This window comes from Caulobacter sp. UC70_42 (genome assembly GCF_044056025.1).
Lineage (GTDB): Bacteria > Pseudomonadota > Alphaproteobacteria > Caulobacterales > Caulobacteraceae > Caulobacter.
In genome coordinates this window covers 2643209-2700437 of sequence record NZ_CP171994.1, presented here as the reverse complement: position 1 = coordinate 2700437, position 57229 = coordinate 2643209, and the positions used below count along the sequence as shown (strand labels likewise).

Here is a 57229-nt window from a genome sequence, read left to right as displayed (position 1 = left end):
CTGGGCGGCGTCGATCACGATGTTGGAGTCGGTCCCGATTCCGAAACTTCCGCCAGCGGCCAGGTAGTCCGGCGTCGGAAAGATCCCGTCGCCCAGATTGGCCTCGGTCACCGGGCACAGGCCGGCGGTCGCGCCGCTCTTGGCCAGGCGCTCGGTCTCGGTGGCGTTGATGTGAGTGGCGTGGATCAGGCACCACTGCTTGCCCACCTCGGTGTGGTTCATCAGCCAGCGGACGGGACGCTGGCCGGTCGCGGCCAGGCAGTCGTCGACCTCCTTGGTCTGCTCGGCGACGTGCATGTGGATCGGGCCGCCGGCGGCCAGCGGGACGATAGCGTCCAGCTCCTCGGCCGTAACCGCGCGCAGGCTGTGCGGGGCGACGCCGACCACCGCCTCGGGCAAGTCCGCCACGATCGCGCGACAGGCCTCGACCAGCCGCGCGAAGCCGTCGAGGTCGTGAATGAAGCGCTTCTGGCCTTCGGTCGGCGGCAGGCCGCCGAAGTTGCTGTGCGCGTAGAACACCGGCAGCAGGGTCAGGCCGATGCCGGTCTCCTCGGCCGCCGCCGCCATACGCGCGGCCATCTCGGCCGGGTTGTCGTAAGCGCCGCCGTCGGGCGCGTGGTGCAGGTAGTGGAACTCGCCCACCCGCGTGAAACCGCCCTCCAGCATCTCGACCTGACCCATGGCGGCGATGGCCTGGGCCATGTCGGGATCCAGCCGCTCCAGGAAGCGGTACATGACCTCGCGCCAGGTCCAGAAGGTGTCGCCGGTGTCGCCGCGCGTCTCGGCCAGACCCGCCATGGCGCGCTGGAAGGCGTGGCTGTGGACATTGGCCAGGCCCGGCAAGGCGGGGCCGAGACGGACAGCGTCGCCCGCCGACGTATCGGTGTCGATACGGGCGATACGGCCATCGGTGATGGTGAACTTCACACCCCGCGCCCAGCCGTCCGCCAGCAGGGCGCTCTCGCACCAGACCACCGTGGAAGACTCGGAAATGTGCGCGTCGGTCACTGGACAAGCCTCATCGTTCGCAAATATGTCTATACATATTGAAGCGGCCCGCAAGACACGGTCCGCGTTGGCGGAGGCAGGCTCATGCGCTGTGATCGGGTGTGGATCAACGCCCGTCTCGCGACCCTGGCCCCGGATCGCGAAGGCCTTGGGATCGTCGAGGACGGCGTCGTCGCCAGCCTGGACGGGCGCATCGCCTATGCCGGCCCGGCGGACGATGCGCCAGCCTTCGAAACAACCGAAACCATCGATGTCGACGAGCGCTGGATCACCCCCGGCCTGATCGATCCCCACACCCATCTGGTCTTCGCCGGCGACCGCGGCCACGAGTTCGAGCTGCGCCTGGCCGGCGCCTCATACGAAGAGATCGCCCGCGCGGGCGGCGGCATCGTCTCGACCATGCGCGCCACCCGCGCGGCCTCCGAGAGCGAACTGGTCGCCGCCGCCCTGCCCCGCCTGGACGCCCTGATCGCCGAGGGCGTCACCACGGTCGAGATCAAGTCCGGCTACGGCCTCTCCCTCGACGACGAGATCAAGAGCCTGCGCGCCGCCCGCACCCTGGCCGACATCCGGCGCGTCGGCGTCAGCACCACCTTTCTGGGCGCCCACGCCCTGCCGCCGGAATACCGCGACGACAAGGACGGCTATGTCGCCCTGGTCTGCGAGAAGATGATCCCCGCCATCGCCGCCCGGGGCCTGGCCGACGCGGTCGACGGCTTCTGCGAGGGCATCGGCTTTTCACCCGACCAGATCCGCCGCGTGTTCGAAGCGGCCAAGGCCCATGGCCTGCCGGTCAAGCTGCACGCCGAGCAGCTGTCGAACCTCAACGGCGCCGCCTTGGCCGCCGAGTTCGGTGCGCTGTCGGCCGACCACCTGGAGCATCTCGACGCCCCCGGGGTCGCCGCCATGGCCGCCTCCGGCACGGTCGCCACCCTGCTGCCCTGCGCCTACTACTTCACGCGCGAGACCCGCGTCCCGCCGATCGCGGCCCTTCGGGAAGCGGGCGTGCCGATGGCCCTGGCCACGGACTGCAATCCCGGCACCTCGCCACTCACCTCGCCGTTGCTGGTCATGAACATGGCCGCCACCCTCTTCCGGATGACCGTCGAGGAGTGCCTGGCTGGCGTCACGCGCGAAGCCGCGCGGGCGCTGGGCCTTCTGAGCGACCGCGGGACGCTGGAGGCCGGCAAGGCCTGCGATCTCGCCGTCTGGGACATCGAGCGTCCCGCCGAACTTGTCTATCGCATGGGCTTCAACCCGCTCCATGCGCGCGTGTGGAGAGGCCAGTGACCAAGCTTGTTCTGAATCCCGGCGCCGTGCCGCTGGCCGACTGGAAAGCGATCTATCGCGGGGCCTCGGCGCGGTTGGCGGAGACGGCCTGGCCGGTGATCGCGGAGAGCGCGGCGGCGGTCGAACGCATCCTGGCCAAGGGCGAGCCGGTCTACGGCATCAATACCGGCTTCGGGAAACTGGCCAGCGTCCGCATCGGCGACGCGGACCTGGAGACCCTGCAGCGCAACATCGTCCTGTCACACGCTGCCGGCGTCGGCGAGCCTTCGCCGGTCCCGGTGATCCGCCTCATGATGGCCCTGAAGCTGGCCAGCCTGGCGCAGGGCGCCTCGGGCGTGCGGGTCGAGACCGTGCGGATGCTGGAGCTGATGCTGGCCCAGGGCCTGACGCCGGTGATCCCGTGCCAGGGCTCGGTCGGCGCCTCGGGCGATCTGGCGCCGCTGGCGCACATGGCCGCGACCATGATCGGGGTCGGCGAGATCTTCGTCGACGGCGAGCGCAAGCCGGCGGCCAAGGCGCTGAAAAAGGCGGGCTTGTCGCCCCTCACCCTGGGCCCCAAGGAAGGCCTGGCCCTGCTCAACGGCACCCAATTCTCGACCGCCAACGCCCTGGCGGGCCTGTTCGAAGCCGAGCTGCTGTTCCAGTCGGCCCTGGTCACCGGCGCGCTGTCGACGGAAGCCGCCAAGGGCTCGGACACCCCGTTCGACCCGCGTATCCACGCCCTGCGCCGCCATGCCGGCCAGATCGAGACCGCCGCCGCCCTGCGCGACCTGATGGCGACCTCGGAAATCCGCGCCTCGCACCTGAAGGCGGACGAGCGCGTCCAGGACCCCTACTGCCTGCGCTGCCAGCCGCAGGTGATGGGCGCGGCTCTGGACGTGCTGCGCCAGGCCGCCGCCACGCTGGCGACCGAGGCCAACGGCGTCTCGGACAACCCCCTCATTTTCCCGGAAGCGGACGAGGCCCTGTCGGGCGGCAACTTCCACGCCGAGCCGGTGGCTTTCGCCGCCGACATGATCGCCCTGGCGGTCTGCGAGATCGGCTCGATCGCCGAGCGCCGCATCGCCATGTTGGTCGACCCAGCGCTGTCGGGCCTGCCGGCGTTCCTGACGCCCAAGCCGGGCCTGAACTCCGGCTTCATGATCCCGCAGGTCACGGCCGCGGCCCTGGTCTCGGAGAACAAGCAGAAGGCCTATCCGGCCAGCGTCGACTCGATCCCCACCTCGGCCAACCAGGAAGACCATGTCTCGATGGCCGCCCACGGCGCGCGGCGCCTGCTGGGCATGGTCGAGAACGCCACCGCCGTGCTGGGCATCGAGCTGCTGGCGGCGGCGCAGGGCTGCGACTTCCACGCCCCGTTGCGGTCGAGCCCGGCGCTGGAAGCGGTGCGAGCGTTGACGCGCGATCAGGTCCCGCACCTCACCGACGACCGCCATTTCCACCCGGACCTGGAGGCGGCGAATGCCTTGGTGCGAAGCGGCGCGGTGATCGCGGCGGCGGGCGACCTGCCGGGGGTTAGCGGGTGACCTGGCTCCACGTCGCTCGCGGCGACGCGCCGCTCATCGTCTCCCTCCCCCACACCGGGACCGAGATCCCGCCGACATCGAGGCCGATCTCGTCTCGCCCTGGCTGGCCCGCAAGGACGCCGACTGGTGGGTCGATAGGCTCTACGCCTTCGCCGAGGGGATGGGCGCGACCGTCGTGCGGACGGCGATCTCGCGGACGGTCATCGACGTCAATCGCGACCCGTCGGGCGCCTCGCTCTATCCGGGCCAGGCGACGACCGAGCTGTGTCCCACCACCACCTTTGACGGCGAGCCGCTGTGGCGTGATGGCGGCCCGGACGCAGCCGAGATCGACCGTCGCCGGGCGATGTACTTCGAACCTTATCACGCCGCCCTGCGCGCCGAGATCGACCGCCTGCGCGCGGTTCATCCGACCGTGGTGCTGTACGAGGCTCACTCGATCCGTTCGCTTGTGCCGCGCCTGTTCGACGGCGAGCTGCCTCAGTTCAATCTCGGAACCAACAGCGGCGCCTCCTGCGACGACGCCCTGACCGCCGCCGTCGAGGCCGCCTGCGACGCCTCGGGACGCTCGCGCGTCTCCAACGGCCGCTTCAAGGGCGGCTGGACCACGCGCCACTACGGCCAGCCAGCGACCGGCGTCCACGCCATCCAGATGGAGCTGGCCTGCCGGGCTACATGGACGAACCCGCCGAGCTCGCCGAAGACACCTGGCCCACGCCGTTCCACGCCGACCGCGCCGAGCCGCTGCGCGCGGCGCTGGAAGACGTCCTTTCCGCCTGCCTCACCTTCGCCCGGAGCCACCGAGCATGACCCGCCGCGACAACACCCGCATCATCCGCCCCGCCACCGGGACCGGGCTCACCGCCAAGTCCTGGCTCACCGAAGCCCCGCTGCGGATGCTGATGAACAACCTGCACCCCGACGTCGCCGAGCGGCCGGAGGAGCTGGTCGTCTATGGCGGCATCGGCCGCGCCGCCCGCGACTGGGAGAGCTTCGACAAGATCGTCGAGACCCTGCGCCGGCTCGAGGACGACCAGACCCTGCTGGTCCAGTCCGGCAAGCCCGTCGGGGTGTTTCGCACCCATGCGGACGCGCCCCGGGTGCTGATCGCCAATTCCAACCTGGTGCCCCGCTGGGCGACCTGGGAGCACTTCAACGAACTCGATAAGCGGGGTCTGGCCATGTACGGCCAGATGACCGCCGGCTCGTGGATCTATATCGGCGCCCAGGGTATCGTGCAGGGCACCTATGAGACCTTCGTCGAAATGGGCCGCCAGCACCATGGCGGCGATCTGTCGGGCAAGTGGCTGCTGACGGCGGGCCTGGGCGGCATGGGCGGGGCGCAACCCCTGGCGGCGGTGATGGCCGGCGCTTCGTGCCTCGCCATCGAGTGCCAGCCCTCGCGGATCGATATGCGGCTGCGCACCGGCTATCTCGACAAGTCCACCGACAGCGTCGACCAGGCCCTGGCCTGGATCGAGGAGTCGTGCGCCGCGAAATCCCCGATCTCGGTCGGCCTGCTGGGCAACGCCGCCGAGCTGCTGCCGGTGCTGTTCAAGCGCGGCGTCCGCCCCGACCTTCTGACCGACCAGACCAGCGCCCATGACCCGATCAACGGCTACCTGCCAGCCGGCTGGACCTTGGACCAATGGGCGGACGCCAAGGCGCGCGATCCGCAGAGCGTAAACCGCGCCGCCCGCGCCTCGATGGCCACGCACGTGCGGGCCATGCTTGACTTCCAGGCCGCCGGCGTCCCGACCGTCGACTACGGCAACAACATCCGCCAGATGGCGCTCGAGGAAGGGGTCGAGAACGCCTTCGACTTCCCCGGCTTCGTGCCGGCCTATATCCGGCCGCTGTTCTGCCGGGGCGTCGGGCCGTTCCGCTGGGCGGCGCTGTCGGGCGATCCGGAAGACATCGCCAGGACCGACGCCAAGGTCAAGGAACTGATCCCGGACAATCCGCACCTGCACAACTGGCTCGACATGGCCGGCCAGAAGATCAAGTTCCAGGGCCTGCCGGCGCGGATCTGCTGGGTCGGTCTCGGCGACCGTCACCGCCTTGGCCTGGCCTTCAACGCGATGGTCGCGTCGGGCGAGCTGAAGGCCCCGATCGTGATCGGCCGCGACCACCTGGACTTCGGGCTCGGTCGCCTCGCCCAACCGCGAGACCGAGGCGATGAAGGACGGCTCGGACGCGGTGTCGGACTGGCCGCTGCTGAACGCCCTGCTCAACACCGCCTCGGGCGCGACCTGGGTGTCGCTGCACCATGGCGGCGGGGTCGGGATGGGCTTCTCGCAGCACGCGGGGATGGTGATCGTTTGCGACGGGACCGAAGCGGCGGCCAAGCGGATCGCGCGGGTGCTGTGGAACGACCCGGCCAGCGGGGTGATGCGCCATGCCGACGCCGGCTACGACATCGCGCTCGACTGCGCGCGGGAGAAGGGCCTCGACCTGCCGGGGATCCTTTAACGAACCAGCTGCGCCGCCGCCTCGGCGGGGCTCTTCTTGCCGGTGTCCCGATCGACCGCATAGTTGGCCGCCTGCATCGCCTTGACGTCGATACTGCCGCCTAGCGGCGTCAGGGCGTCCAGCAGCCGGCGATCCCCGACCCGCTTCGGCGAGACCAGGATCACCGCGTCATACGGCGGCAGCGCGCCCTTCGGATCGCCCAGCAGCACCAGGTCGTCGGCCGCGATCCGGCCGTCCGACGAGAAGGCCGAGATCACGTCGGCCTCGCGGCTCGCCAGCGCCCGATACATGAAGGTCGGCTGGAACTGGCGCTTGGCCTTGAAGCTCAGGCCATAGGCCTTGACCACCGCCGCCCATTCCGGCCGCGAGAAGAACTCCAGGTCGCCGCCCATGACGAGGTCAGGCGCCTTGGTCGCCAGTTCGGCCAGGGTCTTGACGCCCAGTTGCTCGGCGCGGTCGCGGCGCATGGCCAGGGCGTAGGCGTTCTCGAAGCCCAGGGCGCTGAGCAGCACGACGCCGTCGCGGGCCTTCAGCTCTTTGCGCAGGCCTTCCAGCACCGCCTGGCGACCCGGATTGTCGGTCCGGTTCAGGACATTGGCCCACAGGGTGCCGGAATAGTCGACATAGGCGTCGATCTCGCCGCTGGCGAGGGCGCGGTAGGCGACGGCCGAACCGAGGTTCACGCGGCGCTGGACGCTGGCGCCCTGGGCCTCCAGCTTGCCGGCCATCAGCTCGGCCAGGATGTACTGTTCGGAGAAGTTCTTGGCCCCGATCACATAGGCCGGCCGGCCTTGCGACAGCGCCGCGCCGGCCAGGGGCGCGATCGCCGCCAGCAATCCGATCGCCAGGCCCGCGCCGCCGGCCCACAGGCGCCGGCCGTCGCGTCGCGCCACGCCGGCCTCGATCAGGCCCAGCAGGCCGTCGACGATCAGCGCCAGGCCCGCCGAAGCCGCGCAGCCGACCAGCACCGCCACCCAGTCCTCGGTCTGGAGCCCTGAGAAGATGTAATCGCCCAGCGAGGTCTGGCCGACGGGCGTCGAGAGCGTCGCCGCCCCGATCGTCCACACGGCGGCTGTGCGCACCCCGGCCATGATCACCGGCGCGGCCAGGGGCAGTTCCACTCGCCACAGCCGCTGGCGGTCGGTCATGCCCACGCCCCGCGCGGCCTCGACCACGGCCGGGTCGACGCCGGAGACGCCCGCCGCCGCGTTCCGCAGGATCGGCAGCATCGAATAGAGGGTCAGGGCCAGCAGCGAGGGCAGGAAGCCCAGGGCCGGGAAGCCGTGACCCAGCACCTTCGTCGCCAGGCCCGAAAGCAGCAGGAGCACCGGATAGAACAGCGCCAGCAGGGCCAGGCTCGGAATGGTCTGCACCAGCCCGGCGGTCGCCAGCGAAATCCACTTCAGGCGCGGGCTGCGAGCGGCGGCGATCCCCAGCGGCAGGGCCATGGCCAGGCCAAGGACCAGGGCCGAGGCAGAGAGGGCGACATGCCAGCCCAGGCGCTCGGGCAGGACGGCGAGGGCGGCGGAAAGACGATCAGCCACGGGCCAACTCCGCCAAGCGCTCGGCCTGCCGTCTCGGCGCGGCGATCAGCTGGGCGACGACGGGATCGGAATGGCCGGCCAGCAGGGCGCGCGGCGGGGACTGAGCCAGCACCTCGCCATTCGCCATCACCACCACCTCATCGGCCAGCAGCAGGGCCTCGCCGACGTCGTGAGTGACCATCACCGTGGTCAGCCCCAGCCGCTCGTGCAGCGCCCGGACGTCGTCGGCCAGGGCCGCGCGGGTCACCGGATCCAGCGCCCCGAACGGCTCGTCCATCAGCAGGATCGCGGGCCGCGCGGCCAGCGCCCGCGCCACGCCGACCCGCTGGCGCTGGCCGCCCGACAGCTGCGATGGCGCGCGGCCGGCGATCTCCCGCGGCAGGGCCACCAGGTCGAGGAGTTCATCGGTCCGCGCGGCGATCTCGTCGGCCGGCCAGCCCAGCAGCTCGGGCGTGACGCCGATGTTCTGGCCCACGGTCATGTGGGGAAAAAGGCCGATCTCCTGAAAGACGTAGCCGATGCCGCGCCGCAGTTCCGGTCCCGGCTTGGCGGCGATGTCCGCGCCGTCCAGCAGCACCCGGCCCGCGCTCGGGACGGACAGGCCGTTCATCAGTTTCAGCAGCGTGGTCTTGCCCGCGCCCGAGCCGCCGACCAGGGCGACGAAGCGGCCCTTGGTGATCGTCAGCGAGGTCGGCGCCAGCACCGCGCGCCCGCCGTACGTCTTGCTGACCTGATCGAGAACGATGGCTTCGGTCATGCGGGCTCCGGGCGGCGAGAATCAACCTTCGCCCCTCCCAAGCGTTGACTCAACGGCTGGGTGCGACAAGGCGGCGCGCGACAGGTCGCCCGGTTCGCGAAGGCCGAGTCAATCTCGACCATGGGGTCATGGTTAAGGAGCCCGTCATGACCGTTGCGTCTCAAGCCCGTCCGTTCGATCCGCGTCCTGTCCGCCGGCCCGCCAAGGGGTCTGGCCGTCAGTGGCCGCTGGGTTTCGCGGTTCTGCTGGCCTCGGTGCTGAACGTCATCGTCTGGGGCGGCCTGTTCACGGTCGCCAAGGCGTTCCTGCACCTCTGAGTTTGTTCAGTAAGCGTAGCGTTTCCATCTTCTCCCCCGAAACAAACTAGGCCGCGTCCTCCCCGGACGCGGCCCTTCTTTTGAGGCGGAATGAAGAGGCGGACGCCTTAGATCGGCATCCGCATGATTTCCTGATAGGCTGAGATCACCTGATCCCGCACGGCCATCACCGTCTCCAGGCTGGCCTCGGCCGAGCTGATGGCGGTGACGACGTCGACCAGCTCGGCCTTGCCGGCCACCTGGTCGGCGATCTTGGTTTCGGCGACCTTGGAGGTCTTGGCCGCGCCTTCCATGGCCGACTTCAGCATGTCGCCGAAGTCCATGCCCTTCTTCTCGGAGCCGCCGATCGAGCCGATCGAACCGACGCCCATGGCGCCTTGAGAAGCATAGGCCTTGGCGGCGGCGAGCGCGGTGATCATGGCCTAGCCCCTTACTTCTTGAGGATGTCGAGGGTGCGCGATTCCATCGACCGCGCGGTCTCGATCACATTGAGGTTGGCTTCGTAGGCGCGCTGCGCCTCCTTCATGTCCAGCGCCTCGACCAGCGTGTTGACGTTGGGTAGCTTGACGTAGCCCTTGGCGTCGGCGGCCGGGTTGCCGGGTTCATACTCGGTCTTGAACTCGCTCTGGTCGGGATCGACGCGCAGCATCTGCACGCCCTCGGCGCCCTGGACCTTGGTCGGCTTGAACACCGGCACCTGGCGGCGGTAGGGATCGCCGCCGGCGGTGCGCGCGGTGGAGTTGGCGTTGGCTATGTTCTCGGCGATGACCCGCATGCGGCCCTGCTGGGCGCGAAGGGCCGAGGAGGCCACGGCCATGGTCGCCAGCGAATTGGATTTGATCTCGGGCATCGCCTAGTCCCCTAGCCGTTTGGCTTGCGCGCGGCCTGGCGCAGCATGTTCATGGACTTCTGGTAGAAGCTGATCGCCGCGTCGTAGTTCATCCGCGCGTCGGTCATCTTGAGCATCTGGTCCTCGAGCGACACCGCGTTGCCGTCGAGGGTGACTTCCGAATCGACGCCCGCCGTCGACCGCCAGGCGCTGGGCGCGTTCGACGGGGCCATGTGGGCGGCCGAGGTCGCCATCATCTGGACGCCCGAGGTCGGCGCCGCGCGCCCGCCGCGATAGACCGCGCCCGAGCCCTGGTTCATCAGCGAGGCCTGGAAGCTGTAAGCCTTGAGATCGCGCGGGCGATAACCGGGCGTGTCGGCGTTGGCGACGTTCTGGGCGACAAGCTTCTGGCGCTCGGTCAGATAACCGAGGCGGCTCTTGAGCATGCCGAAGAGAGGAATGTCGTCCGGACCCATGGCGATCATGGTGAAGAAACAGGGTTAATTCGGCATTAAGAACCCTCAGGCACACCAGGATGAGCGAGGCCTTCCGCCTGCGCCAAGTTGTCTCGCTTTTGGGCGGCCATGATCGACATCATCGAGTTCATCCGCGCCCTCGCCGCCCTGGCCGTGACCCTGGGCCTGATCGGCCTGGCCGCCTGGGCGATGCGCAAGTACGGCCCGGACGCCATCGGCCGCGCCATCGCCGCGCGCCAGGACCGCCGCCTGAGGATCGTCGAGAGCCTGGCCCTGGACCCCACGCGCCGCCTGGTGATCGTCAACCTGGACGGCGAGGAGCGCCTCGTGCTGCTGGGCGATGGCAAGCTGCTGGACTGGATTCCGCAACCGCGCCCCGTCGTCGAAGTCCCCGCCCCCACCCCGGAGCCCGTGGCCTGATGATCCGCGACCTGATCAAGACCGTGACGGGCGCCCGGCCGGAGGATCTCCGCCGCGCCGCGATCATCTCGGTGCTGGCCGCCATCGCCTTCGGGGTCATGCCGGCCGCGGCCATGGCCCAGTCGGCTGTGAACATCAACCTGGGCACCGGGGCCGGCCTGACCGACCGGGTCGTTCAGCTGGTCGGCCTGATGACGGTGCTGTCCCTGGCCCCGTCGATCGTGATCATGACCACCTCGTTCGTGCGGATCGTGGTGGTGCTGGGTCTGCTGCGCACGGCCATCGGCATCCAGCAGAGCCCGCCGAACCCGGTGATCATCAGCCTGGCCCTGTTCCTGACCGCCATCGTCATGGGGCCGACCTTCGAGCGCTCGTACGACGCGGGCATCAAGCCGCTGCTGGACCATCAGATCGAGTTGCCCGAGGCCTTCGACCAGGCCAGCGGTCCGGTGAAGCAGTTCATGCTGAAGCAGGTCGGCCGCGAGGACCTGGCCCTGTTCGTCCGCCTGTCGAAGGTCCCGCAAACCAACAACGTGCAGGACCTTCCAATGAAGGTGGTCACCCCCGCCTTCATGATCTCGGAGCTGAAGCGCGCGTTCGAGATTGGCTTCCTGCTGTTCATCCCGTTCCTGGTCATCGACCTGGTGGTGGCCAGCGTGCTGATGAGCATGGGCATGATGATGCTGCCGCCGGCGACCATCAGCCTCCCCTTCAAACTGATCTTCTTCGTGCTAGTGGACGGCTGGCGACTCGTGGCGGGCAGTCTCGTGGAGAGCTTCCAACGGGGCGGCGGCGGTTAGGCGCATTTAGCTAGAAGACGTACGACATGACTGTTTTTGTCCTGGGCTCGATCAATCTGGACGCCGTGGCGCGGGTCGATGACCTGCCAAGACCCGGCGAGACCGTGGCGGGCACCTCCCTGGAACTCTATCTCGGCGGCAAGGGCGCCAACCAGGCGGTCGCCGCCGCGCGCATGGGCGTGCCCACGCGGCTGATGGGCGCCGTGGGCGGCGACGACAGCGGCGTCGGCCTCAAGGCCAAGCTGGCCGGCTATGGCGTGCAGGTCGCCGACGTCATGGAGTTGGATGGCGTGCCGACCGGTCAGGCCCACGTCTGGGTCGCCAACAACGCCGAGAACATGATCGTGGTCACCGCCGGCGCCAACGCCACGATCACGGCCCAGCATGTCGCCGCCACGGCGATCGAGGGCCAGCGGGTGCTGCTCTGCCAGTTGGAGACCCCGCCCGTGGCCATCGAGGCCCTGTTCCGCCTGGGCGCGGCCAAGGGCGCGCTGCGCGTGCTGAACGCCGCACCGGCCCTGCCGCAGGGCGCGGCCCTGTTCCCGTTGACCGATGTCCTGATCGTCAACCAGACCGAACTGGCCAGCTACGCCAAGCTGGACCGCGAACCGGTGCGCCTGGAAGAGGTCTCGGTGGCGGCCCGCAAGCTGATGAGCCGGCCCGACCAGACGATCATCGTCACCCTGGGATCGACCGGCGTCGCCGCTGTGCGCCGCGACGAGGCCTTCCTGGTCGAGGGCAAGAAGGTGAAGGCCATCGACACCGTCGGGGCCGGCGACTGCTTCTGTGGCAGCCTGTGCGCGGCCCTGGCCTCGGGCATGGACCTGCGCGAGGCCGTCGAGCTGGCCAACGCCGCCGCCGCCCTCTCGGTGCAGAAGGCCGGCGCCGCGCCGTCGATGCCGTCCCGGCGCGAGGTCGAGGCGTTTTTGGAGGGGTGAGACCCTCTGATCGCCGAAGCTGATAGGAGCCCGCGCATGGAGTTGATCAGCCTTCCGGTATCGCCCTTCGCGGCCAGAGTCCGCATCGCGATCTACGCCAAGGGCCTGCCGATCGACCTGGTCCCGCCGCCGGCGGACTGGCGCGAAAGCCGCCGCTTTCGGGACCTCAGCCCGACCGGTCGCATCCCGGTCCTGCTCGACGACCGCGGCCCGATCTGGGAGTCGGCGGTCCTGCTCGACTATCTGGAGGAACGGTTTCCAGAAGCGCCGACCCTGATGCCCGTCGACGCCTTCGACCGGGCGATGGCCAGACTCCTGGTGCGGCACGTCGACCTGTACCTGATGCCGCCGATGGTGGTTCTCGCCCGGCCTGGCGTCGAAGACGCCAACGCCCGTCGGGCCGTCAAGGACCTGCTGGACGGCGTCGCCATGCTTGATGGCCTGCTGAAAGGGCCGCGATACGCCCTGTGCGATCGCCTCACGATCGCCGACTGCGCCCTCGCGCCCGCGCTCTTCGCGATCCGCGTGACGGCCGAGCGCCTCGGGATGGACCTGATCGAAGCCGGTTCGCTCACCGAGACCTATGGCCGGCTATCGGGGCGGGATCCCCATGTGGGACGGGTGATCGAGGAGATGGAGGAGGGCTTGCGCCACCTGGTTCGGCTCGGCTAACCGCCCCGGCCCCGCCGAAACCCAGGCCTCAGGCCGCCCGGATCCCCGAGAAGCCCTCGGACGCCGCGCCGACCACGGCGTCATAGCCGAGGATCATGTCGACGTCCTTGCCGTTGCTGGCCAGAGGCAGGCGCAGCCACAGGATCGACATGTGCGGAGCGCCGCGCCAGGCCAGACTGTGGACGCCGACGCCGGGACGGCGCTCGTCGACCACCTTGTCCAGCTCCCTGCGCCAATAGTCGAAGGCGTCCTTGTTGTAGACGTCGCCGATCATCCGGCCGGTGATCTCGCGGCCATAGACGCCGTAGAGGCCGGTGCCGGCCAGACGCAGCCGGTAGTCGCGCGGCTGGTTGACGACGTCAATCAACGACACCGTCGGCAGCAGCCGCTTCATGCTCGTGGGATGCAGGTCGACGCGCGCGGGGAGGTTCGCCCCCCGACGGAGGGACGCCCAGTAGGCGAACATCTCCTGGTGAGCGCGGGCCGCCGTGGCGGATGCGCTCAGTTGCGCGGACATCTTCAGAGTCCTTAACAAGCCCTTGGAATCACTTCGATTCACTATCGCTTAAGGAACGAATCGGCGGCAAGCGAAAAACATGTCGCGCGACAAGATTCCCACGGAGAGTCAATCACCAACGAGTACGCCCGCCGTCCGGATCCGGACGACGGGCGCTGCGATCTTCAGAGCGGCCCTAAGGCCAAGCTTTTTGTTCCGACTCGGCTATTTCGTCTTGCGGGCGGGTTTGCGGCCGCCCTGGCCCAGGCCCATCTGCTTGGCGAGGTTCGAACGCGCCTCGGCGTAGTTCGGCGCCACCATCGGGTAATCCTCGGCAGATTCCACTTCGCCCGGTACTCTTCCGGGGTCATGTCGTACTTGGTGCGCAGGTGGCGCTTCAGCGATTTGAACTTCCGGCCGTCTTCCAGGCAGATCAGGAAGTCCGGGGTGATCGATTTCCTGACGGCGACCGCGGGCTCCTTCGGAGCGGGCGCGGGCTCGGCCGCCGGCGAACCGACGGTGGCGAGGGCGGCGTGAACCTGCTGGATCAGCGCGGGAAGGTCAGCCGTGGCGACCACATTGTTGCCGACATAGGCCGAAACGATGCCCGCGGTCATCTCGATCAGGTCGGATTGATCTTCCATCATAGCCTCGCCCGTCGACAATCTTTTTGTTGATGCAGCTGATTCCTGGATCAGTCGAGGGCTGCATACAAAGATTGCAGGCGCCCGGCAATACGGCCTCTACAAAGAGATCGTACGTAATCTTCCAGTGTTCGTGAGAAGGACATGACCGGCCAGAGGTTGTGTCCCGCATATTGAGTTCCTGAACGACGTCCAGCGAACATATTGAGATACCGAAGATATCCCGAAATTAACGACCGAAGTCGCGGGACAGAGCCAGCATCGCCGCGCGCTGCGGCGCCGAGTATTCGTCAACAGCCGCTTCGTCGCCGTCGCGGATAGCCTTCAGCAGGGCCGGCGTCAGGGCCGAGGTCAGCGACCAGTTCCAGTAGCGCAGCACCGTCTGGGCGCGGTCGACGGCGATGGTGTCATAGACGGTAAGCACCCGCTCCAGGGCTTGATCGACCTGACCGCCGCCGTCGATTTCCTGGCGTCGCAGCCCGCGCCACAGCTGGCGCACACAGGCGCGCGGCAGACCGGTGGCCTTACACAGAATGGCCAGCGGCTCCCCGCCCGGATCGGTGAAGATCTTGGCGCCGGTCATCGGCTTCAGGCCCGAGAGGTACGAAATCTCCTCGGCGATCTCGCGGGTGATGCCCGCCTCGCCGGCCGCCACTGCCTCGTCCAGGCTGCCATAGGGGCTCTTGGCGATGGCGGCGCGGTTGCGCTGGCGGCGTTCGATGAACTGCAGCGCCTTGCGCGACAGCGGGTCCTGCCAGCCTTCGGCCGAGGCCAGGGCGAAGACGTCGCCAACCGCCTCCTGCAGAATCTCGCGACACCGCGAAGCGCTGGAGGATCGTCTTGCGCGCCTCGGCGTCGGCCCACCAGAACATGACGTAGGCGTGGCTGGGCCGCAGTTCCGGCCGGCGCAGCAGCAGCGGGATCAGGTACTGGGCGTCGCGCGTGGCGGCGACGATGTTCTCGACGCCCTGGTGGCTGAACCTGACCAGCTCATTGCGCAGCAGGGTCTCGATGACGGCCCCCTCGCCCATGTCGATCAGCGCGTCGGCCACCACTTCGCTGACGCCGCGCCGCTTGGCGATCAGGCGGCGGTGATCGGTGGTCGACTGGTAGAGGCAGGCGATCAGGTCGGCGTCCGACAGCCTCTCGGCCTCGACCAGCAGGGCGCGGGCCACCGGCAGCTCGTCGCGCATCAGCAGCCGGGCCAGCACGCCCGGGATCTCGACCAGCGTGGCTAGGCGGCGCGCGACCCTCTCGCGCTCGCCGACATTGGCGTCGCGCAGCATCTCGACCAGCAGGTCGGCGGTCATCGAGCGCTCGAAGGCGTTGATCCTGCTGGTTGGCAGGCAGACTACGTCGGCCAGCCGCTTCAGCAGGGCCGTGCGCGAGCGCGGCGCGGCCCTCGGGGCCTCCGGCTCGGGAAACGACGACAGGGACGCGGGCTCGCTCATCGCATTGACAAGATCAGATCGTGCTTAACGGCTGGTGAGCGAAGGGCGCGACAAACTCACCAAGACGCGCTTGGCGGATCTCGCTTAGCGGAACTGGGGCTCCTCCCATTCCGGCCAGATGTCCGGCAGGTCGGTCGAGACCTTGTTGGGATAGACCGGCGCGCGCTTTTCGAGGAACGAGGTCACGCCCTCCTTGGCGTCGCCGGACGAACCCCGCGACTGGATCGCTCGGCTGTCGGCCTTGTGGGCCTCCATCGGATGCGAGGCGCCAGCCATGCGCCACAGCAGCTGCCGGGTCAGGGCGACCGAGACGGGGGCGGTGTTGTCGGCGATTTCGCGCGCCAGGGCGCGGGCGGCGGGCAGCAGATCCTCGGGCGCGTGCAGCGAGCGGACGAGACCCTTCTCCAGAGCTTCCGACGCCGGGAACACGCGGCCGGTGTAGCACCACTCCAGCGCCGTCTGCAGTCCGACCAGGCGCGGCAGGAACCAGCTGGAGGCGGCTTCCGGATTGATGCCCCGGCGGGCGAAGACGAAGCCGAACTTGGCCTCGGTCGAGGCCAGGCGAATGTCCATCGGCAGCTGCATGGTCACGCCGACGCCCACCGCAGCGCCGTTGATCGCGCCGATGATCGGCTTGAGGCTGTCGTACATCCGCAGGGTCACGCGACCGCCGCCGTCGCGATAGATGTCGCCGACCTTGCCCTCTTCACGCTCCAGCGCCTGGGGCGAGGTGCGGTCGAAGGTGGCTCCGCCAGCGCCGAGATCCGCGCCGGCGCAGAACGCCCGCCCAGCGCCGGTCATGATCACCACCTTAACCGCGTCGTCGGCGTCGGTGACGTCCAGCACCTCCAGCAGGTCCTTCATCATCCGGGCGGTGAAGGCGTTCATCCGCTCCGGACGGTTCAGGGTGATCGTCGCGATCCCGTCCTCGAACGTCATACAGCAGGGTCTCAAAGGTCGGATTGGACATGGCGGCCTCCCTGGCCTTTTGGTCGCTCGCGGATCGACTCTCGTCGCTTCAAACGATCGTATGACCGAGAGAACCTTGCAAACAACTTTTCACGACCGCAAGTTGCCGCGAGGGGAGATCTTCATGAAACGTCTCGGTGCTTGGGCGCTGGCGGCGATCGCCCTGGCGATGACGGAGCCGTGTTCGACGGCCGCTGCCCAGGACTGGAAGGCGCTGACGCGCGCCGACCTCGCCTCGGCCGCCGGCCTGATCCGCGACAACCATCCGGCCATGGTCCCGGCGATCGGCGACAAGGACTTTGTCGCCCGCTTCGACGCCAGCCTGGCGAAGGCGACCGCGCGACTGGACAAGGTCGAGGACGCCGACGGCATGGCCGCCGTGCTGCGCGGATTTCGCAGCCGGTCTCGGCGACGACCACATCGCATGGGCGAAGTCCGGCGGCGGCCAGCTGAAGGCCTGGCCGGGCTTCGTCGTCACGCGCCAGGGCCAGGACCTGCTGGTGACCATCACCGGCCCCGGGCGCCGCCGGCCGGCGCGAAGCTCGTGGACTGCGACGGCGTCCCGGCCCCGGCGCTGTTACGCCAGCGCACTGCCGACCGCGTGCCCGACCCGGACATCGACGCCCAGCTGACCATCAACTCTATCTGGGTCGTACTGGACGACGGCAACCCCTTCATCTCCCGCCCCAGGACCTGCCGCTTCCAGGCCGAGGGCCATATGCTGGAACACACCCTGGCCTACCGCCCCGCGACGCCTGCCGACCTGCAGCGGATCCGCGATGAGCGGAAGTTCTTTGGTCATGCCGGCTTCGGCGTGCGCCAGGTGGGCCAGGCCTGGTGGATCGCGATGGAGTCCCTGAACGATTCCGCCCCTGCCGTGCTGGACGCGGCCAAGGCCCGGCAGGCGCAACTTCGCACCGCGCCGCTGGTGGTGATCGATCTGCGCGGCAACGGCGGCGGCAACTCGCTCTATGGCGACCGCCTGGCCGAGATCCTCCTGGGCGAGGCCCCGCTGAAGCAGGTTCGTAGCGGCGGGAGCGGCCGCGCCTGCGCGCCCGTCTGGCGGGCCTCGCCGGACAACCGCAAGACCTTGGACCTCTACGCCGCCAAGTTCGCCGACGACGCCGACGCCTGGCGCATGGAAGCCGCGCGCATGGACGCCGCCCTGGCCGCCGGCCAGCCCCTGACAGGTCCGGTCGACGGCTGTGAAGTGGTCGAGCGGCGCGCGCCGCCTCCCGCCCATCCGCTGTTCGCGGGCAAGCTGGTCGTGGTCACTGACGTGGCCTGCTTCAGCTCCTGCCCGCTGGTGGTCAAGCGCTTGAGGAGCCTAGGCGCGATCCAGGTCGGGACGGCCACCAACGCGCCGACCCGCTACATGGAGGTGCGGGCGATCGACCTGCCTTCGGGACTGGGCCGCTTCACCACCATGCAGAAGGCCGCCGTCTCCTCGCCGCCCATGATCGGGCCGTACAGCCCGGACATCGCGTTCACGGGAGACATCAGCGACACCAAGGCCCTGGAAGCCTGGATTCCCTCGGCGGTCCGGTAGCCGGTTAGCCCCGCTTCACGCCCAGCTTGCTGATGGCGTGGACGAAATTGTTCGGCGCGATCTCGATGGTCCCTGTCCAGCCCAGATCTGGGAAACGGGCCAGGATCTGGCGGTAGGCCTCCTCCAGCTGGATCTGGGCCACGCGCTTGCCGATGCAGGTGTGGGGCCCATAGCCGAAGGCGATGTGCTTGGCCGCGTTGGCGCGCGTAACGTCCAGCTGGTCAGGATTCTCGAACATGGCCGGGTCGCGGTTGGCGGCGCCGTAGTACATGACGACCTTCTCGCCCTCGCGGATCAGTTGGCCGTCGACCTCGACATCGCGGGTGGCCGTGCGGCGCATGTAGATCACCGGGCTGACCATGCGGATGAACTCGTCGACCGCGCCGGGCAGCAGGGACGGATCGCCGATCAGCTTGCGCTTCTGGTCCGGGAACTCGGTCAGCAGCTTCATCGCGCCCGACAGGGTGTTGCGGGTGGTGTCGTTGCCGGCGAACACGATCAGCAGCCACGAGCCGTCGAGATATTCGTCGGCCAGGAGGGCGCCATCGACCTGGGCCCGCGCGATGGCGGTCATCAGGTCTTCCTTCGGGTCTTCGCGACGCCTCTTCAGCATCATGCGGCCGTACTCGAACATCTCCTCGACGCCGCTGTTGAAGTCCTGAACGAACTGCATCAGCTCAAGCGTCGGCGTCAGCGGCCCGGCGGCGTTCTGGACGGCCAGGTCCTGAGCACGCTCCAGATAGTGCATCCACTTCAGGAAGCGGGGCCGGTCCTCCGGCGGCACGCCGAGGATCTCACACAGGGTGAACAACGGCAGGTGCGAGGAGAAGTGCTCGACCATGTCGATCTCGGCGCGATCGGCCAGCAGCGGCTCCATAGCGTCCAACAGCCGGGTGACCTCGGCTCGCACCCGCTCGGTCAGGCCGCGCAGATAGGCCGGGGTGAAGTACGGCATGTGCTCGCGGGCGCAGCTGCAGATGATGCGGCGCGTCGAGATTGATCATGGTGTCCATCGACGCCCGGAACAGCAGGGCGTGGCGCTTCTCGGGCGAGCCCATCGACATCAGGATGCCGCCGCGCTGTGACGAGAAGGTCTCCGGGTCGCCATTGACCCGCTGGACGTCCTCGTAGCGCGTCAGGGCCCAGAAGCCCGGGCCGTCGAACGGCTCCGGATGCCACATCACCGGCGCATCGGTCCGCATGCGCGCGAAGTCGGCCCAGGGCTGGCCCTTGGTGAAGCGGAAGATGTCGGCGAGATCGACCCCGCCAAGCGTCGGATAGGCCGGCGGCGCGCCGGGCCCCGCCACGCCGTCCACTACCGTCTGGCTGATCAGGTCCATATCACGCCTCCCAAGGGCGCTTGCATAAACGCCGTTCTTTCGGCCGACGATAACCCGGAAACACGTCGGACCAACGGCGCCGCGACGGCAACTTGCGCGATCGCGGATCCTGGGCGCATCCTCCAACTTAACGCCGATCACGCGGGGCACACGCGAACGGCTAAAGGGAGAGAAGCGATGACCGGGATCATCGAGGCCGACTACGTCGTCGTGGGCGCGGGCTCGGCTGGCTGCGTGCTGGCCGCGCGGCTGTCCGAGGGCGGAAAGTTCAAGGTCGTGCTGCTGGAAGCCGGCGGCGACGATCGCCCGACCAAGAACCTATCCCAGTTCGCCTCGAACCTGATGATCCACATCCCGGTCGGCTATTCGTCGACGCTGAAGGATCCCAAGGTCAACTGGCTCTACCAGACCGAACCGGACCCCGGCACCGGCGGCCGCACCCACGTCTGGCCGCGCGGCAAGGTGCTGGGCGGTTCGTCCTCGATCAACGGCCTGCTCTATATCCGCGGCCAGCACGCCGACTATGACGGCTGGCGGCAACTGGGCTGCGAGGGCTGGGGCTGGGATGACGTCGCCCCCTACTTCCGCCGCGCCGAGCACCAGGAGCGCGGGGCCTGCGACTGGCACGCCACGGGCGGGCCGCTGAACGTCTCGGACGTCACCGAGAAGAACCCGATCTCGAACGCGGTGATCGAGGCCTGCGAGCAGGCCGGCATCCCGCGCAACGACGACGTCAACGGCGCCAGCCAGGAGGGCGCGACCTACTACCAGCTGACCGTCAAGAACGGCCAGCGCTGCTCGGCCGCGGTGGCCTATCTGCACCCGGCGATGAACCGCCCCAACCTCCGGGTCGAGACCAACGCCCTGGCCGGCAAGGTGCTGTTCGAGGGCAAGCGCGCGGTCGGCGTCGAGTTCACCCAGAACGGCGTCCAGCGCGTGGCCAAGGCGCGGGCCGAGGTCATCCTGGCCGGCGGCGCGATCAACTCGCCGCAGCTGCTGCAGCTGTCGGGCGTCGGCCCCGCCGAACTGCTGATCCGCAACGGCGTCCCCGTAATCCGGGATCTGCCGGGCGTCGGCGAGAACCTGCAGGACCACTACGTGATGAGCGTGCGCTATAGGCTTAAGGCCGGCGTGGTCTCGGTCAACGAGCAGTCCAAGGGCGGCCGGCTGGCCGGCGAGGCGTTGCGCTACCTCTTCCAGCGCAAGGGCCTTCTGACCCTGTCGGCCGCGCACATCGCCGCGTTCTGCAAGTCGCGTCCGGACCTGGCTGGGCCGGATATCCAGTTCCACATCCTTCCCGCGACCATGGACCTGGACAAGCTGGTCAACGAACAGAAGATGGAGCTGGAGAACGCCCCCGGCCTGACCATCGCCCCCTGCCAGCTGCGTCCCGAGAGTCGCGGACACGTGCGGATCAAGTCGGCGGATCCGAGCGTCTACCCGACCATCTTCGCCAACTACCTGGCCGATCCTCTGGACCAGGAAGTCGCCGTGGCGGGCCTGAAGTGGGCGCGCAAGATCGGCCAGGCCGCCGCGCTGTCGCCCTATGTCGAGAGCGAGATCAATCCGGGCGGCGAGTTCACGACCGACGAGCAGCTGCTGGCCTATGCCCGCCTCTCCGGCTCGACGATCTACCACCCGGTCGGCACGTGCCAGATGGGTCAGGGCGTGATGGCCGTGGTCGACGCCCAGCTGCGCGTGCGCGGGGTCGAGGGCCTGCGCGTCGTCGACGCCTCGGTCATGCCGCGCCTCGTCTCCGGCAACACCAACGCTCCCACGATCATGATCGCCGAAAAGGCCAGCGACATGATCCGCGAAGCCGCCCGCGCGCCCGTCGCCGCCTGAGCCGAAGAGGTCCCGGACATGCACCCCTACCTCCACGCCCAGACCCAAGGCGACAAGCCCGCCTACATCATGGCCGGCTCCGGCGAGGTGGTGACCTACGCCCAGCTGGACCAGCGCTCGAACCAGGGCGCGCACCTGTTCCGGTCGCTCGGCCTGCAGCAAGGCGACGTCATCGCCATCCTGATGGAGAACAACGCCCGCTTCTTCGAGGTCGCCTGGGCGGCGCAGCGTGCGGGGCTCTACTTCGTCTGCGTCTCGACCAAGCTGACCGCCGCCGAGGTCGAATATATCCTCAAGGACTGCGGGGCGAAGGTGTTCATCACCTCCACCGCCATGGGCCCGTTGATCGACGAGGTGGCCAGGCTGGTCCCCGACCTGACCCTGTTCTCGGTCGGCGGCAAGCACGGCGCCTATGCCGACTTGGAGACGGCCCGCGCCGGCGAGCCGACCACGCTGATCGCCGACCAGAGCGCCGGTTCGGACATGCTCTACTCGTCCGGCACCACCGGCCGCCCCAAGGGCGTGAAGCCGGCCCTGAACGGCGGCCCGATCGACGCGCCCAACGCCTTGCAGATGATGGCCCAGGGGCTGTTCGGCTTTTCCGGCGACAGCGTCTACATCTCGCCCGCCCCGCTCTACCACGCCGCCCCGCTGCGCTGGTGCATGACCGTCCACAAGCTGGGCGGCACGGTGATCGTGCTGGAGAAGTTCGATCCCGAGACCGCTCTGGCCCTGATCGAGCGGCACAAGGTCAATTGCGGCCAGTTCGTCCCGACCCACTTCGTGCGGATGCTGAAGTTGCCGGAAGAGGTCCGCGCCAGGTACGACGTGTCGTCGATGAAGTCCGCGGTCCACGCGGCCGCCCCCTGCCCCATCCCGGTCAAGGAGCAGATGATCGCCTGGTGGGGTCCGGTGATCTACGAGTACTACGCCGGCACCGAGGGCAACGGCTTCTGCTGGATCAACTCCGAGAACTGGCTGACCCACAAGGGCAGCGTCGGCCAGGCGGTGCTGGGCGAACTGCGGATCTGCGACGACGCCGGCGACCCGGTCCCGCCCCGCACCGAGGGCGCGGTCTACTTCGCCAACGGCCCGGCGGTGAACTATCACAACGCCCCGGAGAAGACCGCCGAGAGCTACAACAAGCACGGCTGGACGACGCTGGGCGACGTCGGCTGGGCGGACGAGGAAGGCTTCCTCTACCTGACCGACCGCAAGAGCTTCATGATCATCTCGGGCGGGGTGAACATCTATCCGCAGGAGATCGAGAACCTGCTGATCACCCACCCCAAGGTCGCCGACGCCGCCGTGGTCGGCGCGCCCTGCGAGGAGATGGGCGAGCAGGTCGTGGCGGTCATCCAGCCCATGGACCACGCCGAGGATCAGGCGGCTCTCGCCGCCGAGCTGATGGCCTTCGCCCGCGCCAATCTCAGCCACGTGAAGTCGCCCAGGCGGATCGACTTCATGGCCGAACTGCCCCGGCACCCGACCGGCAAGCTCTACAAGCGCCTGATCCGCGACGCCTATTGGGGCAAGGGCGAGAGCCGGATCGTCTAGGTCCACCTTCCTGTTGATTTTCCGACAAGTTGCCACCACTCTATAGAAAGTGGTGGCAACGGTGATGTCGTGACCCTTCAGCGCCTGCCCTTAGCGATCCACACGAACGTCGCAGATCTGCTGGATCAGCTCCGCGCCGCGCAGATCGCCGAGTTCGGCGAGGGCGCCAGCTTCCTACGCCGCGAACGCAAGGGGCGCTTCTACTGGTATGTCCGGTCGAGGCAGGTGGATGGCGAGCGCCCCGAGCGGTATCTGGGCCCCGAAACCCCCGAATTGCTTGAAACCATCGAGCGCGCCAAGTCCCTGAGGAACGCCGCGAAGGGCCGTCGCATGCTGGTGCGCGCCCTGCGCGCGTCCGGACTTCATGCGCCGGACGACCGAACGGGCCGCATCCTCCAAACCTTGGCCCATGCTGGCGTCTTCCGCCTGCGCGCGGCGATCGTCGGCACCGTGGCCTTCCAGACCTACGGCGCCTTGCTCGGCTTCATCCTGCCTGCTCAGGCCGTGCGGACCGGCGACCTCGACATCGCCCAGGACTATGGGATCTCGACGGCGCTGGACGACGGCCTGGACCGGTCGTTCCTGGACGTCCTGCGCGCAGCCGACACGGCCTTCTCGCCCGTGCCCAAGCTGGATCCCAGCAAGAGCGCGACCTACCGCACGCCCGACGGCTACGCGGTCGACGTGCTGACCACCAGCCGGAACGCAGGCGACGAAGAGACATCACGCCTTGATGCATTAAAGACAGACGCCACGCCCCTGCGCTTCCTCGATTTCTTGCTGCGAGAAACCATCGAAGCCGCCGTGCTGCATGGCGACGGCGTGCTGGTGCGCGTTCCCGCCCCGGCGCGCTACGCGGTCCACAAGCTAATCATCTCGCGCAAACGCAGCCAGGCCAACCCGAAGCGGCGGAAGGACCTCGAACAGGCGACGGCGCTGATCGGAGCCCTGGCCCAGGACGACCCCTTCGCCCTCCGTGACGCCTATGTCGAGGCCCGCGAGCGCGGCGAGACGTGGCGGACCCTGCTGGACGAGGCCGTCAGCCTGCTGCCCCAGACCGCACGCGCGGCGTTGGAGCGCTAAGCCGCGCCTTTGGTTCTATACGTGCGGCGAATCCACGCTAACGCTTGGCCATGCTCGCCGCCCTGCTCGACCGCCTTCCCAAGACCGCCACCGCGCCATTCTGTCCGGCGGAGGTTCGGGGCGCGGTCGCCGTGCCCGATGGCCTGCCGACCTGGAAGCGGATGCTGCGGGTCGCCGGGCCTGGCCTGCTGGTCAGCGTCGGTTACATGGACCCAGGCAACTGGGCGACCGACATCGAGGCCGGCTCGCGCTACGGAACGTCGCTGCTGTTCGTCGTGGTTCTGTCGAGCCTGGCGGCGATCGTGCTGCAGACCCTGTCGATGCGACTGGGCCTGGTCACGGGCAAGGACCTGGCCCGCATGTCGCGCGAACGGTTCGGGCCGCGCACGGTCAAGGTCCAGTGGCTGCTGGCCGAACTGGCCATCATCGCCTGCGACATCGCCGAGGTGCTGGGTTCGGCCCTGGCCTTCAAGCTGCTGCTGGGCATACCGCTGTGGGGCGGGGTGCTGCTGACCGCGCTGGACACGGTCATCGTGCTGGGCCTCAAGGGCAAGGGCTTCCGGCAGCTGGAGGCGATCATCCTGGGCCTGATCTCGACGATCGGGATCTGTTTCGCGGTCCAGCTGATCCTGGCTCCGCCCAATGCCGGCGACGTCGCGCGGGGTCTCGTTCCATCGCTGGACGCGCTGAAACAGGGCAACGCTCTCTATCTGGCGATCGGCATCCTGGGCGCGACGATCATGCCGCATAACCTCTACCTGCACTCGGCGATCGTTCAGACCCGGGTGACGCCGGCCGACGAGGCGGGCAAGCGGGCCGCCCTTCGCCTGTCGACCCTCGACACCGTCGTGTCGCTGGCCCTGGCGCTGTTCATCAACGCCGCCATCCTGATCCTGGCGGCCTCGGCCTTCCACCGCTCGGGCCTGACCGAGGTGGCCGGCATCGAGGAGGCCCAACAACTGCTGGCCCCGGTCACCGGCGGCGCGTTGGCCGGCGTGCTGTTCGCCATCGCCCTGTTCGCCTCGGGCCAGAGCTCGACCTTCACCGGCACCATCGCCGGCCAGGTGATCCTGGAGGGGTTCCTGGACCTGAAAATCCCTTGCTGGCAGCGGCGACTGATCACCCGCGGTCTGGCCATCGTCCCGGCCCTGATCGGCGTGCTGACCCTGGGCGAACACTCGGTCGGCAAGCTGCTGGTGCTGACCCAGGTGGTCCTCTCGGCTCAGCTGCCGTTCGCCATCTGGCCGCTGCTGCGCTTCACCGACGACAAGGCGCTGATGGGCGTCTTCGCCAATGGCTGGCTGACCAAGATCGTCGCTTGGTTCCTGTTCGTGGTGATCTCGGCGGCGAATGTCTGGCTGGTGGTTTCGACCTTCTCCGGTTGACCCGCGACGTCCGGACTGGTCTCTATCCGAACAACTGTTTGCCAGATCGTTTTGGGGAGAAAACACCATGAAGGAAGTCGCCTACGCCGACGTCGCCAGCCTGGTCGGCCAGGAGATCGGCGTGTCAGACTGGGTCGAGGTCACCCAGGAGCGCGTCAACCTGTTCGCCGAGGCCACCGGCGACCACCAGTGGATCCACGTCGACGTCGAGCGCGCCACCCGGGAGATCGGCGGCCCGATCGCTCACGGCTACCTGACCCTGTCGCTGATCCCGATGCTGGGCGCGGACATCCTGCGCGTCACCGGCGTCACACGCGGTATCAACTATGGCTGCGACAAGGTCCGCTTCACCGGCATGGTCCGGGTCGGCAAGCGCGTGCGCATGCGCCAGAAGCTGCTGTCGGCCGAGCCCAAGTCGGGCGGCCTGCAGATGAAGAACGAATGCACGATCGAGATCGAGGGCGAGGAGCGCCCGGCGTGCGTGGCCGAGACGATCTCGGTGATCTACGGAGCATAGGTCGCCCACGACCCTCGGACCGCCGGAATCGCGCTAAGCGTCGAGCGGTCCGAGGAGCGTCTCATGGCCAAGCAACACGACTATACCAGCCTGATCGAATGGACCGGCGACCGGGGCCAGGGGACGAAGACCTATAGCGGCTACGACCGCACCTGGACCATCGCCACGCCCGGCAAGCCGCCGGTGCCCTGTTCCAACGACCCGCTGCTGGGCGGCGACCCGACGCTGCACAATCCCGAAGACCTGCTGCTGTCCTCGCTGAGCGCCTGCCACATGCTGTGGTACCTGCACCTGGCCTCGGTCGCCGGGATCGTGGTGCGCGGCTACCGCGACCAGCCGATCGGCGTCGGCGAGAGCACGGCCGACGGCGCTGGCCGCTTCCTGAGCGCCACTCTGAAGCCGCACATCAGGGTGGAACGCGGCGCGGACCTGGCCAAGGCCGACGCCATCCATCACGAGATCCACAAGGTCTGCTTCATCGCCAGATCGGTGAACTTCCCGGTGACCTATGCGGCGACCTACGAGGAAGCGGCCGACTAACGGACGGCTCGGCCCAAACGCGAAACGGCCGCCGGATCGCTCCGGCGGCCGCTTCGGTCAGTCATAGGCGGGTGTTCATTTCTTGATGGCGTCGCCGACCTTGTCCTGAACCTTGCCCACCTTGTTCTGGATGTCGCCCTTGACCTTCTGGGCCGCGCCCTCGGCTTCGAGGCGTTCGTTGTCCGTGGCCTTGCCGACGGCTTCCTTGGCGGCGCCCACGCCCTTGTCGATAGCGCCTTCGACACGATTGGTGCTCATGGCTTACTCCTGCGGTTGCTGGTGTTGCGTTGCAGAAGAAACGGGTCGGGCGCGGGTCTAGTTCCCCTTAAAGCCTAGTGCGAAGCGCCCATCGCGTTGGCCGAGACCGCCACCGCCGGGATCGCGCCCGGGATGGGCGTCTCGGGTTTCGATAGCCGCGCCTGGGTCACCGGCGAGCCGGGAACCTTGTCCAGCAGGGCCAGGGTCTCCCGGATGAACTTGGCGTGGGTGACGATGCCGATCTCCAGACGCTCGCCCGAAAGCTCGACCTGCTGGGTCAGGAGGCCGGCCACGAACTGGACCTCCTGGCTTTCGCTGGCGCCCGGCCGTCGGCGCGCGCCCTCGGCCATGAACACCGGTCCGCCCGAATTGCCGGGGAACACCGAAAAGTCCATCAGGAAGGTCGGAAAATTGGTCGCCGGCGCCAGAGGATAGCTGGCCACGCGGCCCGAACGCAGGATCGGGAAGCCGGCCGGGTTCGCGGAGAGACCGCGCGGGAAGCCCAGGGCCATCATCTCGTCGCCAGGGCCGAGGGCGTATTTGTTGAAGGTGTCGTCCTGGGCCAGGTAGTTGATCGGGATGGCGGCCTTGACGAACTCGGGCGGCGCCTCGACCACCATGACCGCGACGTCGCGGGTCGGGTGCTTGACCCACAGCGGATGGTCGCCGTCGCGGATCTTCAGGGTCTCGGGATCGAAGCGCCACACGCCGTCGCCGCCTTCGATGCGGTAGCCGACCTTGGCCGACACCGAGGGCATCTTGTCGAACACGTGGGCGGCGGTGACCAGGATGGTTCGCGGCTTGCCGTCAGGGGTCGGGTCGGAGATCAGAAAGCCGGTGCCGACCGTCCGCGTGCCGTCGCCCAGCGGCTGTTCAATCTGGACCGTCGCCTTGATCAGGTCGACCGACAGATCCCAGGCCATATCGCCCCCTTGGTTACGCTTAACTCGACTACTCGCCCGACTACCGAGTGAGTTTGACCACAGGATTCTCGCGCCGCAAGTTGTCGTTCTGCCGCAGTCGCGCGTTAGAGCCTGTTGGGGAAAATTCTGGCCATGAACCGGCGACAGATGATGACGAGCGCGGCTGCGACGCTTACGTCATCCCCCATAGTCCTCCCTGAAATAGCTTTCGGATCCGCCATGTCCTCAGACGCAGCCCGCCCCGTTCCCCCGGTCGCGCGCAAGATCCCCAAGACGATCGAGCAACTGGGGCGCACCCGCGTCGACGACTATGCCTGGATGAAGGACGACAACTGGCAGAGGGTTCTGCGCGACCCGGCCCTGATCAAGGCCGACGTCAAGGCGCACCTGACCGAGGAGAACGCCTACGCCAAGGCCATGCTCGCCTCGACCGAAGCGCTGCAGGCGACAATGTTCGAGGAGATGAAGGGGCGCATCAAGGAGGACGACGCCAGCGTCCCCGCCAAGGACGGTCCCTTCGAGTTCTACACCCGCTTCGAGAAGGGCGCTCAGCACCCGATCCACGCTCGCAAGCCAATCGGCGGCGGCGCCGAGGAGATCCTGCTCGACGAGGAGACCGAGTCCAAGGGCAAGGCCTTCTATCAGGTCGGCGCGGCCAGCCATTCGCCAGACCACAAGCTCTACGCCTTCGCTGTCGACGAGCAGGGTTCGGAAGTCTACCGCGTCCATGTCAAGGAGCTGGCGACCGGCAAGGTCCTGGAAAGTCCGGTCGAGAGCTCCACCGGCGACTTCTGTTTCTCGCCCGACAGCCAGTGGCTGTACTGGACGTTCCGCGACGACAACGGCCGCCCGGCCAAGATCTATCGTCGCCCGGCCAAGGGGACGGCTCAGGACGACGTGCTGATCTATGACGAGCCCGACGAGGGTTTCTTCATTGGCGTCGGCGTCACCAGCTCCGAGAAGTACGTCGTCATCTCGTGCGGCAACCAGGAAACCAGCGAGAACCTGCTGATCCCGGCCGCCACGCCGACCGCGACGCCGGTCGTCTTCCACCCGCGCGAGGTGGGCGTCCGCTACGAGGTCGAGCACTGGAACGACCACTGGGTGATCCGCACCAACGCCGACGGCGCCGTCGACTGGAAGCTGGTTACCTGCCCCGAGACCGCCACCGGCAAGGCGAACTGGAAAGACTGGATCGCCCACAAGCCGGGCCGCCTGATCTCCGGGACCATGGCCTTCAAGGCCTGGTTCGTGCGGCTGGAGAAGGTGGACGCCCTGAACCAGGTCGTGGTCACCGCCGTGAACGGCGACGAGCACACCATCGGCTTCGATGAGGCGGCCTACGCGCTCAGCCTCGAGGGGGGCTACGAGTACGACACCGACAACCTGCGCTTCGTCTACAACTCGATGACCACGCCCCGGCAGTGGTTCGACTACGACATGGCTTCGCGCCAGCGCACCCTGCGCAAGACCCAGGAGATCCCGTCAGGCCACGACCCGGCCCAGTACGAGACCCGCCGCCTGAACGCCAAGGCCAGCGACGGGACCGACGTGCCGGTGTTCATCCTGATGAAGAAGGGAACCCCGCTGGACGGCTCGGCCCCGCTGCTGCTGTACGGCTACGGCAGCTACGGCATCGCCATGGAGCCCAGCTTCTCGATCCGGAACCTCAGCCTTGTCGACCGCGGCTGGATCTGGGCCACGGCCTGCCCGCGCGGCGGCTCGGAAAAGGGGTGGGGCTGGTTCCTGGACGGCAAGAAGTTCAAGAAGAAGAACACCTTCACCGACTTCATCGCCTGCGCCGAGCACCTGCACGCGGCCGGTTACGGCGCGCCTTCGAACACGGTCGCCTATGGCGGCTCGGCCGGCGGCCTGCTGATGGGCGCCATCACCAACATGCGGCCGGACCTGTTCGCCGGGATCATCGCCGCCGTGCCCTTTGTCGACGTGGTCAACACCATGAGCGACACGTCCCTGCCCCTGACCCCGCCGGAATGGCCCGAGTGGGGCAATCCGCTGGAGGACAAGGAGGCCTACGACTACATCGCCAGCTACTCGCCGTACGACAACGTCTCGGCCAAGCCCTATCCGGCCGTGCTGGCCACCGGCGGTCTCTCGGATCCTCGCGTCACCTACTGGGAACCCGAGAAGTGGGTCGCCAAGCTCCGCGACTTCACAACCAGCAGCAATCCCGTTCTGCTGAAGATCAATATGGACGCCGGCCATGGCGGGGCCTCGGGACGCTTCGATTTCCTCAAGGAGATCGCGCTCGACTACGCCTTCGCCGTCTGGGCGGTGGAAAAGGGCTGGTCGAAATGAGTTCCGTCGTTATCCGCCCTTCCGTCGACGCAGACCTTCCCGCCATCACCGAAATCTACGCCTGGAACGTCTTGAACGGTCTGGGCACGTTCGAAGAGAGTCCGCCGGACCAGGCCGAGATGACCCGCCGCCGCGCGAACTTCCTGGATCGCGGCCTGCCCTATCTGGTCGCCGAGGTGGACGGCGAGGTCGTCGGCTACTGCTACGCCGGCCCGTTCCGCCTGCGCGCGGCCTATCGCTACACGGTCGAGGACAGCGTCTATGTTTCGCCCAAGGCGGTCGGCAAGGGCGTCGGTCGGGCGCTGCTGGAGGCGTTGATCGTACGTTGCGAAGCCTTGGGTCTGCGGCAAATGTGCGCCGTGATCGGCGACAGCGGCAACACCGCGTCGATCGGCCTGCACACGGCGCTTGGCTTTGAAAAGAAAGGTGTTTTCCCGGACATGGGCCACAAGTTCGGCCGCTGGGTCGACCTGGTGTGGATGCAGCGCCCTTTGAACGGCGGCGGCGCGACCCCGCCGGACGCCCCCGGTATGGCCCTCAGCGGAGTCTAATACCGACGTTCGAAGCAAGGCTTAACTAGTCTTCGTCTAGGATCCCGCTCTGGGGATGATCGAGGACAGGTTGTGACCGCTTCGAAAGCCAAGCAAACGCGACCGGAAAAGGTCGCTCTGATGCGCGCCTATGTGCCGATCGTCAGCGGCTACTTGTTCGCGACCTCGATCTACTATGCGCTCATCAGCGTCTCTCACCCCTTCTACGAGACCGGCCTAGCGCTCGTCGTTCTGGAAGGTCTGTCCGTCGCCGCCGGTCTCTACGCCGTGTGCGCCTGGGTCCTGCTGCGCCGGGGCCGGATCATGGGCCTGCCGCTTGAGGCGCTGACCCTGGGCATGAACGCCCTCTTCTTGATCAACACCGTGGCCTACCAGACCCTGCACTTCGAGGCGCAGAAGCTGGTCTATTTCGTGCTGATGGCCCTGGTCTTCGCGACCTCCGCGCCTAGCCGGCGTGTCGCGATGATCAGCGCGACCGCCGCGATCACCGGGCTCCTGTGGATGACCCGCCATGTCCCGCCGGAGAGCGTCGATCAGTTCCTCTATGTCGGCGTGGCCGGGGCCTTCGCGGCGGCCGGCATGTCGACCCTGATGCGCGGCGTCGTCGGCCGCGAAGTGCGCGCGCGCCTGGCCAGCGAGACCCTGACCGCCGAGCTGCAGCGCGAGCTGACCGAGAACCGCCGCCTGAGGACCGAAGCCCAGGCGCTGGCCTTGGCCGCCGAGACCGCCAATCGCGCCAAGACCGAATTCCTGGCCACCATGAGCCACGAGATCCGCACCCCGCTGAACGGCGTGCTGGGCATGGCCCAGATCATGGGCGCCGGCGACCTCTCGCCCGACCAGCGCCAACGCCTGGAGACCATCACCGCCTCGGGCCAGTCGCTGCTGGGCGTGATCAACGCCATCCTCGACATCTCCAAGATCGAGGCTGGCAAGATGGACATCCAGCCCGCTCCGTTCGACCTCTGCGCCCAGCTCAACGCGCTGCGCCAGCTCTATGGCGGCCTGGCGCGCGACAAGGACCTGGCGTTCAGTCTGGAGGTCGCGCCTGACGCTGGCGGCTGGCGCCTGGGCGACGCCGAGCGCCTGCGCCAGGTGCTGTCGAACCTGATCTCCAACGCCGTCAAATTCACCGAGGCCGGCGCGGTGCGGGTCATTGTCGAGGGCGACGCCACGACGCTGACCGCGCGCGTGATCGACACCGGTGTCGGCATCCCCGAGGACCAGCGCGACCGTCTCTTCACCAAGTTCGCCCAGTTGGACAGCTCCAGCACCCGCCAGGCCGGCGGCTCGGGCCTGGGCCTGGCGATCTGCAAGACCCTGACCGAACTGATGGGCGGCGCGATCGCCTTCTCGGCTCCAGCCGAAGGCGGCGCCTGCTTCACCCTTGTCCTGCCGATGGCCAAGGCCGCTCCCGCTCCGACCCTCGACATCGCCACGCCCGAGCTCGAAGACAAGGCTGGCGCGCCGCGAATTCTGGTCGTTGACGACAACCAGACGAACCGCGCCGTGCTGCTGACCCTGCTGAGCCATCTGGGCGTCGACGGCCACTTCGCCGTGGACGGCCGCGACGCGGTGGCGATGTGGGAAACCGACCGCTGGGACGCGATCCTGATGGACGTGCACATGCCGGTCATGGACGGCGTCGAGGCCAGCAAGGCCATCCGCGAGGGCGAGCGCAGGACGGGTCGGCCTCGCACCCCGATCATCGCCGTGACCGCCAGCGTGCTGACCCATGAGCGGACGCTCTACGCCGACGCCGGCATGGACGCCATGGTGCCCAAGCCGGTCGAAGTTCCGCGCCTGGTCGAGGCCCTGGCCCGGGCTCTGGAGATCACGGAGGTCGACGAGACCGAAGGACGCGGGGCGGCCTGAGCTTGCTGAAGAGCGGATACGAAAAAGGGACGCCGCCGGCGTCCCCTTCGTCGTTCCAAAGGTCTGTGAGCGATCAGCCCTTGCGCGAGCGCGTGGCCTTGCCCTTGCGGCCGCCCTGGCCCAGACCAAGAGCCTTGGCCATCGCCGAACGGGCCTCGCTATAGGCGGGCGCCGTGGTCGGGTAGTCGTTCGGCAGACCCCACTTGGCCTTATACTCGGCGACGGTCATGCCGTGGGTCGTGAGGTGGCGCTTCAGAAGTCTTGTAGGGCTTGCCGTCTTCGAAGCTGATCAGAGCCTCCGGCGTAATGCTCTTGCGGATCTGAGCCGGCGTCGCCTTGGTCACGGCCTCGACCGTGGGCGCCGGCGGCGCGCCAATACCGGCCAGAGCATCGTGCGTAGCACGGATCAACGCTGGAAGTTCGGAAACCGGCGTAACGTTATTGGCCACATAGTTGGCCACGATCTCGGCGGTGAGCTCGATTAGGGTCGCTTTATCTTCCACGATCACAACTCCATTCCCCTTTGGTTCGCAATTACACGGTCGCCTGAGAAAAACAAGTAGTTTGCCGGTTATTTCTCAGCCAATTCGTGAATTACCGTAACAATTCACTGTCGTTGAACGGGCTCAGCAGCGCTAATTTTCGCCAACTATAACGGTGACATCGCCGATATCAGGCATCGATTCGAAAGCTAAACCCCAGGGTGCAGCCCTCTATCTCGCAACTGCGAACTCAACTTGCATGAGTTCTGACATCCTCGGGGCCAATACCGCGACATGCTGCGTGCTCAACGCTCGAAGCGGCGCCGATTACCCCTCGCGGCCCGAGAACAGCCGCGGGCCGACATGATCATTGCGCGAATGGACTTGCCAATCGATTGTATCCACGCCGCCGTCGACCCCGCCCCCTCCTCGACGACCAAGCCGCGGGCCTCGCGAAATCTCGCGGAGACCGCCACGCGGGCGACAGCGACCGGCGCACGCATCCGGCGCGGGAACGCGTGCAAGAGCTGAAGATCAGCTCGACTAGTGATGGAAGGAAGTGGCTGGGGAACTAGGACTCGAACCTAGAATGACGGTACCAAAAACCGCAGTGTTACCATTACACCATTCCCCAGCAGGAACGGCGAAACCCCTCGGGGCTCGGCGAGGCGGTGGAAATAGCTCACGACTCGGACGGATGCAACAGGCCATTTCAGAACTTTTTTCGGGTCCTCGCGCGAACCTCGAAAAAGGCGCTTGCGCCCTCCGAAACCGCCCCCTATAAGGCCGGCCTCCAAGTCGGAGTGTGGCTCAGTCTGGTAGAGCACTGCGTTCGGGACGCAGGGGTCGCAGGTTCAAATCCTGCCACTCCGACCATTTTCTCCCCGCCAACCAGAGGCGGGAAAACAGCCCAAAATTCATAAGTTTAGGCGTCGCGAGAGCGGCGCCTGACTTGCGACTCGCCAGAACCGGGGCGCGTTGCGCGCTGTTCATTTGGTCGCAACCCGAACAGCGGTTAGCTTGTCGCCGGTTTCGCTCACAGGACCTCCGATGAAGCAGTTCTTCCTGACCGTCGCCGGCGTCTTCGTCGGTCTTCTGCTGTTCGTGGTCGGCGTCCCCTTCCTGCTCATCGTGATGGCCGCCGGCGCGGCCCGACCCGCCCCCGTTCCCACCCACACCGTGCTGCAGTTGGACCTGCGCGGCGGCCTGTCGGACCAGGCGCCTCAGAACCCCTTCGCCGCGTTCGGCGGCGGCGGGAGTTCGGTGATGTCGATCATCGAGACGCTGCGGCGCGCCGAGAAGGACGACAAGGTCCAGGCCGTCCTGGTGCGCCTGCCCGAGGGCGGCATGGCTCCGGCGGCAGCCGACGAGCTGCGCCTGGCGTTCAAGCACTTCCGCGAGACCGGCAAGAAGCCGATCTACGCCCACAGCCAGGGGCTCTATCCGTCCGGCATGGTCACCTCGACCTACATGCTGGGCGCGGCCTCCAGCGAGTTCTGGATGCAGCCCGACTCCAGCTTCCAGGCGGTCGGCGTTTCGTCGGAGGCAATGTTCTTCAAGCGCTTCTTCGACAAATACGGCGTCAAGGCCGAGTACGAGCAACGCTACGAGTACAAGAACGCGGTGAACCCCTATCTCTACAGCGACTATACCCCGGCTCACCGGGAATCGACGCTGTCATGGATGGGCTCGGTCTATCGCACGGCTCTGACCAGCGCTGCGATCGACCGCAAGCGCGATCCGGTCGCCCTGACCAGGACCCTTGAGGCGGGGCCGTACAGCGCCCAGGAAGCGCAGGGCAAAGGCCTGATCGACAAGGTCGGCCAGGTCAGCGACATCCAGGCCTTCGCCCTCGACAAGGCCGGCAAGGGGGCGAAACTTGTCGATTTCGACGACTACGCGGCCCGTTCCAAGCCGCCGACCGTCAAGACCGGCCCGGCCATCGCCGTGATCGGCGCCGAGGGCGCGATCGTCACGGGCGCCGACGGTGGCGGCTCGCCGTTCAGCGGCGACGGCAACGTCTATTCCGACACCGTGGCCCAGGCCTTCAAGACGGCGATCGACGACAAGGACGTCAAGGCGATCGTGTTCCGCGTGTCCTCGCCCGGCGGTTCGGACACCGCCTCGGAGCAGATCCTGGCGTCGGTCAGGGCGGCCAAGACGGCCGGCAAGCCGGTGGTGGTCAGCATGGGGACCTATGCGGCCTCGGGCGGCTACTGGATCTCCAGCCAGGCCAATTCGATCGTCGCCCAACCCTCGACCCTGACCGGCTCGATCGGCGTCTATGGCGGCAAGTTCGCCCTGGGCGACGCCCTCGCCCGGTTCGGCGTCGACACCAAGCCCCTGCATGTCGGCGGCGACTATTCGCAGGCCTTCGGCGCGGGCGAGGGCTTCACGCCCGAGCAGCGCGCCAAGTTCTCCGGCTGGATGGACCGCATCTATGCCGGTTTCGTCGCCCGCGTGGCCGAGGGCCGTCACCTGCCGCCCGAGCGCGTGCGCGAGATCGCCAAGGGCCGCGTCTGGACCGGCGAGCAGGCCAAGCAGCTGGGCCTGGTCGACGAGCTGGGCGGCTTCTACGACGCGGTCGACAAGGCCAAGGCCCTGGCCAAGCTGAAGGACGATGTGCGCCTCAAGCGCATGGATGGCGGCAAGTCGCCGTTCGAGGCCTTCGAGCGCTTCCTGGGCGTCAGCGAGACCTCGGCCAAGACCCTGGCGGCCGCTGCCTGGGTGCTGGGCGATCCGCGCTCCCAGGCGATCCTGGACGAGATGGCCAAGGCCCGCCTGCGGGCCGCGCCGGGCGGGGCGTCGGTGCTGGCGGACACGCCGGTGCGGTAGACCTTCCTACAGATTGAAGCATGAAGCCCCGGCGCGGCGCGCGTCGGGGCTTTTTGTTTGCGTGGGTGCAAGGCGCCCAAGGCCGCCCTAGGGGTCGTCGCGGCCCTTCCCTCCGTCTTGCGAGGAGAGGGGGGACCAGCGAAGCGGGTGGGTGGGGCTTTCACGGCCGCCAGGCGTCAGACATCCCGCAACGTCCCCCACCCTCCCCGCAAGGGGGGAAGGAAAATAGCCCCCCAGACACGCCAAAGCCGCCGACCTCTCGGCCGGCGGCTCAGGACATCGCCCAAAAGAAAACGCCGGTGCTTTCGCACCGGCGTTCCCCATCGATAGCCGAAGCTGTCGATTAGAAGGAGTAGCGAACGCCCAGATAGGCGCGACGCGACGAGACCCAGCCGTTGGCCTGTTCGAAGCCATACTGGCCGCTGCCGGCGCGGTTGGCGACAACACCGGTCGGCGACTGCTTGTCCAGGATGTTGAAGACGTTCGAGGAAGAACTCGGCCTCGCCGACCGGGAGCTTCTGGACGTACTTCAGGCGCGCATCCAGGGTGTAGTAGGACGGGTTCTTGCCCGAACCCACGAAGCCCGGCAGCACGTAGGTGTCGTTGATGCCGCCCACCGGGCGGACGTCACCCATCGGCGGCAGATAGCGGCTCGAGACGACGTCGGCCGGCGTGTAGTACGAGCCGCTGTTCCAGTTGAACACGCTCGAGACCTGCAGGCCGAACGGGAAGTCGTACGAACCGTAGGCCTTGACCTGGTGCTTGATGTTGCCGGCCTGGCGACCCCAGATGTTCGGCGCGCGCGGATCCAGGGCGAGCCAGTCGCCTTGGAAGTCGGCGTTGCCGTCCGAGTTCGAGTTACCGTACGCCTTGTTGTGGGTGTACGACAGCTGACCGAACCAGTTGGTGGTCTTGTACTTGGTCAGGACGAACTCGTAGCCGGTGTACTCACGCTTGCCGCCGGCCAGGGTGCCGATCACGTAGTTCGTGGTCGGGGCCGAGCTGAAGCCGAAGTACGAGTACGGCAGGTAGAGCGGCGAGCCTGGGAAGGCGATGCCGGGCACCGGCGTGACGCCGTCATCCGGGTCGACCGGCGCGCCATCGGCGGCCGTCGCGTTCGGATTCGAATACAGCGTCAGATCATAGTCTTCCATGATGTCTTTGCTGATCCGGCGCGTCACCGTCGCCGAGAAGCCGATGCTCGAACCGATCGTGGTCGAGGCGCCGATCATGAACTCGTCCGTGTACGGCGTCTTGGTGCTCGGCGCGAACTGCGCGTCGCCCGGGCCGCGGGTACGGAACGTGATCCACTCGTTGCCCACGCGGATCTGCTCGTTGTTCACCGGACCGGTCAGCGCACCAGCGAAGTCGCTCATGTCGTTACGGATCGGGTCGTAGTAACGGCCGACATAGGCGAAGACCTTGGTGCGGCCGTTGCCGAACACGTCGTAGGTCGTGCTGACCCGCGGCGCGATATCCCAGTCGAACTTGGCGATCCGGCTGCCGTCCGAGGCGAAGTGACGCCACTTTTCAGCGCGCAAGCCGGCGTTCACGGTGAGGCGATCGATCGTCCAGGTATCCTGGAGGTACAGGGTCTCACCCTTGCTCGACACGGTGTACGGAGCATCGGCCGCGCGGACCGAACGGTAGACGTTGACGTTGCCGTACGGGTTGCCGGCGGTGCTATTGAACACCAGGGCGTTCAGTTCGGTCTGGGAGATCGAGCCGTTACCGTTGGTGTCCAGCAGCGCCTTGGCGCTGGCGCTGGCGTTCAGAGCCGGCAGAATGAAGCCAGCGGTGTCCGTCGAGGCGATAGCGCGAGCGGTCCAGCCCGAGCCGATGTACTGGCCGTAGGTGGTGCCCAGATACTGCTTGTCGATCGAAGCGTAGGTCACGCCGCCCGGGACCGAGTCGGTCTGGAAGTAGGTGTTGTCGGTGTTGACGTAACCACCCTTGAAGGTGTGCGTGCCCAGCTTGGTGTCGAGGAAGTACTCGAAGTTCAGGCCGTATTCCTTGCGGTCACGGTGCTCTTCGAAGTTGATGCCGCGACCACCCAGCGAGCGCTGTTGGAGGGTGGATTGGGCGGTCGTGCGGAAGGTGACGTTGTCGCGGATGGTGCTGTCGACGGCGATGTCGGTCAGTTCCGACTTGTGCTTGAACGCATAGGCGTTCACGCGCAGGTCGTTCCAGGTGTGGGTGTAGTCAACCTTGTAGTTATCGCCGCCTTGCTTGCGGCTATAGTCACGGTTGTTGAGGATCGTGGCGTCACGCTGGCCGCTGAGCTTGGTCGGATCGTTGAAGAACGTCCCCGTCAGACGGTCGTTGTCGGTGATCTGCCAGGTGCCCTTGAAGAAGGCGTACTTCTCGTTGCGCGACACGTTGCGGATCGTAGCGCCGGTCGTAGCGTTGAGCACTTCGTCTTCGCGGTGCTTCTTCTGGTACGAACCGAAGACCCACAGCTTGTCCTTGATGATGGGGCCGCCGAGGGTGAAGGCCGTGTCGTAGGTCTTGTAGCCGCCCGAGGTCGAGTGCTTGTCCTTGGCGACCAGGCTGTCGTTCTGCAGGTAGTAGTTGACCGAGCCGTGCCACTCGTTCGAACCCGACTTGGTCACGACGCGCGAAACCAGACCCGAACCGCCAGCGTATTCAGCCGGCACGCCGCCGACGATCACTTGCTGTTCCTGGATGATTTCCGAGTTGAAGTTGGCGCCGAAGGTGCCGGTGACCGGGTCGGTCACGTCGACGCCGTCGAGGTAGTACAGGTTGTCCGACGAGCTGCCGATGGCGCCGCCGACGTCCGAGTAGTTGACGCCCGAACGCGAAGACGGGTTGCCGCCGGACGAGGGCTTCACGCCCGGAACCAGCTGCAGGTAGCTCTGGTAGTTGCGGCCGGTGGGGAGCGATTCCACCGTCTGCAGGGTCAGGGTGGTGCCGACGGTGGCCGAGGTGACGTCGACGGCGGCCAGCGAACGGCCGGTGATGACGACTTCTTCGATCGTGTTGCCTTCGGCGGCCAGCGCGTAGCCGACCGACAGGTCCTTACCCGAAACGACGGCGACGTGGTCGGCGCTGAAGTTGCTGTAGCCACCGGCCGAGATGGTCACGGTGTAGTTGGTCGACGGATCCAGGCCGCCGACGCGGACGCGGCCTTCGGCGTCCGTCGTGGCCGTCTTCGGGCTGAGCGAGTCCGGCGACTTGATGACGACCGTGGCGCCCGCGAGCGGGGCGCCGTTCGGGCCCGTGACGGCGACGCGCAGGGCGCCGGTTTGCGACTGGGCCATGGCGACCCCGGTGACGCAAACGCTCAGCGCAATGCCAAGCGCGACGCGGCTCACGCCCTTCGCGAGGCGCGCGCGTGCGCTACCTTTGTTGAATTCCATGTTTTTCAAATCCCCTCTGAGCGTGGCGCGGGCGGCAAGTCGGACAGAACCCCTCTAGAAACTTTGTCCGACCTGGAGCGGAAAACCGCCTAACGGCGCCACGAGATCACTGGTGTCCCGGAAAACATTTCTCCGGTTGTACCGACGTTAGGGGGGCGCGCCGCCGAGGGTCAATTGTCATTGCAAAATTGTAATTCACATCGCGCCTCCCTGTCGCAAAATCGCCACAGGGTCGCCGCTTTTCCGGAGACCGTTGCTCAGCTGGAGTACCGAAGGCTCGGAAGGGCGCGCAATATCTTCGCCAGGCTTTTGTTTTATCGAGGTTATTCTAACCTCAAGGAACGCCGTTCAAGCCGTTATCGTTTCGAAGAAAATCCAGCGAGAAAATTACCGGCCACAATTGACAGACAGAAAATCATGCCCAGGACAACGCGGTTCTGCACAAATCTCTTTTGAGAGTGAGGCAAAGAGCGACACAAACTCTTCACATATGCCGACTTAGCGCGCACCGTGACCGACGGCGCTGACCATTGCCTAGGCGCCCGTCGCCCACGAAGATGCCGGGGCGGCGGAGCACGCCGCGCGACATGAGCTCCAAAGACCCATGAGTGAATTTCGACGCGTCACCGACTCCCTTTCGGTCAGCCCGCAAGTGACCGAGGCCGACATGGCCCGCGCAGCGGCGCAGGGATTCGTTCTGGTGATCAACAATCGTCCCGATGGCGAGGACCCCAGCCAACCGTCGAGCGCGGCGATCGAGGCTGCGGCGCGGTCGGCGGGGATGGATTATCTGCATGTGCCGGTGCGGGGCGGCCCGACCCAGGAGCAGGTGGACGCCGTTCGCGCGGCGACGCAAGGCGCCGGCGGACCGGTGCTAGCCTTCTGCCGCTCGGGCACACGCTCGATCGTCACCTGGTCGATCGGCCAGGCCCTGGCGGGCCAGGACCGCGAGACCCTAGTCAACCAGGGTCGTGAAGCCGGTTACGACCTGTCGGGCGTGTTGCCCGCTTAAGCCCGGCTAGAAAGCGGCCGACTCGCGGGCCGCCATCGGCGTCGGTTCGGGCTGGCAACTGGCCAGAACGAACTGCGCCAGGATGATACACAGAATGGCGAAGGCCGCGCGCTGGAGCCGTTTTGAGACAAAAATCGCCGCGTCCGCCGTCATGGCCGATCCCTCCAGGGTTACTGGAAGCTTAAAGCGCAAGACCGGCGCCGCCGCCGCGTCCCAGGAGCGAACCGATGATCCCCTTCGTCCGCGAACTGGAATTCGAATACGGCCGCTGTGACCAGGTCTCGCCGCTGATCCGGCGGGTGATCGCCTCCAATCCCGGTCCGTTTACCTATACCGGCACCGGCGTCTATATCGTCGGGCGGGGCGAGGTGGCGGTGATCGATCCCGGCCCGGACATCCCCGAACACTTCGAGGCTCTAAAGGCCGCCTTGGCGGGTGAACGGGTGAGCCACGTGCTGGTCACCCATCATCACCTGGACCACTCTCCCCTCGCCCATCCGCTGGCGGAGGCGTTCGGCGCCACGGTTCACGGCCTGCCCGCCCCCGCCGACCACGGCGAGGCGGCGTCTCCGGGACTCGAGGAAGGCGCCGACCGGCGCTTCAGGCCCGATGTCACCCTGGCCGACGGCGACTTGCTTTCGGGGCCGGGCTGGACCCTGGAGGCCGTGACCACGCCCGGTCACACCTCCAACCACATCTGCTTCGCCCTGAAGGAAGAGAACGCCCTGTTCTGCGGCGACCACATCATGGGCTGGTCAACCACGGTGATCACTCCGCCCGACGGCGACATGGGCGACTATTTCGCCAGCCTGGCCAAGGTGCGGGCGCGGAACTTCGACGTCCTGTGGCCCACCCACGGCGCGCCGGTCCGCGAGGTCGCCCCCTTTATCGACGCCTATGTCGCCCACCGCCGGGGCCGCGAGGCGCAGATCCTGGAAGCCTTGGGCGCGGGCTTCACGACCATCAAGGCGATGGTCCCCAGCCTCTACGCGACCGTGGATCCGCGACTGCACCCGGCGGCGGCCCACTCGGTCTTCGCGCACATGATCCAGTTGGTCCGCGAGGGGCGGGTCGTAACGCCAGGCGAGCCAGGGTTGGAGTCGGAATATCGGCTCGCCTGAGACGGACTGGCCTACTCCCCCCCGCACCGCGCTCATCAGCGCGCCGATCCGGGCGCAGTTGCGGCCTTGGTCAGGGCCCGCGTCGCGGCCGATCGAGCGCATGTTCGAGGCGCGAACCCTGGGCGTCCGGACGCACTCGCACCACCAGGTCGTCGGTCAGGCCATACCAGAAGCTGCTGCCCGTGGCCTCCAGCCGGCCGTCCATCGGGTCGTCGGTGACCAGGGTCATGCCGGAGGCCAGAACGGCGGCCTTGACCGACTCGTAGACGTCGCCTGGCGCGCGTGCGCTGACCAGCGGACGGGCGACCGGGCAGGTCTCGGCGTTAATCTCGGCCACGCGACGCCCGGCATAGGCGGCCGAGCCCACCGGCAGGCTGGGGTCGTCGTCAACCACCACGGCCGAACCGCCCCGGGCGGCCATGGCCGCATCCGAGAAGCCCAGCGGCGTCTTCCAGTCGGTGGCCACGTCATGAATCGGCGGCGACTGGCCGCCCAGCGCCTTCGCCGCGAACATCGCCCCGAAGGTGGCGGCGGTGATCACCAGGGCCAGCGCCGCGCCCTTCCACAGGCGGGCGAAGCCGGCGCTGAGCGCGATGACCAGGCCGATCAGTCCAGTGGCGACGCTGATGAAGGCCAGCCGCGGCGCCCAGTCCAGGGTCATGGATGTGTAGCCCAGCGGCAGCGGGATCATGCCCAGCTTGACGCCGAGCGCGCCGCCGCCAGCCAGGATGGCCGGCGCCAGGGCGATCAGCAGGGCCAGGTCCAGATAGAGCGACGCCCAGCGCGGCGGCTTGCCGGAGACCTTGTCCGTCGTCGCGACCTTGGCGGCTTTCTTGCCCTTGCCGCGCTTGCCCGGCGTGATCGGCATGGCGAACGGCAGGGCTTCGCCGGCGTCGGTGAGCACGGGCTTGGGCGCCTCCGCCTGATCCGGATCGCGCAGACGCAGCGGCGGCTCCGGCTCGACCTTGACCTCGACCGGCTCGGGTTCCGACGCGGCAACCGCGGCCTGGGCCTCGGGCGCCGAGGGGTTCTCGGCGACGGCGACGGCGGCGGCGATCGCTGTGGCCTCGGCGATGATCGCGTCGGTCGCCGAGACCTGCTGGACTTCCGGCTCCGGGGTCGGGTCGGCGACCACCTCAGGCTCAGGCTCCGGCTCCGGCTCCAGCGCGGGCGCGATGGCTTCGGCCTCGACCTCCTCGGCGGGCTCGGGCGCATAGATCACCGCCGCGTGGCCGCCGTCGGCGGCGGCCAGGGTCGGCGCGGGCTCCGGCGGAGGCGGAGGGGGCGCGGGCGAAGGCTGCACCGGGGTCTCCGGCAGCTTGTAACCATCGTCCTGCAGACGCTTGCGGATCACCTTCTTGTCGATCTTGCCGGTCGCGCCCAGCGGGATGTCGTCGACGAACAGCACGTCGTCCGGCATCCACCACTTGGCGATCTTGCCCTGGAGGTAGTCGATGAACTCCTCCTTGGTGGCCGTCTCATCCGGCTTCAGCTTGACCAGCAGCACCGGCCGCTCGTCCCACTTGGAGTGCGGCATGCCGACCACCGCGGCCAGGGCGGCCTTGGGGTGGCCCACGGCGATGTTCTCGATCTCGATCGTGCTGATCCACTCGCCGCCGGACTTCACGACGTCCTTGGCGCGATCGGTGATCTGCATGAAGCCGTGCTCGTCGATCGTGGCGATGTCGCCGGTGTCGAAGAAGCCGTCCTCGTCCAGGATCTTGCCGCCGGCGCCCGGAAGTACTCCGCCGCGATGATCGGGCCACGAATTTCAGATGGCCGAAGGCCTTGCCGTCATGCGGCAGGAGCTTGCCGTCGTCGTCGGTCAGGCGCAGCTCCACGCCCAGCGGCGGCCGGCCCTGCTTCAGGCGGTAGGGCATCTGCTGGTCGTAGGGCAGCTTTTCCAGTTCGTCGGTCATCACCGACAGAGTCCCGACCGGCGAGGTCTCGGTCATGCCCCAGGCGTGGACCACCTCGACGTCGTACGTCTCCTGGAAGGCGCGGATGATGCTCTCCGGACAGGCCGCGCCGCCGATCACCACCTTCTTCAGCACCGGCAACTTGGCGCCCGTGGCCTCCAGGTGCTGCAGCAGCATCTGCCAGACGGTGGGCACGGCGGCCGAGAAGGTCACGCCCTCGGTGTCCAGGAGCTCGAAGATCGAGGCGCCGTCCATCTTGGGACCCGGCATGACGATCTTGGCGCCCGCGCCCGGGGCCGAGAACGCCACGCCCCAGGCGTTGGCGTGGAACATCGGCACCACCGGCAGGATCACGTCCTTCTGCGACAGGCCCATCACGTCCGGCTGCAGGGTTATCAGGGTGTGCAGGAAGTTCGAGCGGTGCGAGTACATCACCCCCTTGGGATCGCCCGTCGTGCCCGAGGTGTAGCAGAGGCCCGCCGCCGTCCCCTCGTCGAAGCCGCCCCACGCGCATTCGGCGCCGTGCTGCTCCATCAGGTCTTCATAGGCGATCAGGCCCTTGAAGTGCGGGGCGTCGCCGGCCAGCGGGAAGTCGGCCGGCATGTGGCCGCGATCGGTGAACACCACCACGTGCTCGACGTGCGGCAGCCGCGGCAGGATCGCGGCGATGATCGGCAGGAAGGTCAGATCCGTGAAGATCAGCCGATCGCCGGCGTGGTCGGCGATCCAGGCGATCTGCTCGGGGAACAGTCGCGGGTTCAGGGTGTGGCAGACCGCCCCGATGCCCATGACGCCATACCAGGCCTCCATGTGGCGGCCGGTGTTCCAGGCCAGGGTGCCGACGCGGTCGCCAGGCTTGATCCCCAAGGCCAGCAGCGCGTTCGACACCCGCTTGGCGCGATCGCGGATCTCGCGATAGGTCGTGCGCACGATCGGCCCCTCGACCGAACGACTGACCACCTCGCGCCCGCCGTGCCACTGGGCGGCGTGATCGATGATCTTGTCCAGGGTCAGGGCCCCGTGCTGCATCAATCCCTGCATCCGAACGCTACGCTCCCGCCGCTTATCGTTGTTCACGCAAGGCTATCGTTGTGCGGCGCACCACGCAACGCGCCGCGCCCTTCGGGGGAAAAGACAGCGTTTGCGCGGCATGCCGCGCCAATCGGCCGCACGGCGCATTTAAAGACTCTTGATTGCGATGGGCCGATAGTTCCCGTGGGCGAACGTGTTCGCGGATGGGAGACGGGGCTTGGGCTGGCTGGCCGACACTCTGGCGGATGAAAGACTGGACGAGGTGGGCGCCGACATTCGGCGGCTCGGCGTCTCGCGTCTCATCTCCGGCTGTCTGGCCGCCTGGATCGTCGGCCTTGGCCTGGGGGCGACCGCCGCCTTTGTGTGGCTGGTCGGCTTCCTGGTCGCCGAGGGCCTGGCGACCCTGGCCTGCCGCAACTTCGGCCGAGGCCGTCCAGTCTCGCGCGGCGACCGCGCCGCCTTTATCCTGGCCGCGATCCCCGTCAACGCCAGCTGGGCCGCGCTGGCCGGACTGCTCTGGCTGCAGGGCTCCGACAAGCTGAAGATCGCCGCCGTCGCCATCTGGTGCGGCCAACTGGTCTTCGCCCAGCAGTACCGTCACCAGCCGCTGGCCCTGCTGATCATCAGCGGACTGATGCCGGCGGCCTCCCTGATCGTCTTCCCCTTCTTCTTCATGCCCGGCGCCGACATGGCCACCCAATCGATGCGCTGGTCGCTGGTGCTGCTGATCGCCGTCACGCTGAACGTCGCCCTGCGTAACCGCGCCGCCGCCCGCCGCATGGACGCCTTGACCCGAGGCCTGCGCGAGGAGCGCGAGCGCGCCCTGGAGGCGGCCCGCGCCAAGTCGACCTTCATCGCCGTCACCAGCCACGAACTTCGCACGCCGATGAACGGCCTGTTGGGCATGGCCCATGCCCTGGAGCGCTCGCCCCTGAACCCGACCCAGCGCGAACAGGTCGCCCTGATGCTCAAGTCGGGCGACAGCCTGATGCAGTTGCTCAACGACGTTCTGGACATGTCGCGGATCGAGACCGGCCGTGTCGAGCTGGCGCCCGAGGCGATCGATCCGCGCGCCATCGTCGCCGACGTGGTCGACGCCTGGCGCGACGCGGCGGTGTCCAAGAACCTGTCGCTGTTCGCCGATTTCAGCGCCGAGACGCCGGACTGGATCCTCGCCGACCCGCTGCGCATCCGACAGATCCTGACCAATCTCGTCTCCAACGCCGTCAAGTTCACGACCCAAGGCCACGTCCGGGTGGGCGTCGACGCCGAGCGCGCGGGCGACGCGTGGATGCTGCGCTTCACGGTCAGCGACACTGGACCCGGCGTGCCGGCGGCGGCCGCGGACCGGGTGTTCGACAGCTTCACCCAGGCGGATGAGACCATTTCGCGCCGGCACGGCGGCGCAGGGCTCGGCCTGACCATCTCGCGCGCCCTGGCCCGCCAGCTGGGCGGCGACCTGGAGCTGCGCCCGTCCCAGGTCGGCGCCTGCTTCGTGCTCAGCCTCCGCGTCGAGGAAGCCGAAGCGGCCGCGGCCGCGCCCGCGCCGGAACTCGAGACCCAAGACGACAAGACCCTCGATCAGATCCGGGTGCTGATGGCCGAGGACAACGCCGTCAATCAGCTGGTCGTGCGCGCCATGCTGGAGCCGACGGGCGTCACCCTGACCATCGTCGAGAACGGCGAGGAGGCGTTGAAGGCCATGGCCTCGGGCCAATACGATTGCGTGTTGATGGATATCAACATGCCGGTGATGGACGGCATCACCGCGCTGGAGGCGATCCGCCAGGGCCGGACCGGCGATCCTGCCCTGCCCGTCATCGCCCTGACCGCCTCGGCCATGGCCGGCGACCGTGAGCGGTTCCTCGGCATGGGCTTTGACGACCACCTGGGCAAGCCGGTCAAGCCGATGGACCTGATCACCGCGATCGTCCGGGCGGTGAACCCGGAGCCGCCGGGCGAAGACCGGCAGGCGGCGTGAGCCTCAGCCCATGGTCTCCGCCAACGCCCGGGCTTCGTCCTCGAACGCGTTGACCGTATCGACCTTGCGCCAGGTGATCTCGCCGGTCTCGCGGGTCAGTTGGTTCTCCAGCACGGCCACGTCGGCGTCCGAGGCGTCGTTGACCCGGGCCGCAACCCGCGCGCGCAGCACCTCGGGCGGCGCCTCCAGCCAAACGCCCAGGAAACCGACGTCGCAGGTCGTGGCCAGGGCCTCGGCGCGAGCCCGCTCCTCGGCCTTCAGGAACACCGCGTCCAGCACCACCGAGCGGCCGGCCTTCAGGCACAGCTCGGCGTCATGGAACAGCTGGTCGTAGACCTTCTGGCTCATCTCCGGCGTATAGGCCTCGCGCGGCAGGCGCTGCAGCGAGGGCACGCCCCACAGGCGCTTGCGGATCTCGTCGGTGCGCAAAACGACCGCGCCCGGGGCCGAGCCGAGACCCGGGGCGCAGACGCGCGAAAAGGTCGACTTGCCCGAACCCGACAGGCCGCCGGCCGCCACCAGGCTGACCGGCTTGGGGGCCAGATGCTCGAGGGCGGTGTTGAGGTAAGCCCGCGCGGCCTCGTCGTCGCCGGTATAGGCCCAGACGTGGGTGCGTACGGCGGCGCGGACGCTCAGCATCAGCGGCAGGGCGGCCAGGCCCGTCCATAGCCCTTCGCCGAACGTACGGGCGGCCTCGTCCAGATAGGCGTTCAGCACCCGGCCGGCGGCGTCGCGGCGACGGCGGAAATCCAGGTCCATCAGCAGGAAGGCCAGGTCGTACTGCACGTCGATGTCCGACAGGGTGTCGTTGAATTCGATGCAGTCGAACAGGATGGGCTGGCCGTTCTCGATCAGGATGTTCCCGAGGTGAAGGTCGCCGTGGCAGTGGCGGGCGAAGCCGTCCTTGGCGCGGCCGTCCAGCAGCGGACCCAGGCGCTCCAGCGCGATGTCGGTCTCGTGAACCAGGCGCTCGACCGCTTGCTTGCCCAGCCGGGCGGACAGGCCGCGCAGCAGGTTGGCGTTGGAGCGGATCGTGTAGCCCAGGGCCGCGACGCCGCCGCCTTGCGGACGCAGCGACGAGCCGGCGTGGAAACGCGCCACGGTGCGGCCCAGCGAATCCTCCAGCGCGTCGTCGATCGCCCAGGGTTGGGTGGCCAGCACGCCGTTCTGGTCGAAGCGGCGCATCTCCAGCAGGTACTCGACGATCTCGCCCTCGCCGTCGATCTCCAGGCCGCCGTTTGGGGTGCGGTTCAGCCGGCGGACCTCGCGATAGATGTCCGGCGCGGCGGCGCGGTTGAAGGTCAGCTCGCGCTCCAGCGCCCAGCGGCGCAGCTCCAGGGTGGAGTAGTCCAGGAAGCCGAAGTCGACGGGGCGTTTGACCTTGAAGGCCGAACCGTCGATCAGGAACACCCGGGCGCACGAGGTCTCGATCGTGCTTTCCGCCCGCTCGCCAAACCAGGCGGCCACTTCCTGCTCGCGCGCGGCTTCCGCGTCCTTGATCACGCCCAGCGTCCCATCTCGTCGCGCCCGAAAATCGGCGCCGGGGCTGCATAGCCGAAACACGCGCCCGCGTCCTCTCGCGCGAGCCTTGCCGAGCTTCGATTTTCGCGGTTAGATTGCATCGAAGCCATTGAGTGCGAGTGTCATATGCTTGTCGGCGCGGGTCTGAAGCGGTCTGGACACAAGCGCGAGGAAATCCTCGCCTCGGCCAGATTCCTATTTCTGAAGGAAGGTTACGCCGACACCGGCATGGAGGTGGTCGCCCGCGCCGCCGGGGTCTCGACCGCCACCCTCTATGCCTATTTCCCCAGCAAGGCCGACCTGTTCAAGGCGATCGTGATGGAAACGGTCAGCGGGATCGGCGCCCGGTCCGCGAGGCTGTCCGCGTGAAGGGCGACGCCCGAACGCGCCTGACCGCCCTGGCCGTCGCCTACGCCACCTTCCTCTCGCGAGCCGACACCCGGGCCATGTTCCGGATGGTCACGGCCGAGCGCCGCCGCTTCGAGGATGTGGCCGAATACTTCCTGCAAAGCGCCCGCGACGAACTGGGCGGCGCGACGATCTCGGTGATCAACGACCTGGCCAAAACTGGCGAGATCAGGGTCGAGAAAGCCTCCTGGGCCGCTGGCCAGCTGATGGGCCTGCTGGACCACGTCACCCTGGTCCTGGGCATAACCGCCGGCGACGATGTCCTGCCCCGCCGCACGATCCAGGACATCGCCGACGACGCGGTCGAGACGTTCCTGGCGCGGTATCGGGCGAGGTGACCGGGAGCGGGCGCTGGCTTAAGGAAACAGCCGCTTCGTCGTCCAGCCCCCGTCCGCGCGGTCGAACACCAGCCGCTCATGCAGGCGGAACGGACGGTCGCGCCAGAACTCGAGGGTGACGGGGATGATGCGATAGCCCGACCAGTGCGGCGGGCGCGGAACCCTGCCCAGGCCGAACTTCAGACCCATCTCGGCGACCCGCTTTTCCAGGGCCAGGCGGTCGGGCAGCGGACGCGACTGGTCGCTGGCCCAGGCGCCCAGCTGGCTGGGACGGGCGCGGCTGGCGAAATAGGCGTCGGCCTCGGCGTCGCTGACCGGCTCGACCACGCCGCGGATCCGCACCTGGCGGCGCAGGGACTTCCAGTGGAACAGCAGGGCCGCCTTGGGCTGGCCGTTCAGCTCGCGCCCCTTGGCGCTCTGGGTGTTGGTGTAGAAGACGAAGCCGCGCGCATCGACGTCCTTCAGCAGCACCATGCGCGAGTCCGGCATGCCGTCGGCGTCAACGGTCGAGACGGTCATGGCGTTGGGGTCGTTGAGCTCCTTCTTGCCCGCCTCCTCCAGCCACTCGGCGAACAGGGCGAACGGATCCTCTTCGGACAGCAGGGGCGGCGGAACCGCCTCGGTCACCTGGCGGACATAGTCGTCCTCGCTGGGCGAGGCGGGGATCAGGGTCGGGTCAGCGCTCATGGCTTCGATATAGAGCCTGGCGCGGTCGAGAGCCACATCAGGGCGAACCCTTTGGGGAACCCGCCCTAAAGTCTTAACTTAACCCGCCGTTGACCATCCGGCGCCAGGGTCGGGCCATGACGACCCGTACGCCCGCCCTGACGCTTTCGGCCGCTCGCGCCCTGCTGGGTGTCGCGTCCAACGCCGACGAGCGCGAGCTGCGCACCGCCTATCGCGAGGCGGCCAAGCGGGCCCACCCCGATCGTCCGACGGGCGACGCGGCCTTGTTCCGCGACGTGCTGGCCGCCTACCGCCTGCTGCAGGACACGCCGGTCGCGCAGCACAACTTCCCGCCCGCGGTGCAAGCCGTCCCGCTGGCCGACCGCGTCTTTCTCGAGATCGACATCGCCACGGCCGTGGCCGGCGGCGCCGAAGAGCTGGCCATCGACGGCCGCCGCCTGCGGCTGAAACTGCCCGCCGGCCTGCGCGAGGGCGACAAGGTCCGGGTCGAGGGCGTGATGTTCGAGGTCAGGTTCCGCGCCCAGGACGGCGCCCTGGTGCGCGGCGACGATATCTGGCTGACCGGCAAGGTCGACCCCCGCGTGCTGGCCGAAGGCGGTCGCGTCGACGCAGACACCCCGCTGGGCCCGCGCCCGGCCTGGATCTCGACCAAGGCCGCCGCCCGCGGCCTGGTCCGCCTGCCCGGCCAGGGCCTGCCCGCCCGCGCCAGCCACAAGGCCGGAGATCTGTTCCTGCGCCTGGAAGCCGCCGAAGCCTGCGGCGAAAGCCCGGCGCGCTCGCTGCTAAAGCGCTTCGCGGCGGCTTGGGCGGCCTAGGGCCTCACAGAAAATAATCGCGCACGATCTTTTTCATCGCCGAGCTCTTGCATTTATATCGCGCACGATTAAATCGTTCGCATCACTTCAGGCCAAGGAGACTCCCATGACCACCCTCTACACCACCCGCGCCACCGTCGTCGGCGGCCGTGACGGCCACGCCCGCAGCGAAGACGGCCTGCTGGACGTCCAGCTGTCGATGCCCAAGGCCCTGGGCGGCAAGGAAACCGGCACGAACCCCGAGCAGCTGTTCGCCGCCGGCTACGCCGCCTGCTTCCAGAGCGCCATGGCCCATGTCGCGCGCACCCAGAAGATCGCGCTGACCGGCTCGACCGTGACCGGCCAGGTCGGCCTCGCCACGCAAGAGGTCGGTTTCAAGCTGGAAGTCGCGCTGGAGGTCGAAACCCAGGGCCTGAGCCAAGCCGACGCCGAGGCGCTGGTTGCGACCGCCCACCAAGTCTGCCCCTATTCGAACGCCACGCGCGGCAATGTCGACGTGGCCATCACCGTGAAGGCGGCCTAAAGCCGTAATGTCATGAGCCAGAAGAAGTCCGCACCGTCCGATGGTCCTATCGAGGTCCTGCGCCTCGACAACCAGCTGTGCTTCGCCCTCTACGGCGCGGCCAACCGGATGACGCGGCTCTACCGGCCCATGCTGGACGCCCTGGGGCTGACCTATCCGCAGTATCTGGCCATGCTGGTGCTGTGGGAGGCCAGTCCCCGGACCGTCGGGGCCCTGGGCGACGCCCTGGACCTGGATTCAAGCACCCTGACCCCGCTGCTCAAGCGCCTTGAAGCCGGCGGTCTTGTCGAGCGCGCCCGGGATCCGGAGGACGAGCGGCGGGTCATCGTGGCGCTGACCGACAAGGGCCGCGCCCTGCGCGATCAGGCGGTCTCCATCCCCGAAAAGCTGTTCTGCGCGCTCGACATGCCGCTGGAGACGATGGGCGCGCTGCGCGATCAGCTGAAAACCGTCGCGAAGTAGCGGCCTTAAACCTGAGTACGCGGCGGCTGCGCCGCCTGGCGAGCCCGGATGGCGGCGTGATCGGCGTCGCTGGTCTGGCGCAGGGCCCGCAGGTCCTCGCTGATCCGGAAGATGGCGACGTAGAACTCGCAGAAGGCGCGCCAAAGCAGGACCAGCGCGCCTGCGACCAGCAGGCCGGCGACCAGCACCGGGAAGGCCAGCAGCAGCGAGCCGACGCCCGGCTCCTTCAGCGCCAGGCCCACGGCGGCGCCGACGACCGAAAAGCCGAACAGGGCCACGACCCCGAGGCCAGCCCAATAGATGAAGTGAATCACCGGCCCGGTGACCAGACGATCGAACGTCAGCAAGTCCCAGAGCAGCGAGTTGGACCCACGCTTAGTCTTATTGGCCGGAGGCATACGGAACCCCAAATCGGCGGAAAACGCCCCTTTGTGAAGGCATCGCTATCAGTGACGAGCCCGCTCGGCAATGCCGAGCGGGCTCGCGATGGTTTCAGCGGTGCGGCGTGACGCTTTACTGCGGCTTGGCGCCCGCGACCGTGGCGTCGATCTGGGCCTTGGTGGCCGTGGTCGAGACACTGCCGTCCGCGCCCGCGCTCAGGCTGTTGGCCGGCAGGGCGAACTTCACACCGCCATTGGTGACGATGACGTTGGTCGAGCCGTCGGCGCCGGTGCTGGTGCCGGTGATCTGGCCGACCGAGACGCCGCCGGCGTCCTTCACGGCCGAACCGACCTTGAAGCTGGCGACACTGGCCGAGGTCGGCGCGCCCGCGGCGTCGGCGGACGGGGTGGTGGTCTGAGTCGTGGTCGAAGCCGACGGCGTGGTCGTGGTGGTCGTGCTCTGAGTCGGCGTCGTGGTGGTCGTGGACTAAGTCGGCGCCGGCATGGTGGTCGAGGCCGGCGGCATGGCGCCGGTGGTCGGCGCGGCCGGGGTCGTGGTGGTGGTCGTGCTCTGGGCGAAAGCGGCGCCGGCGAACGTCAGGGTCGCGGCGGCGGCGAGCAGGGCGATCTTGTTGGTCATGGTCACTCTCCGTCGAAAGGGGCCCCTCCCTTGCCGGAAACAACGTGACCTTGCGGACACGGTTCCGTCGGCGAGTCGACGCGACGTTCTACCGGGGCGAGTTCCCGTCGCCATGAGGGGCCGCGACCAGGGCCCCGATATAGGCTTCCATCAGCCGCACCAGCTCGTCCTCCAGCCGCGCGGGGTTCAGCGCCAGCTCGGTCTCGGCGGTCGCCGCGCGCAGCAATCCGACCACCGCGTGGGTCAGGACGAAGCCCGCCTCGGGCGACAACGGAAAGCCGAAGGCGGTCTTGCCGGCGATCGTGTCGAAGAACGTCAGGTGGTGACGCATGACGACGTCGTCGCCGCCCGCCAGGGTCAGGGCGTCCAGCAGCGCGCGGCGGGTGGCGGGCGAGCCCTCGAAGGCGGTGGCCAGGGTGCGGACGATCAGGCGCACCGCCCCCAGTTCAGGTCGCTCCACGCTGGAATTGGCGATGACGATCTCGGCGATGCGGTCGCGGGCGGCGGCGGCGCGGCGCTGAGCCAGGGCCGCCAGGATCGCCTGCTTGCCGGCGAAATACTGGTAGAGCGTGCCGACGCTGACCCCGGCCCGCTCGGCGATGTGGTTGGTGGTCAGGGCTTCGACGCCATCGGCCTCGAGAAGTTGAAAGGCCGCTTCCAGAATCGCGTCCACCGTCGCTTCGGAGCGCGACTGGCGCGGCGTTCGCCTCGTCTTTTCAGTCACTTGTGGTTTGGCCTCCGAGATGCGGGCAAGGCGAGTAGCGTCGGGTTCCCGTGGGCTTAACCTAGCGCCGAACAGTTGGATCCGTCTCGGTTCCGCTACGCCAGGAGTTCCCATGAACGCCGCCCTCGAAAAGGTCCGGGCCAAGGTCGCGTCGCAGAAGACCGCCCTGCCCGCGCTCTATGGCGACATCGATTTCGACCTCATGCCCGAACGCTTCACCGACGATCCGAAAGCCAGCGTCGCGCCGCGCCTGCGTGAACTCGACCCGGGAAAGGTCGCCCTGATCAAGGCCTACACCCTGCTGGGCGACGTGGTGGCCGACGCCTATGCCGCCCTGATGCCGCGATATGGCTTTCGCCCGCTGGTCCAGATGCTGACCAAGGCCTGCGACGAAGGCGTCGCGGCCTTGCCGGACGCGCCGCCGGAACTGGCCGCCTTCATCGCCGACATGGAGGCGACGCCCGCCTGGGTCGATATGGACCTGGTGCGCGAGGGCCAGCGGCTGGACCGCAACGCCGCCGCCAATCTGGGGCCGTTCGCGATCCGGGGCGCGTTCATCGCCACCTTCATGAACAAGTACGCCGCCCTGCCGATGGCCCTGACCGGGACCCTGTCGAACGACACGGCCGCCCGCCGGGTCAACGAGACGGCGACCTTCTTCACCACCACCCTGCTGCCCGGCTCGCTGGAGCGCCACGGGGCGGGCTTCAAGGCCGCCGCCATGGTGCGGCTGATGCACTCCATGGTGCGGTTCAACGCCCTGAAGCGCTCGGACCGCTGGGACGTCGGCGTGTATGGCATCCCGATCCCGCAGGTCGACCAGATGCCCGCCGGCCTGATCCCGATCTTCCTGATGAGCTACAAGATCGTCGGCCAGGGCCGGAAGACCTTCACCGCAGATGAGCGCGCGCGGGTCGAGCTGGCCCGCTACCGCTGCTTCCTGCTGGGCCTGCCCGAGGACCTGCTGGCCGACACCCCGCAGGGCGTGGTCGATACCATGAACGCCCGCAGCGGCACCCTGCGCGCCGGCTTCGACGACGCCACCTGCGGCGAGCTGGTCCGGGCCACGCTGAACGCCTACCTGCCGCCGGACGAGCGCCCCGAGAACCGCCTGTTCGACAAGGTCGAGCGCCGCTTCTCCAAGGTGTTCTTCCTGCGCAACTTCATGAACGGCGACGTCGCGGCCGCGAGGCGCATGGGCGTCGAGATCGGTCCCCGCGACTTCATGATGTTCGGCGTCGTGGCGCTGCTGGTGACCAGCCAGCTGCTGGCCTACCGCCTGGCGCGCAACGTCCCGGGCGTCTCGGACCTGGCCGACGCGCGCCTGGTCGCCAAGCTCAAGCGCCAGCTGGCGCGATACGGCCACGCCGAATTCACCAGCGACGCCGAGACGTACCGCCCGGCGCCTGGCGCGGCGGCGAGAGCGGCCTAAGGCGGGGGACGGCTAAGCCGACGTTTCGAGAGGCAGTGATGGGTGGGTTGCGGCCCTGCTCACAGCAGGGTGTACGTTGGCCGAATCCAACTGCACAGGTCGATCCGGCTGCTCTACTACTTCCAAGGGTCGAAAATGGCACACCTGCCACTCAACCACCGGAGCGAGAATTGTTAGGAGGAATTGCGCGCTGGCTGCTAGGCGCCTTAGGCGTCGTGGCGCTCCTTGTGGTGTGGGCGCTGATCCTGTTCGTTCCGCTTGCAGCGTTACCCGGCGATTTGCAAACCGGCTTCGTAAATGCGTCGCGCGTTAAGCTGGTTTGGGGTGCATTGTTTCTTGGTGTGTTCTTATGGCGCGTCGAGAGAGTATACTCTTCGCGCGAAGCCTGGATATTTTTTCTCACAATTACTGGAATTGTCTGGCTTAGCGGGAGCTTGGTCTGGATCAATGCGCACGGCTCAGCGCCTGGGCGCGCTCACGATATGAGGATCGTTGGCTACGACGGAGGCGCAAAATCCGTTCGAAGCCCGGGCATAAAGCACTACAAGCTTGCCGAAATTGGCTCAGGCTGGAGGGCGGATCTCGAGTCTACAGCCGAGCGAGATAGGTTTCTTCGTAGAGGGGGATGCGTTCGCATCGTGGTGCGCAAAGGGCGGCTGGGTCTGGATTGGATAAGCGATGCATCGCCCATCAGATGCCCAAGCAGCAGCTATATCGTGCGGTAGCTCACACTTCACGTGAGCGAGGCGCTAAAAGTCCGAGATGGGTCGAAAGTCCCCCCGGGGCGATGACCGAAAGTCACCGTATCCCTAGACCATCCCTACCGTCTTCAGACGGGCGCGGGGGTGGATCTCGTTCTGGCTCATCACCACGGTCTGGCCGCGGAAGCGTTCGATGATCGAGCGGACATAGGGGCGGACGCCCGGGCTGGTCAGCAGCACGGCGTGTTCGCCAGCCAGGGCCGCGCGCTCGAAAGCGTCGCGGACGCCGCGGATGAAGTCCTGCAGGCGCGAGGGCGGCAGGGCCAGTTGCTTGTCGTCGCCGGGACCGATCAGGGCTTCGGCGAAGGCCTGCTCCCAGTCGGCGGACAGGGTGATGATCGGCAGGGCGCCGTCGTCGCCGCGATTGGCCCAGCACAGCTGGCGCGACAGGCGGGCGCGCACCTGCTCGACCAGCAGGGTGACCGAGGCGGTGTGCGGCGCGGCCTCGCCGATGCCTTCCAGGATCTGCGGCAGGTCGCGGATCGAGACGCGCTCCCGCAGCAGCGATTGCAGCACGCGCTGCACCGTGGCGGCGGTGGCCGTGCCCGGGATCAGGTCGTCGACCAGCTTCTTCTGCGACTCGGGCAGCTCCTTCAGGAGCTTCTGCACCTCGGCGTAGGACAGCAGGTCGGCCATGTTCTCCTTGAGGATCTCGGTCAGGTGCGTGGTCAGCACCGTGGCCGGGTCGACGACCGTGTAGCCGCGGAAGGTGGCTTCCTCGCGCAGGTCGTCGGCGATCCAGGTGGCCGGCAGGCCGAAGGCGGGCTCGCGCACGTGTTCGCCGGGCAGCTCGACCTGGCCGCCGCGCGGGTCCATGGCCATCAGGGAGCCCAGGCGCACTTCGCCGGCGCCGGCTTCCATTTCCTTGATGCGGATGGCGTAGCCCTGGTTGGCCAGGCGCATGTTGTCGAGGATCCGGACGGGCGGCATGACGAAGCCGAACTCGCCGGCCAGGGTCTTGCGCAGGGCGCGGATCTGGTCGGTCAGCTTGCGGCCGTCCAGGTCGTTGATCAGGGTCAGCAGGCCGTAGCCCAGCTCGATCTTGACGTCGTCGATGGCCAGCGAGGCGCTGATCGGCTCCTCTTCCGCCTCGGCGGGGGCGGAGGCGGCCTCGAGCAGGGATGGATCGATGGGCTTGGGCTTCTTGGCGTCCTGGATGCGCTTGTAGGCCAGGGCCCCGGCGCCCAGCGACAGCACCGCGAACGGGATGATCGGCATGCCCGGGATCAGGGCGATGATGCCGGCCGAGGCCGAGACCATGCCCAGACCCGCCGGGTTCATGGCCAGCTGGGTCGTCAGGGCCTTGTCGGCCGAACCTTCGACGCCGGCCTTCGAAACGACCATGCCGGCGGCGATCGAGATGATCAGGGCCGGGATCTGGCTGACCAGACCGTCGCCGATGGTCATGATGGTGTAGGTCGAGGCGGCCTGGCCGATCGGCAGCTTGTGCTGCACGACGCCGATGATGATGCCGCCGACGACATTGATGCCGGTGATGATCAGGCCGGCGATCGCGTCGCCCTTCACGAACTTGCTGGCGCCGTCCATGGCGCCGAAGAACGTGCTTTCCTGTTCCAGCTCCTTGCGGCGCAGCTTGGCGCCTTCCTGGTCGATCAGGCCGGTCGACAGGTCGGCGTCGATCGCCATCTGCTTGCCGGGCATGGAGTCCAGGGTGAAGCGGGCGGCGACTTCGGCGATCCGGCCCGAACCCTTGGTGACGACCATGAAGTTCACCACCACCAGGATGATGAAGACGATCACCCCGATGACGAAGTTGCCCTGCATCATCAGGTGACCAAAGGCCTCGATGACCGCGCCGGCCCCGCCCGTGCCCTCCTGGCCGTGGCCGAGGATCAGGCGGGTCGAGGCGACGTTCAGGCCCAGGCGATACAGCGTCGACACCAGGAGGACGGTCGGGAACGAGGTGAATTCCAGCGGCCGCTTGATCAGGATCGCGGTCATCAGGATCAGCACGGATCCAGTCACCGAGATGGCCAGCAGCATGTCCAGCAAGACCGGCGGAACCGGCAGGATGAGCAGGACGATGATGCCCACGACGCCCAGGGCCAGGCCCATTTCGCCGCGCAGGAAACCGTCCAGCAGCGAGCGCGCGCTGGGAACGGATCGGGCGGTCGGGGCGGCGGCGTCGGCCATGCTGAACCTTGAACCGTTGATGGGTAAGCTAGACCAGCGCTTGAAGCGATTTGCGGTCCGCCGCCATCTCCTTAACGAGAATTAGCCATGTTCGGCGCCGGACGGATGGTCGCGGCGCAGAGCCATGGAGTTCGCACCTAGGCTGCGGCGCCCACGCCCCCTTGCGGCGGCGGCACCGGAACGCCGGCGTCGCTGTATTCCTTCAGCTTGTTGCGCAGCGTGCGGATCGAGATGCCCAGGATGTTGGCGGCGTGCGTGCGGTTGCCCAGGC

Annotated in this window: 42 protein-coding genes, 2 tRNA genes and 11 pseudogenes (2 of these 55 cut by a window edge); 29 read left to right on the top strand and 26 right to left on the bottom strand. The window is 67.8% G+C overall.

Going from position 1 to position 57229, the window contains the following annotated elements:
• Positions 1-1008, bottom strand: the 5' portion of a protein-coding gene (locus tag ACHMW8_RS13620; RefSeq protein ID WP_395445824.1) for a formimidoylglutamate deiminase. The gene continues 369 nt to the left of window position 1, outside the view; only the first 1008 of its 1377 coding nucleotides appear in the window; the start codon lies at positions 1006-1008; the stop codon falls past the left edge of the window.
• A gap of 84 nt (positions 1009-1092) precedes the next feature.
• Here ACHMW8_RS13620 and hutI point away from each other — a divergent pair, with 84 nt between their 5' ends.
• The 4 genes and pseudogenes from hutI to hutU all read left to right on the top strand — a co-directional run bounded on the left by hutI (position 1093) and on the right by hutU (position 6296).
• Positions 1093-2298: an imidazolonepropionase gene (gene hutI / locus ACHMW8_RS13615; RefSeq protein ID WP_395445823.1), complete on the top strand. Its 1206-nt coding sequence runs from the start codon at positions 1093-1095 to the stop codon at positions 2296-2298.
• The gene (hutH, locus tag ACHMW8_RS13610; protein WP_395445822.1) at positions 2283-3824 is read left to right on the top strand and encodes a histidine ammonia-lyase; all 1542 of its coding nucleotides are present in this window, start codon (positions 2283-2285) and stop codon (positions 3822-3824) included. Before hutI ends, hutH begins: the two co-directional genes overlap by 16 nt.
• Positions 3821-4634 (top strand): annotated as a pseudogene (hutG, locus tag ACHMW8_RS13605) (N-formylglutamate deformylase). Before hutH ends, hutG begins: the two are co-directional and overlap by 4 nt.
• Positions 4631-6296, top strand: a pseudogene (gene hutU / locus ACHMW8_RS13600) (urocanate hydratase). The pseudogenes hutG and hutU overlap by 4 nt, the downstream one beginning before the upstream one ends.
• On the opposite strand, the gene ACHMW8_RS13595 reads toward hutU, so the two are convergent.
• Both ACHMW8_RS13595 and ACHMW8_RS13590 read right to left on the bottom strand, forming a co-directional pair.
• The gene (locus ACHMW8_RS13595; protein WP_395445821.1) at positions 6293-7840 is read right to left on the bottom strand and encodes an ABC transporter permease/substrate-binding protein; all 1548 of its coding nucleotides are present in this window, start codon (positions 7838-7840) and stop codon (positions 6293-6295) included. The pseudogene hutU and the gene ACHMW8_RS13595 sit on opposite strands and share 4 nt — an antisense overlap.
• The gene (locus ACHMW8_RS13590) at positions 7833-8597 is read right to left on the bottom strand and encodes an ATP-binding cassette domain-containing protein (RefSeq protein ID WP_395445820.1); all 765 of its coding nucleotides are present in this window, start codon (positions 8595-8597) and stop codon (positions 7833-7835) included. Before ACHMW8_RS13590 ends, ACHMW8_RS13595 begins: the two co-directional genes overlap by 8 nt.
• 146 nt (positions 8598-8743) lie before the next feature.
• On the opposite strand from ACHMW8_RS13590, the gene ACHMW8_RS13585 reads away from it, so the two are divergent.
• The gene (locus tag ACHMW8_RS13585; protein ID WP_199743397.1) at positions 8744-8914 is read left to right on the top strand and encodes a hypothetical protein; all 171 of its coding nucleotides are present in this window, start codon (positions 8744-8746) and stop codon (positions 8912-8914) included.
• 107 nt (positions 8915-9021) lie between these two features.
• On the opposite strand, the gene fliE is transcribed toward ACHMW8_RS13585, so the two are convergent.
• From fliE to flgB, 3 genes are read right to left on the bottom strand one after another with little or no spacing between them, the layout of a single operon-like run.
• The gene (gene fliE / locus ACHMW8_RS13580) at positions 9022-9333 is read right to left on the bottom strand and encodes a flagellar hook-basal body complex protein FliE (RefSeq protein ID WP_125156089.1); all 312 of its coding nucleotides are present in this window, start codon (positions 9331-9333) and stop codon (positions 9022-9024) included.
• A gap of 11 nt (positions 9334-9344) precedes the next feature.
• The gene (flgC, locus tag ACHMW8_RS13575) at positions 9345-9764 is read right to left on the bottom strand and encodes a flagellar basal body rod protein FlgC (protein ID WP_099580657.1); all 420 of its coding nucleotides are present in this window, start codon (positions 9762-9764) and stop codon (positions 9345-9347) included.
• An 11-nt stretch (positions 9765-9775) separates the two neighbouring features.
• Positions 9776-10219 (bottom strand): flagellar basal body rod protein FlgB, encoded by a 444-nt coding sequence (gene flgB / locus ACHMW8_RS13570; RefSeq protein WP_125156623.1) that lies wholly within the window; start codon positions 10217-10219, stop codon positions 9776-9778.
• A gap of 111 nt (positions 10220-10330) precedes the next feature.
• On the opposite strand from flgB, the gene ACHMW8_RS13565 reads away from it, so the two are divergent.
• Genes ACHMW8_RS13565 through ACHMW8_RS13550 form a run of 4 tightly spaced genes read left to right on the top strand, consistent with a single transcriptional unit; the run spans position 10331 to position 13049 of the window.
• On the top strand, positions 10331-10639 hold the full coding sequence (locus tag ACHMW8_RS13565) for a flagellar biosynthetic protein FliO (protein WP_125156622.1): 309 nt from the start codon (positions 10331-10333) through the stop codon (positions 10637-10639).
• Positions 10639-11439 carry a flagellar type III secretion system pore protein FliP gene (fliP, locus tag ACHMW8_RS13560; RefSeq protein ID WP_125156088.1) on the top strand — a complete coding sequence of 267 codons (801 nt, stop codon included), beginning with the start codon at positions 10639-10641 and terminating at the stop codon, positions 11437-11439. The genes ACHMW8_RS13565 and fliP overlap by 1 nt, the downstream gene beginning before the upstream one ends.
• A 26-nt stretch (positions 11440-11465) precedes the next feature.
• Entirely contained in the window at positions 11466-12377 is a 912-nt protein-coding gene (locus ACHMW8_RS13555) for a ribokinase (protein WP_125156087.1), read from the top strand.
• Between the two features lie 36 nt (positions 12378-12413).
• Positions 12414-13049: a glutathione S-transferase family protein gene (locus ACHMW8_RS13550; RefSeq protein ID WP_395445819.1), complete on the top strand. Its 636-nt coding sequence runs from the start codon at positions 12414-12416 to the stop codon at positions 13047-13049.
• Positions 13050-13077: 28 nt separating this feature from the next.
• Here the strand turns inward: ACHMW8_RS13550 and ACHMW8_RS13545 are convergent, their stop codons facing one another.
• The 4 genes and pseudogenes from ACHMW8_RS13545 to ACHMW8_RS13530 form a co-directional block, all read right to left on the bottom strand.
• Positions 13078-13572, bottom strand: a complete 495-nt coding sequence (locus ACHMW8_RS13545; protein WP_125156621.1) for a PAS domain-containing protein — start codon at positions 13570-13572, stop codon at positions 13078-13080.
• Positions 13573-13770: 198 nt separating this feature from the next.
• Positions 13771-14189: pseudogene (locus tag ACHMW8_RS13540) on the bottom strand (MucR family transcriptional regulator).
• A gap of 229 nt (positions 14190-14418) precedes the next feature.
• Positions 14419-15382 (bottom strand): annotated as a pseudogene (locus tag ACHMW8_RS13535) (DUF2336 domain-containing protein).
• 342 nt (positions 15383-15724) lie between these two features.
• A pseudogene (locus ACHMW8_RS13530) lies at positions 15725-16610 on the bottom strand (crotonase/enoyl-CoA hydratase family protein).
• A gap of 123 nt (positions 16611-16733) precedes the next feature.
• On the opposite strand from ACHMW8_RS13530, the gene ACHMW8_RS13525 reads away from it, so the two are divergent.
• Positions 16734-18158, top strand: coding sequence for a S41 family peptidase (locus ACHMW8_RS13525; protein ID WP_395445818.1), 1425 nt, complete (start codon positions 16734-16736; stop codon positions 18156-18158).
• A 4-nt stretch (positions 18159-18162) separates the two neighbouring features.
• Here the strand turns inward: ACHMW8_RS13525 and ACHMW8_RS13520 are convergent.
• Positions 18163-19498, bottom strand: a pseudogene (locus ACHMW8_RS13520) (cytochrome P450).
• A 177-nt stretch (positions 19499-19675) separates the two neighbouring features.
• Here ACHMW8_RS13520 and ACHMW8_RS13515 point away from each other — a divergent pair.
• The 6 genes from ACHMW8_RS13515 to ACHMW8_RS13490 all read left to right on the top strand — a co-directional run bounded on the left by ACHMW8_RS13515 (position 19676) and on the right by ACHMW8_RS13490 (position 26425).
• Entirely contained in the window at positions 19676-21343 is a 1668-nt protein-coding gene (locus tag ACHMW8_RS13515; RefSeq protein WP_395445817.1) for a GMC family oxidoreductase, read from the top strand.
• Between the two features lie 18 nt (positions 21344-21361).
• Positions 21362-22900: an acyl-CoA synthetase gene (locus tag ACHMW8_RS13510; RefSeq protein ID WP_395445816.1), complete on the top strand. Its 1539-nt coding sequence runs from the start codon at positions 21362-21364 to the stop codon at positions 22898-22900.
• Positions 22901-22969: 69 nt separating this feature from the next.
• On the top strand, positions 22970-23983 hold the full coding sequence (locus ACHMW8_RS13505; RefSeq protein ID WP_395445815.1) for a GSU2403 family nucleotidyltransferase fold protein: 1014 nt from the start codon (positions 22970-22972) through the stop codon (positions 23981-23983).
• A gap of 50 nt (positions 23984-24033) precedes the next feature.
• Complete coding sequence (locus tag ACHMW8_RS13500; RefSeq protein WP_395445814.1) at positions 24034-25368, top strand: Nramp family divalent metal transporter; 1335 nt, start codon at positions 24034-24036, stop codon at positions 25366-25368.
• A gap of 67 nt (positions 25369-25435) precedes the next feature.
• A complete protein-coding gene (locus ACHMW8_RS13495; protein WP_125156076.1) occupies positions 25436-25885 on the top strand; it encodes a MaoC family dehydratase in 450 nt (149 codons plus the stop codon).
• A gap of 63 nt (positions 25886-25948) precedes the next feature.
• The gene (locus ACHMW8_RS13490; RefSeq protein WP_395445813.1) at positions 25949-26425 is read left to right on the top strand and encodes an OsmC family protein; all 477 of its coding nucleotides are present in this window, start codon (positions 25949-25951) and stop codon (positions 26423-26425) included.
• Between the two features lie 61 nt (positions 26426-26486).
• Here ACHMW8_RS13490 and ACHMW8_RS13485 read toward each other — a convergent pair.
• Positions 26487-26683 (bottom strand): annotated as a pseudogene (locus tag ACHMW8_RS13485) (CsbD family protein).
• A 74-nt stretch (positions 26684-26757) separates the two neighbouring features.
• Complete coding sequence (locus ACHMW8_RS13480; RefSeq protein ID WP_125156073.1) at positions 26758-27606, bottom strand: serine protease; 849 nt, start codon at positions 27604-27606, stop codon at positions 26758-26760.
• A gap of 132 nt (positions 27607-27738) precedes the next feature.
• Here ACHMW8_RS13480 and ACHMW8_RS13475 point away from each other — a divergent pair, with 132 nt between their 5' ends.
• The 3 genes from ACHMW8_RS13475 to ACHMW8_RS13465 all read left to right on the top strand — a co-directional run bounded on the left by ACHMW8_RS13475 (position 27739) and on the right by ACHMW8_RS13465 (position 32351).
• Positions 27739-29925, top strand: a complete 2187-nt coding sequence (locus ACHMW8_RS13475) for a S9 family peptidase (RefSeq protein WP_395445812.1) — start codon at positions 27739-27741, stop codon at positions 29923-29925.
• On the top strand, positions 29922-30476 hold the full coding sequence (locus ACHMW8_RS13470) for a GNAT family N-acetyltransferase (RefSeq protein ID WP_395445811.1): 555 nt from the start codon (positions 29922-29924) through the stop codon (positions 30474-30476). The genes ACHMW8_RS13475 and ACHMW8_RS13470 overlap by 4 nt, the downstream gene beginning before the upstream one ends.
• 72 nt (positions 30477-30548) lie before the next feature.
• Positions 30549-32351: an ATP-binding protein gene (locus ACHMW8_RS13465; protein ID WP_395445810.1), complete on the top strand. Its 1803-nt coding sequence runs from the start codon at positions 30549-30551 to the stop codon at positions 32349-32351.
• A 73-nt stretch (positions 32352-32424) separates the two neighbouring features.
• Here the strand turns inward: ACHMW8_RS13465 and ACHMW8_RS13460 are convergent.
• Positions 32425-32854 (bottom strand): annotated as a pseudogene (locus ACHMW8_RS13460) (MucR family transcriptional regulator).
• Between the two features lie 539 nt (positions 32855-33393).
• Positions 33394-33467 (bottom strand) — tRNA-Gln (locus ACHMW8_RS13455).
• A 165-nt stretch (positions 33468-33632) separates the two neighbouring features.
• Between ACHMW8_RS13455 and ACHMW8_RS13450 the strand changes: the two genes are divergently transcribed.
• Positions 33633-33709, top strand: a tRNA-Pro gene (locus ACHMW8_RS13450).
• A gap of 174 nt (positions 33710-33883) precedes the next feature.
• Positions 33884-35668, top strand: coding sequence for a signal peptide peptidase SppA (gene sppA, locus ACHMW8_RS13445; RefSeq protein ID WP_395445809.1), 1785 nt, complete (start codon positions 33884-33886; stop codon positions 35666-35668).
• A gap of 176 nt (positions 35669-35844) precedes the next feature.
• On the opposite strand, the gene ACHMW8_RS13440 is transcribed toward sppA, so the two are convergent.
• Entirely contained in the window at positions 35845-38949 is a 3105-nt protein-coding gene (locus tag ACHMW8_RS13440) for a carboxypeptidase regulatory-like domain-containing protein (protein ID WP_395445808.1), read from the bottom strand.
• A gap of 703 nt (positions 38950-39652) precedes the next feature.
• On the opposite strand from ACHMW8_RS13440, the gene ACHMW8_RS13435 reads away from it, so the two are divergent.
• Positions 39653-40060, top strand: a complete 408-nt coding sequence (locus ACHMW8_RS13435; protein WP_395445807.1) for a TIGR01244 family sulfur transferase — start codon at positions 39653-39655, stop codon at positions 40058-40060.
• Between the two features lie 6 nt (positions 40061-40066).
• Here the strand turns inward: ACHMW8_RS13435 and ACHMW8_RS13430 are convergent, their stop codons facing one another.
• A complete protein-coding gene (locus ACHMW8_RS13430) occupies positions 40067-40213 on the bottom strand; it encodes a hypothetical protein (protein WP_125156065.1) in 147 nt (48 codons plus the stop codon).
• Between the two features lie 74 nt (positions 40214-40287).
• Here ACHMW8_RS13430 and ACHMW8_RS13425 point away from each other — a divergent pair, with 74 nt between their 5' ends.
• Entirely contained in the window at positions 40288-41181 is an 894-nt protein-coding gene (locus ACHMW8_RS13425) for an MBL fold metallo-hydrolase (protein ID WP_395445806.1), read from the top strand.
• 21 nt (positions 41182-41202) lie between these two features.
• Here ACHMW8_RS13425 and ACHMW8_RS13420 read toward each other — a convergent pair.
• Positions 41203-44141, bottom strand: a pseudogene (locus ACHMW8_RS13420) (long-chain-fatty-acid--CoA ligase); the annotation flags it as partial.
• 208 nt (positions 44142-44349) lie between these two features.
• Here ACHMW8_RS13420 and ACHMW8_RS13415 point away from each other — a divergent pair.
• A complete protein-coding gene (locus ACHMW8_RS13415) occupies positions 44350-46113 on the top strand; it encodes an ATP-binding protein (protein WP_395445805.1) in 1764 nt (587 codons plus the stop codon).
• A gap of 3 nt (positions 46114-46116) precedes the next feature.
• On the opposite strand, the gene ACHMW8_RS13410 is transcribed toward ACHMW8_RS13415, so the two are convergent.
• Positions 46117-47616 carry an AAA family ATPase gene (locus ACHMW8_RS13410; protein ID WP_395445804.1) on the bottom strand — a complete coding sequence of 500 codons (1500 nt, stop codon included), beginning with the start codon at positions 47614-47616 and terminating at the stop codon, positions 46117-46119.
• A 144-nt stretch (positions 47617-47760) separates the two neighbouring features.
• Here ACHMW8_RS13410 and ACHMW8_RS13405 point away from each other — a divergent pair.
• A pseudogene (locus tag ACHMW8_RS13405) lies at positions 47761-48380 on the top strand (TetR/AcrR family transcriptional regulator).
• Between the two features lie 18 nt (positions 48381-48398).
• Here ACHMW8_RS13405 and pdxH read toward each other — a convergent pair.
• On the bottom strand, positions 48399-49067 hold the full coding sequence (pdxH, locus tag ACHMW8_RS13400; protein WP_395445970.1) for a pyridoxamine 5'-phosphate oxidase: 669 nt from the start codon (positions 49065-49067) through the stop codon (positions 48399-48401).
• 116 nt (positions 49068-49183) lie between these two features.
• Between pdxH and ACHMW8_RS13395 the strand changes: the two genes are divergently transcribed.
• The 3 genes from ACHMW8_RS13395 to ACHMW8_RS13385 all read left to right on the top strand — a co-directional run bounded on the left by ACHMW8_RS13395 (position 49184) and on the right by ACHMW8_RS13385 (position 50867).
• A complete protein-coding gene (locus ACHMW8_RS13395; protein WP_395445803.1) occupies positions 49184-49882 on the top strand; it encodes a DnaJ domain-containing protein in 699 nt (232 codons plus the stop codon).
• A gap of 106 nt (positions 49883-49988) precedes the next feature.
• Positions 49989-50405 (top strand): organic hydroperoxide resistance protein, encoded by a 417-nt coding sequence (locus tag ACHMW8_RS13390; RefSeq protein ID WP_047410442.1) that lies wholly within the window; start codon positions 49989-49991, stop codon positions 50403-50405.
• Between the two features lie 12 nt (positions 50406-50417).
• Positions 50418-50867: a MarR family winged helix-turn-helix transcriptional regulator gene (locus ACHMW8_RS13385; protein ID WP_395445802.1), complete on the top strand. Its 450-nt coding sequence runs from the start codon at positions 50418-50420 to the stop codon at positions 50865-50867.
• Between the two features lie 5 nt (positions 50868-50872).
• On the opposite strand, the gene ACHMW8_RS13380 is transcribed toward ACHMW8_RS13385, so the two are convergent.
• From ACHMW8_RS13380 to ACHMW8_RS13365, 4 genes are all read right to left on the bottom strand, one after another.
• Positions 50873-51277, bottom strand: coding sequence for a DUF4282 domain-containing protein (locus tag ACHMW8_RS13380; protein ID WP_395445801.1), 405 nt, complete (start codon positions 51275-51277; stop codon positions 50873-50875).
• A gap of 103 nt (positions 51278-51380) precedes the next feature.
• Positions 51381-51587: a hypothetical protein gene (locus ACHMW8_RS13375; RefSeq protein WP_395445800.1), complete on the bottom strand. Its 207-nt coding sequence runs from the start codon at positions 51585-51587 to the stop codon at positions 51381-51383.
• Positions 51588-51734: 147 nt separating this feature from the next.
• Complete coding sequence (locus tag ACHMW8_RS13370; RefSeq protein ID WP_395445799.1) at positions 51735-51887, bottom strand: hypothetical protein; 153 nt, start codon at positions 51885-51887, stop codon at positions 51735-51737.
• Positions 51888-51975: 88 nt separating this feature from the next.
• Positions 51976-52611 carry a TetR/AcrR family transcriptional regulator gene (locus ACHMW8_RS13365; protein ID WP_395445798.1) on the bottom strand — a complete coding sequence of 212 codons (636 nt, stop codon included), beginning with the start codon at positions 52609-52611 and terminating at the stop codon, positions 51976-51978.
• Positions 52612-52723: 112 nt separating this feature from the next.
• On the opposite strand from ACHMW8_RS13365, the gene ACHMW8_RS13360 reads away from it, so the two are divergent.
• Positions 52724-54043, top strand: coding sequence for a DUF2236 domain-containing protein (locus ACHMW8_RS13360; protein WP_395445797.1), 1320 nt, complete (start codon positions 52724-52726; stop codon positions 54041-54043).
• An 809-nt stretch (positions 54044-54852) separates the two neighbouring features.
• On the opposite strand, the gene flhA is transcribed toward ACHMW8_RS13360, so the two are convergent.
• Positions 54853-56958: a flagellar biosynthesis protein FlhA gene (gene flhA / locus ACHMW8_RS13355; protein WP_125156050.1), complete on the bottom strand. Its 2106-nt coding sequence runs from the start codon at positions 56956-56958 to the stop codon at positions 54853-54855.
• 137 nt (positions 56959-57095) lie between these two features.
• Positions 57096-57229, bottom strand: a pseudogene (gene flbD, locus ACHMW8_RS13350) (sigma-54-dependent transcriptional regulator FlbD) (it continues 1233 nt past the right edge of the window).

Bases quoted from the DNA above. Each gene is read 5' to 3' on its own strand.
- fliP (WP_125156088.1), top strand. From the start codon at position 10,639: ATGATCCGCGACCTGATCAAGACCGTGACGGGCGCCCGGCCGGAGGAT.
- ACHMW8_RS13555 (WP_125156087.1), top strand. From the start codon at position 11,466: ATGACTGTTTTTGTCCTGGGCTCGATCAATCTGGACGCCGTGGCGCGG.
- ACHMW8_RS13525 (WP_395445818.1), top strand. From the start codon at position 16,734: ATGAAACGTCTCGGTGCTTGGGCGCTGGCGGCGATCGCCCTGGCGATG.
- ACHMW8_RS13360 (WP_395445797.1), top strand. From the start codon at position 52,724: ATGAACGCCGCCCTCGAAAAGGTCCGGGCCAAGGTCGCGTCGCAGAAG.
- ACHMW8_RS13390 (WP_047410442.1), top strand. From the start codon at position 49,989: ATGACCACCCTCTACACCACCCGCGCCACCGTCGTCGGCGGCCGTGAC.
- flhA (WP_125156050.1), bottom strand. From the start codon at position 56,958: ATGGCCGACGCCGCCGCCCCGACCGCCCGATCCGTTCCCAGCGCGCGC.
- ACHMW8_RS13475 (WP_395445812.1), top strand. From the start codon at position 27,739: ATGAACCGGCGACAGATGATGACGAGCGCGGCTGCGACGCTTACGTCA.
- ACHMW8_RS13430 (WP_125156065.1), bottom strand. From the start codon at position 40,213: ATGACGGCGGACGCGGCGATTTTTGTCTCAAAACGGCTCCAGCGCGCG.
- fliE (WP_125156089.1), bottom strand. From the start codon at position 9,333: ATGATCACCGCGCTCGCCGCCGCCAAGGCCTATGCTTCTCAAGGCGCC.
- ACHMW8_RS13425 (WP_395445806.1), top strand. From the start codon at position 40,288: ATGATCCCCTTCGTCCGCGAACTGGAATTCGAATACGGCCGCTGTGAC.
- ACHMW8_RS13385 (WP_395445802.1), top strand. From the start codon at position 50,418: ATGAGCCAGAAGAAGTCCGCACCGTCCGATGGTCCTATCGAGGTCCTG.
- ACHMW8_RS13585 (WP_199743397.1), top strand. From the start codon at position 8,744: ATGACCGTTGCGTCTCAAGCCCGTCCGTTCGATCCGCGTCCTGTCCGC.
- ACHMW8_RS13480 (WP_125156073.1), bottom strand. From the start codon at position 27,606: ATGGCCTGGGATCTGTCGGTCGACCTGATCAAGGCGACGGTCCAGATT.
- hutI (WP_395445823.1), top strand. From the start codon at position 1,093: ATGCGCTGTGATCGGGTGTGGATCAACGCCCGTCTCGCGACCCTGGCC.
- ACHMW8_RS13395 (WP_395445803.1), top strand. From the start codon at position 49,184: ATGACGACCCGTACGCCCGCCCTGACGCTTTCGGCCGCTCGCGCCCTG.
- ACHMW8_RS13510 (WP_395445816.1), top strand. From the start codon at position 21,362: ATGCACCCCTACCTCCACGCCCAGACCCAAGGCGACAAGCCCGCCTAC.
- ACHMW8_RS13435 (WP_395445807.1), top strand. From the start codon at position 39,653: ATGAGTGAATTTCGACGCGTCACCGACTCCCTTTCGGTCAGCCCGCAA.
- ACHMW8_RS13370 (WP_395445799.1), bottom strand. From the start codon at position 51,887: ATGACCAACAAGATCGCCCTGCTCGCCGCCGCCGCGACCCTGACGTTC.
- ACHMW8_RS13500 (WP_395445814.1), top strand. From the start codon at position 24,034: ATGCTCGCCGCCCTGCTCGACCGCCTTCCCAAGACCGCCACCGCGCCA.
- ACHMW8_RS13440 (WP_395445808.1), bottom strand. From the start codon at position 38,949: ATGGCCCAGTCGCAAACCGGCGCCCTGCGCGTCGCCGTCACGGGCCCG.
- sppA (WP_395445809.1), top strand. From the start codon at position 33,884: ATGAAGCAGTTCTTCCTGACCGTCGCCGGCGTCTTCGTCGGTCTTCTG.
- ACHMW8_RS13590 (WP_395445820.1), bottom strand. From the start codon at position 8,597: ATGACCGAAGCCATCGTTCTCGATCAGGTCAGCAAGACGTACGGCGGG.
- flgB (WP_125156623.1), bottom strand. From the start codon at position 10,219: ATGGGTCCGGACGACATTCCTCTCTTCGGCATGCTCAAGAGCCGCCTC.
- ACHMW8_RS13550 (WP_395445819.1), top strand. From the start codon at position 12,414: ATGGAGTTGATCAGCCTTCCGGTATCGCCCTTCGCGGCCAGAGTCCGC.
- ACHMW8_RS13515 (WP_395445817.1), top strand. From the start codon at position 19,676: ATGACCGGGATCATCGAGGCCGACTACGTCGTCGTGGGCGCGGGCTCG.
- ACHMW8_RS13470 (WP_395445811.1), top strand. From the start codon at position 29,922: ATGAGTTCCGTCGTTATCCGCCCTTCCGTCGACGCAGACCTTCCCGCC.
- pdxH (WP_395445970.1), bottom strand. From the start codon at position 49,067: ATGAGCGCTGACCCGACCCTGATCCCCGCCTCGCCCAGCGAGGACGAC.
- ACHMW8_RS13495 (WP_125156076.1), top strand. From the start codon at position 25,436: ATGAAGGAAGTCGCCTACGCCGACGTCGCCAGCCTGGTCGGCCAGGAG.
- flgC (WP_099580657.1), bottom strand. From the start codon at position 9,764: ATGCCCGAGATCAAATCCAATTCGCTGGCGACCATGGCCGTGGCCTCC.
- ACHMW8_RS13490 (WP_395445813.1), top strand. From the start codon at position 25,949: ATGGCCAAGCAACACGACTATACCAGCCTGATCGAATGGACCGGCGAC.